The following is a 41520-nucleotide window of genomic DNA, read 5'->3' as shown; positions in this document are numbered from 1 at the left end:
GGCGGACAACAAACTGGCATCAAAACATTGACTCTAAAAGTAGTACAAACACGCTCTTGAGTTCTCAAACCACCACCACACGATCAGTCCGCAACCCCAAAGAAGAGAACCACTCGCTGACCGGCAGCAAGAGATAAACATACACGACAACCCACAACCACGCAAACCAACAAACACAACAACACCCCAAAACCACTGAAAACACACGACTCCCTCGGCGTGTCGCAAACGCACCAAACCACGTCTACAACCATCCTAAACCCCAAAAACAACACCCAGATGAACAACACACAACCAATAGACGACATATCACCGCAATCCCCATCGCAAAGACCACCACCAGTCACCGTTCATTGCCAACACACGTAACGCATCATCGCGCACCAATAGCACTTGGACAATCACGCAGCCGCGTTACAACATCAACCGTCTGCCGGCACAACGCAACAGTGCATCTTCCAGCAGCCTCTCGTCATGCAAACCATCCTTCACATTCGCCGGAATATGCTTCCGGCGAATCTTGTTTGGATCCGGTGCAGAACAGCCTCGAACGTTATAGCCCGAACCGTTAACCGGGTAGAGTTAACACCTCTAACCGACCCATTGCGATGCGGAACATTCCGTGTCAGCATTGATCCAACGGCAAGGGGAATGCCGTTGTCTTGGGCCCGCAAACGTAACTGAAAGGAACATCATGGTGACGACCCCGCTCGACTTCGCGGAAACCTATCTGCTCAACACTCCGGTCTCAACCAACGTCGGTCACGACGATCGTAACGATCACGGCACCGGGCATTTGGACGACAGCGCCGGATGGTACGCGGACGCAGGATGATATGATGCCGGTTTTCTCCCGCGAGAAGACCGGCATCATGCATATTCTGGTAGATCAGCTCACACATATATGACTCCCCAGAGCATCTCCCAAGATCCCGGCGAAATGCAAGTCCAAACGACGAAACGGAATACAACGGCGACTAAATTCGGCGGCATCCCGCCATCTGCAACACCATGCGCACGAAGGACCGGCCACGATCACTCTCAGAATTCCTCCGGATCTCGTTCCTCATGCGGCGCGGGCAACTGAATACGCAGATTATGAACGCCACGATCCTTATCCGCCTGTCTGTTAGGCACATGCGCGATCAAAATCGCGTTGCCGCCCGGCACTTGGCCGCAATGACGCGCCATCTGCAACGGCGTGATGTCGCCGATACGCACGCCGTCAAGCCACGTCCAATACGTTGGCGTGCCCGCCAACGGACCAGTCTCCTTCACGCCGCGTTCAACGCGTACCCACACCCACGCATCGTAACCATAGCCGGCAAGCAGCTCGCAATGTTCCACATGGCTGACATTCACGCCGCACTCGTACGTCTCCAGCACCGGCAAATCAAGCGATGGCTTGTCGTTGACCGGTTCAAGTCCACGGTCGTCCATCCGGCGGCCCGTGAGCAACCCGGCCGCCTTGCGCTTGCGATCCTCGCCAAGCCGTATGCGCTCCAGACCAACCTCACGCGGACTCAACACGATCGGCTGCTGCACATCAGTCAGCCGATCCCAGCAACGCCACGTCCACCATGCATCCGACAACGCGCGATGCTCTTCGATCTCATCAAAGCCAAGCAGCCGCATCACGGCCTGCAACGAATGCGACGGCGCGTTCGGCAGCAGCGTCTTTGCCAAATCCAGCGTATCCTCGCTCATGGCCGCGTATTGGAGCATCGGATGATGCGCGCCGCCGAGCATGCGCAAATCAAACCGAATGTTATGCCCGACAACGAGAATATCCGGAGTGACAGCTTCGCAAAACAGGCGGCACATGTCTTCCGAGTCCGGTTTTCCCTGCAGATCCGATTCCTTGATGCCGGTGAGCACGGTGATGCCAGCCGGCAGGTCACAGCCCGGATCCAACAGTTCGTCGCACACCATCCACGGTTCGCCGTTGCGCACCAACAGCGCACCGATCTCGATCACCCTCGCGCCCGCATGCAAACCGGTGGTTTCGGTGTCCACCACCATCATTTCACACTCGGCCGCCGCACGCACGAACTCGGGAATCGAAACCAGCGGAATGCCCTTGTAATCGGCCATGATGTGTGCGAGCACCTTTCGTGACAGTCGGGATAGTGCAATGTCTTCCAGATTGGTGGCAAGGATGGACGTGAACTTGCTACCCCGTATGCGTCCCGTATTTCCACATGAAAGGAAGTGCGCATGCTCATTGCATCCTGCACATTCGCCATTCTTGCCGGGCTGCTTCACGTGTTGATCTTCATGCTCGAATCGTTACGGTGGACCGAACCGAAGACCATGGAAATCATCATCCGTTCAGTTCGAGAAGCCGAGTCAACACAAAAGAAATGGCTTATAACAGGGCATCTACAATCTGTTCCTCGGCATCATGGCCCTATTGGGCGCGTTAATTGCGCTGAGCGGACGATCTGTCGTAGGTTTGACGGTGATGTCTGCCGGCACCTTGTCGATGGCGCTCGCTGCCGTGGTGTGCTGTTTGCCGGCAGTCCCGACAAGCGTCATGCGGCCGTCAAGCGGTCCGTCTCCCCCGCGATTGAGCTGGTGCTGCTGGTTTCCATCATTGTTTGATTGATATCCGACTTGCTGCGATGTGGTGCATCACAGCCAGTGAATGCCGATATGAGAGGCAGACAGTGCATCTGTTGCTAAATCCGTTCGAGATATTGGCGGCATACGGTCCATCCTGCAGAAAAGATGATGCACAGTGAGATTTCACAAACCTGCATGTGTACGAAATACAGTCAAGTTCGTTTCCCCTCCCGTTGAAGGTTTGTATCGGCTGTGGGACAATGGGAGATCATCCGCATTCGCCGTTGCCGGGAGGCGCCATGGGACTGAAAACGCCGAAGCAGAAAGCTCGCATATTTCAGATGCGACGGCAGAAGTGGAAGTATATAGATCATCAGGAGACGACCAGATCGTGCGGCAAGATTCGATACAGCACCGAACTGGACGCCAAAATTGCGCTGGCATCGACACGCCGTGCACGTCGCGGCGCCGTCTCCGCCAAAGAGGAATGCCGCTATTACTTGTGTCCTCAATGTCACGGATACCATCTGACGTCAAAAGGCCCCCGCAATAATCGGGAGATCCGAAAACAACAGCATACAGTGACACCCGCGCCTGAACCGGCCAAGCTCAAGGGAGTCACCGCATTCATCGAGAACATCCAAGATGAATGGATGTATACGATTCCCGAGCTGGACGCACACGGCACATCACAATCCCTAGAGAAAGCGAAAGAGACGGTACGCACGATCGCGAGAATCGTGGCCCCGGACGTCAGGATATCCTTCAAATACAGTTCGGACGAACAGGATCTGGGCATGTTCTACGCATTGCAGGTCGCCGGTTCCCAAAACGTGACGACGGCCGAGAAATCCTCGTATATGGAACCGCTGCTGTCTCAGTTGAGGTCGTGCCTGTTTCGCAACGGATTCCGGTTCCGTAAGTACGATGATCGCTATCCAGGTCCGCCGGACATCGTGTTGCCGAAATATCGGCTCATGATATTTGTGGACCCATGCCTGTGGCACGACCGTTCGGAATGCAAAAGGAAGGCACTTCCTCCCGAGACGCTGCGCATATGGCAAAACGAGCATGCGATCCAATGGAAGGAAGCGTTGCGGGGACGGCAAGAGCTCGCAGATGAAGGATGGATAGTGCTGTCGTACTGGGAATGCCGATTCTGCGACAACCGTAAACGGGAAAAGCGACTAAGATCATTCCTCTCGGACGTACGGCACGTGACTCGCCTATCTCGGCAATGACACATGCGGTCGGTTGAGATATGCGAGCAGATCCCGCGCGTCCAGCTGGCCAGTTCCGGATTATGTCATTTCGGCGTGCCGTCACCAAATGCCGGCGTAGGTTTCGACTTGCCACAGTCCTTCTGCCCACCCATAGTCTTGGCCCATACGAGTCAGCACACCGAGTATTCATCGAGTAACCATCGGCACTCCCGTGAACGCCAGAATTCCCATAGGTTCGACTTATCAGATACCGGAGTCGTCGCATCTCTGCGATGAGGAAACGATCGTTCAGCAATGTACCCGATCAGTACCCGATAACAACAAAAGGCGGAATCCCATGGTCTCAAAACCATTGGAATTCCGCCATCCCTGTCGGCTCAGCGGGATTTGAACCCGCGACACTTACGCCCGACAGCCCTACTGCCGCTTAGATCACGCCACCTCCAACATCTCGTTTGCCCACATTTTGCCCACATTTTCCTGAAGCAGCATGTTCGACAGCTCACTGCTGAGCGCGTCCAGATCATCGTCGAACAGGTCGGCGTACACGTCCAACGTCATCGCCGCCGACGCATGACCAAGCTGACGCTGCACAGCCTTCACGTTCGCACCGCTGCGCACCATCAACGACGCGGCCGTATGCCGTAGATCATGCACCGTCATCCTCGGCACGCCCGCCATATCACAGGCACGCGCAAACCAATTCGACCCGTCCGCCTTCGGACTGTGCGGCTGATGCACATACCCGTCCACGGTCGACGAATCCTGAAACACCAGCTCGCCCCCGGTTTTACCGGCGCACTGCGCTCGCAAGAGCATGTCGAGCTGCTTGGGGTACATGATGGTGCGTATCTCATGCGTTTTCGGCGTGCCGACGACGATACGCCGGTTGATCTGTGTGGCGCTCCGACTGATGCTGATGCGTCGTCGCGTGAAATCGATGTCGCTGACGGTCAGGCCGACGCATTCTCCCCATCGCATGCCACACAAGCCCAGCGTGAGCACGAGCGTGCGCCGTTGTCCCCCGCACGCGTTTGCTAGCCGGTCGAGCTGCACGGCGGTCAAATACGTGTGCTTCGACTTAGTTTTGCGCGGCAGTTCCACGCCACGCACAGGATTGACGGGGATCCGCCGATCCGTGACGGCGTCGTCGAGGATCCCAGCCAAGACGCCGTGCGCCCGGATGACCACGCTCGCGCTCTTCGGCTTTACCAGGACAACGTCTCTCCCCCGCTCGTCCTTGACGGTCTTGCCCCGGCTGATCTGGGCCACCCACTGCTGCGCGTCCTCACGCGTCACGGCAGACACCGGCACGTACTGCCACGTGGGAGCCACGTACTTGCGCCACGCGCCTTCCAGATCATCGTAATAACTGGGCTTCGTACCAAGCCGCTTCTTCGCCAGCCACGCTTCGGCGAGATCGCCGACCGTGGCCTTGCCCGCCGTCGGGTCGATGAACGTTCCCTCGGCCTTGGCGACGGTAACCTGCTTCGCCGCCCACGTCTCCGCGTCGATCTTGCGTTTGAAACCCCGCTTGTCAGTTTGGGTGCCGTCGGGCTTCCTGTAACGCACACGGTAACGGATGCCGTTGGCGGTCTGGTATTTCGTGATGTTCGCCATTCCGGGTATGCTCCGCCCATCCCACGGCCGCGCTCGCGGTATGATGATGGGTGGAACTCCTCCTTTCGTTTTCCTTGTTGGGTGGTGTTTCTCATGTGCCGGGATGAATGTTGCAGCACTCATCCCGGAGTCAGCCCCGCACTCGGCGTTACGCCGGTGCGGGGCATTTTAGTATTTACGGCAGTTCAACCGATATGGTTATTCCCCCATCATCTTTGCTGATCACTGCCGCAGTGACTCGGGCCTCGTTCCCATACGGAGTTAGGTCAGCAGGAAGATCAACAGTCCCTATGATCTGTCCCTTCAATCGGACAACGAGTTGATCATCTACAGGCTTGACCATCACCCAAGCGTGGACGCTGCCTGTCAACTCCGAAAAGATGACGTCGGCCTCATGTACCACGTCAATGATCACGACTCTGCCAATCGGCGAGAGGACCTTCGTATGGGGCTTCTTGTTGATGAACGTGATGTCTCTCGCTTTCCCGGATGCTTGCCGGGTTGCTTCTCGAGGTAAGTCGATCGGCTCAGGTTCCGGTGGGGGTCGGGATTGTATGCTTCTGGATGGCTTAGGGACCTGCATAGGAAGATCAGCCGGATCATGGTCAAACGGCATTTGCAGGCGGAGCCGCCACATACCGGCCCGCTTGTCTTTCTCTTGGTTTGGAATATGGGCGATCATGACTGCGCCTTCCGCCGGCACTTGCCCATAATGGCGTTCCATCTGTTTCTTGGTGATGTGTCCGATTTCTTCGCCGTCAAGGTATACCCAATATGTCGGGTATCCGACATACATGCCTTTTCTGATCAGGTCTTCGAGGACGAAGACCCACAGCCATGCGTCGTATCCGTATTTACGCAGAATATCCTGATGATCACGGCATCCGGAAACGGCGACACCGCATTCAAACGTTTTGATGACGATTCCCACCGGCTGCTCGTTGACGGGCGTGATGTCGCGTTCTTCAAGATATTGGCTCATGAAAAACAGATGGTCTCTGCGTCGTCTCTCCTCGATGGCACGACGGTCCAGTTCCTGCCGTTCACGCCGGGATATCTTCGCGGGCTTGATCATGCTGGACAGTAACTGCCAGCATTCCAGCGTCTGCTTGGCGTCCGTTAAAGCTCGATGTTCTTCCGAGTCCGCAACGTCGAGCAACCTCGAAAGCTCCACCAAGCTCATTGATGGCGCATCGGGAAACATTCTACGGCCCAGCAGCATCGTATCGGTGATGCTGATGGATTCGAATCGAGGGCGGTTCGCCCGGTCAAGTTCCTGATTGATCGCGGCGATGTCGTATGCGACATTGTGACCGATGACGGTAAGCGGTCGCATCGCATTTACCAAGGAAGGTATGATCTGTCGCGCATTGGGTTGGACGACGAGATCATCCTCCGTAATTCCAGTGAGCTCTTTTGTGAATTCCGACAATCGATTATTGGGGTTTATGAGCTGCTCATACTCGTAAAACGCGTTGCCTCCATGGAGTAGGATGGCTCCGATTTCCACGATTTGCAGGTCAGATCCCGTACCGGTTGTCTCCGTGTCAATTACCACGGCATCAGCCGAGAATGCCTTCGATCGGAAATCTTGCAGCATCGCATAGGCGGTCGGATCAATCTTGTCGAGAGATCGTGAGTCACTCGTGAGGGACTGATCCCGAGTACCGCCAAACAAGCTCTTCAACCAAGACAGCAAACCCATAATCACAATCCCCTGTCATGGAGGTATTCCCGGAAAGCGATCACAACCCACGGCATGACCTCAAGCTCATGGGCAATCCATGTCACGTCGTCGCAGACCTGCTCGGCCCGCTTGTAGTCATCCAGGATGATGAGCATGCGCGCCGCTTCGATGTCGGCTCTCCGCTCAGTCCACCGGTCCGCTCGACAGCCTCTGTCGTGATGCTTGGCATGGCTCATCTCGTGCGCCAGAACGCACGCATACTGAATCGGAGTCAGATCATCCGCCATCAGGATCACGTTCTCCTCCGCATCGTATGCGCCCTGCCAGCCGGCAGACAACTGGTCGGTAACCACTACCCGAGCCATACGCCCAGCCGTAGCGCTGACATCAATCACGGCAGTTCCTCGTATGCTTCCTGCTCGGCTTCGGTATCACCGTGCTTCGCGGCCAAGTCCATGAGACGACCGAGCGCACGCTTCGCAACCTCCTCATCAGAATCCGGCGAGCGCTCGCTGACGGCGTCGTCATCGGAGGCGCTGCCAGAAGAAAGCGCTGCCAATTCTGATCCGTCGGCTGATTCCACCGTTCGCATGACTTCTTCCATGACTTGTGATGGCCGGCGATTGAACAGAAGACATAACGACACGAACTCGTTAAGGGATGGTGCGCCATTTGCGAAGTTGAACAGATCGCCTATGCGCCCATGACTGATACCGGTCGCCGTACCTATCGCTCTTAGTGACAAGTGTCGAACGTCGGCATCTCGAAGTCTCAGAATATGCCGCACCGCTTCCGTGTCGACGGCTGTCCATGCTCTTGCTTTTCTTGCCATGACTACATGGTAAATGTCCGAATTTGACGACACGCCGACCAAAAGATTTGACAGACTGACCGAAAGTTTTTACAGTAGTAGCCATGTCCACAAATTTTGACACAAGGTTGAACGGCGAGCGTCTCACAGTCGCCAGCGTGAAGGAACTGAAGCGTGCCGCCGGCGCAGATGCAGTTACAAACACTGAGCTGACAGTACCGCTCGGACTTAGCCGACAGACAATCTCCGACCGTTTCGCTAGCGGAGACATGAAGCTCAGCGAGTTCGTAGCCGCTGCACTCTATCTCAAGCGCAAGCCGAGCGAACTCATGGCGCTCGCCGAAGAGTCTTCTGTCAAGTCTTCTGCTTCGGCGCTCGCTGATGGAGGCGCACGATGAGGCGCATGAACAAGGATGACGTTCGTGAGTGGACTCCGGGGGAATCATTGGAACGCGTGGACTTCGGCAACGGCGTCTCCGGCATGGACAAGCGCATGCCGGAGACCATGTCGGATCACGGGCTGGCGAGACTCATGTGGCTGTGCGCGGCAGCCCTTGCCAACGGAGGACCGCGACTGACCGTGTCCCCGTCCGACTATCGCATCGATGGTATCCCGCAGGTTGGTTACTTCAACGTGAACACCGAAAACGGCAGCTCAGGACCATACCGTTTCGACGACGCATGGCTGTACATCAACGGGATCGAGAAAGGCTACAAGCTCGCCTCACGGACAGATCACCGTTCGGGCCTGTACGAGACCCTGCGGACAGTCCTCAACGGCATGTCCGGCTTATCGTCCCAACGCCACGAGAACACCACCGGGTACGGCCCGTTGATGAGATATTCAATCGTCTCGGACGGTTCGAACGAGTCCGGCAACGGTGTACGCAATCGAAACAACACGTCCGGATTCATGCATTCGACCGACTCGACATACACGCGTCTCGCCCCAGTGACAGTGACACGGCGGACGGCTCCGCGCACCCATTCGGCCTCGCTGAACGGCGTCTTGTCGAAATCAGCGCGCCGCATCCGAGTCTGCTCGCTCAGACTGGCGGCTTGGTCCCGCAAGGCATCCACTTGGCTTTCCAACAGCTTGATATCTTCACGCCGTTCGTCGTCGCGGGCCTTGGCCGCTTTATGTTCCACGACCCAACCGGTGACGGTCACGGCCAACGTGAAAAGGAACCCGGCGAGTTCGACGCCATGCTCCGCAATCCAATCCATACCGAACAGCTTAACCGACGGAGGCGCACGATGAGACTACTCAAACTCATCAACCGCGACGATCCCGCCCGACCGTTGACCGTCAAGACCTATCCGGACGGGAGCGCGGAACTGCGTCTCGGCGACCTCGGCATCACCGACAGCGTCATCACACTCAACCCCGCGGAAGTATGGCAGGTCATCACAACACTCGACAACACGGAGGCAAAACAATGAGCCGGTTCAATCCCGAAATGAGCAACGACGGATATGAGGCCACCTACCATCTGACCGGCCGGTCGGGCGACCCGTACCGGTTCGCGCTCCACTTCCATCTCAACGGCGCCACGTTCGACGTCGAGGACATGAGCATGGGTGACATTCAAACGCTCAACCGGCATATCGCCAGCACCATCCGCGAAGCCCGCCACGCCAAACAACTCGCAGACCAGGAGACGAAATGATGGACTACGGCGTTCCGATGACCATGGACGACAAGCTCACCGACCTGCTGTACACACTGCAGGAAGGCCTTCGCACCGGAGACCTGCACCATTTGGAGCAGGCCATGCTCAACCCGCGCATGCTCCTCGACGTGATAACACCGGAGGAATACGACGGGCTGAACACGGCCATGAACCGCGAAGCGCTGCTATGCCAGCTCGATGCGACCGCGCGATTCTGCCTAGAGATCCTGAATACGGCCCTTGTCAGTCAAGGCGAGAACGGTTTCCTGCGCCCCATAACCGATGAAATGAACGGCCTTGGCAAGTTCCCGCATCTCAGGATCCTGCGTGCTCTTCTGGATCCGAGCGGCGATGCTCGTGCCCGTGGCGATGTTGTTCAACGCGTTCTTCAGCAACTCACGCTGCGAGGCAACCATGATACTTCTCCTTTGAACTGGCATCGCGCCCTTTACACGATGCTCGACAACATTCTAGGAGAAGACGGTGGCGGCAGCTTCTCCGCCGCCACCAGTCCCATTCCCAACAACAAGAAGGCGGAACGATGATCACCGCCGTTTACCACCAGTCTTGCCGCCCGTCGGATGTGAAGAAAAACAATCGGGTGGACCCGGTTGGTCTCGCCACAGGTTCAGCCGGCGGTCGGCATCGTTACCCGTACCTCACGCTCCTACTCATTCTCGCAACGGCTCTCATCTGGCTGTTGACGCATGAGGGGTGCGCGCATCCGATCGGCAACACGATCGCATGGCTCGTAGCGTGCGGCTACGTGCCATTGCGATTGCTCGCGCTGATCGAGGCACGGTAACCCGACGCCGGTCTCCGGCGTCAACTCGGGCTGAGCAAGATCGCCCCCGGAACGCAGATCACGGACTCGTCACCGTGGCAAACGTCGGGACGCCGGTGCAATTCCGGCGCAGTCCACGAGAGCACTTCGGTGCTCGCCAACAAGGAAAACACAACCAGAACCGGCTCCGCTGCAACGGGGCCGGACACGACAAGGAGACAAATATGGCAGGGAACGACCTGATCCCCGAGAACGACGACGGATGGGACGTCAAGCGAACGGCTGCGTTCCTCGGCATCGCGGTGCAGACACTGTACAACTGGTCGTCTTTGGACAAGGGCCCCCGACCTCGACGCGTTGGTTCTCGCCTGATCTACTCGCCTCGTGCGGTGATCCATTGGCGGGAGCACGACTGCAACAAGACCCGTCATCAAGTGCTGTACGGCAACTAACCCAAAGGAGACATTTATGGCCAACGAGACCATGCTCACGATCGTCGGGAATCTGACCGCGGATCCCGAACTGCGCACGATCGGCAGCGGCGTGAACGTCGCGTCGTTCACGATCGCGTCTACGCCGCGCACGTGGAACCGACAGTCCAACCAGTGGGAGGACAGTGCCGCGTTGTTCATGCGCTGTTCCGCTTGGCGTGACCTGGCGGATCACGTGACTCGGTCGCTGTCGAAGGGCGATCGGGTGATCGCCCAGGGCCGTTTGCAGCAGCGTTCCTATCAGGCGCAGGACGGTACGAACCGCACCGTGATGGAACTGCAGGTCGACGAGATCGGCCCCAGCCTGCGTTACGCGACCGCGGCCGTGGCCCGCGTCGCCCAGGCGAAACCCCGCAACGGGTACGCGGGCGGCGCCACATACGGACAACAGGCCGCGGCGCCGTCGGCGCCGCAGGTGGATACGGCGGCCGGCGGCCCGGAGGATCCATGGGGCGGCGGCCAGTCGTTTGGCGGTTCCGCCGACTTCGGCGGGCACCACGACAGTGATCCGGAATTCTAGGAAAAGGGGGCAGTGATGTCGAGAAGGAAGAACAGCGAGCTTGAGGAACTGTGCAACGCCGCATGGCAGGACCTCGACACGAGAGACAGGCGTGCGGCCCGCCTGTACATGGCGCGCACGTACGAGGATCTGATCACGCCGGCCGTGACCGTGTTGGAGGACCAGCCGCAACTCAGCCTGAATCAGGCGTTGAAGGTCGCCGCCCAGGACGCGCCGGCCGAGGCTTCCGTGACACCGGAGGATCCGGAAGACGGCTGGTGGAACGTGCTGCCGGTGGACCTGCACGACAAGGGTTATCAGGCAAGTGGGCCGCATTGGCGGCCTTGTGCGACGAACAGCCCGGCCGCTGGCGTGAGATCAATCTCACGTTCGACTCGTACAAGGCCGCCAGCCAGTGGGCGTCGAACATTCGCCGCGCCCACTCCGGCTCGTGGAAGCCGGCCGGCCGCTACGACGCGCAGGCTATCGAGAACCCGAAGAACAAGTTCCGCGTGTTCGTGTCCCGCAAACCGGAGGCGGTCTGATGGCATGGATCCGAGTGGAGACCGGCAAGCACGTGCGCCTCACCCCGGCGCAGACCCGACTCATGTCACGGCTCCTGGTCGCGGACGTCATCACCCAGAACAGCAACCGATTGCGCACGCTCGCGATCCTCGACGATCTCGGCCTCGTAGAACAGGCCAGTGAGGACCGGTGGCGGCTCACCGGCTACGGGCGCAGGATCGCGCTCGAACTGGAGTCGCGATGATCACCCGCACCACGATCAACTACACCACCCCCACCGGCGCCGGCCGCTTCTCCTACCAGACGGTCGACCAGCATCCCCGGGAGTGTCCGCCGTCGGTCAGCCCGATGGCATTGCAGGCCATGCTCGCCAGCCTCGCGGACAACACGCGGGTCACGGGCATCGACATTAATCCGATCAAGGAGACACCATGAGCGCATTGTTGACGGGACGTGCCATGCGCACCAAGGTCGGCGACCGCGGCGCCAAGCAGGTTCTCGAACACCTGTGCAACTACGCCGACGAGAACGACCGGGCATGGCCGTCGGTGAGCACGCTCGCCGACGAATGCGAATGCTCCACCAGCACCGTGATCCGCGCATTGCGCTACCTCGAGAAGCACGGCCTGCTGGAACGCGACGAGGAGTACGGGACCCGCTACGGCGCCGACCGCAGCCCCTACGTGTACCACATCACCCTCGCCCAGGCCGAACAGGTCGAGTACACTCGCCGCCGCGCCAAGGCCAAGCAGGCCGAACGCGCCAAGAAACGGGGTGTCACCCATGACACCCCGCACCCTGACGACGGGGTGTCATCAGCGACACCCCGCGGGGTAGCACCCACGACACCCCGCGGGGTGTCAAAAACCGACGACGGGGTAGCACCAGTGACACCCCGCGGGGTAGCACCGGTGACGAAACGGGGTGGCACCCATGACACCCAAACATACATAGAACAATCATTAAGAACATCCAAAGAGAGAGTACGCGCGCAAACCACGGACACCACAACCACACGACTCCAAGCACTCGCCGCGTTCACCCCCACCAGCAGCCACCGCAAACTCGCCGCCGACTACCACGTCGACTGCGACTGGGAGCTAACCAAATTCCTCGGCAAGATCGCCGAAACCGGCAAACCCCCAGCCAACCCCGACGCGGCGTTCACGAACTGGCTCCACCGGGCACGAGAACTCAACCTCACCACACCCCCCGCGCTCGCCGGCCAATCCGGCAGCCAGTCGGACTTTGAACGCAGGGCGCGCAAGTTGCTCACGTCAAGCCGTCTGGTCAAACGCCGGTATCCCGACGAAGCGACCCGTCTGCAATGGGTGCCTCAAGTCGCCCGCATGATCAGCGAAGGCGTTGAATCCGGCGAGATCGTGAACAGGCTCACCTACGGCACCGCGGACGAGCTCGCCGCGAAGGGCATCATCGTCGACGATCTCGCCACCATCGCCTAAAAACCGTTGAAACGAAAGGATTTTTACCATGAAATGCTGGCTGAAACACGAATGGCCATGGCTCGCCCTCACGCTCCTGTGGGTCTCGCTCACGATCGCCAACCTGCTGCTCGACGCCAACCGGCTCGCCATCGCGGTCGACGGGCTCATGCTCGGCGTGTCGATCGTCCAGGCCACGCTCGGCCACCAACTCTGGCACGCCAACCGCGAACTCGACGGCCTGCGCTCGCAGCACGTGAGCGCCCTGGTGTCGGCGTTCATGCTGCATCCGATCGAACACGAACTGGAGCACGACGGAGACAAGGCATTGATCACCCTCGAGCACAAGGATGGCATGCGCGGCTATCAGGTCGAGATCATTCCCAGCATGGACGGGGAAACCGTATGACCCGCCGTCTCATGGTCGGCGTGTTCCTGATCGGTTTGAGCGTGGGCACGCTGCTCGGCGCGACCATCACGCACGATCTGCACGCCGACAAGCCGCAACCCGTCTACGAGTGCCCCACGGTGAAGACCGAGGGCCAACCGTGAAAGGCCCGGATAGCGATACTCGCAGGCTGATCCTGCACCGGGACGCCTACCGGTGCCTAGTCTGCGGCCGGGATCTGGACGCCTCGTGGAGCGGCTACAGCATCCACCACCGACGCCTGCGCAGCCACGGCGGATCAGATCTCAACCAGCCATCGAACCTCATCCTCCTGTGCGGATCCGGCACGACCGGATGCCACGGCGAAATCCACGCCCACCCCGATCACGCCTACCAACACGGCTGGCTCGTCCACGCATGGGCCGACCCCACCACCATCCCACTCCTCACCCACCGCCACGGGTGGATCCTCCTCAACCCCGACGGCACATGGACACCCTACCGAAAGGACAACCAATGAAAACCACCCACACCAAACCCGACACCACCGCCGCAGCGCTCGCCACTGTGTCGTTGGATCCGCCCACCCCGCCGGTCAATCCGGATCGCCTGTTGTGGATCGACGTGGAAACCACCGGGCTTGACCGCGACGAGTCGAAGTTGTTGGAGATCGGCATGGTCGTCACGGGCATGGACGGCGTGCAGGACGGTGACGAGTTCGTCAGCATCGTCCGTCCCACCAGCCTCGACCTGTTCGACATCAGTCCCGCCGCGCTGCGCATGCACCTGAACAATGGTTTATGGGACATGGTCGCCAGCTCGGCGCATCAGAGCGGCGTCGGCTACCCGGTCATCGCCACCAGTCTCAACGAATGGATCCAGGACGAAGCCAGCAAATACACGCTGCATCCCGCAGGCACGAACGTCGACTTCGACCTTGACGTCCTCACCAACCAATTCCAGGAGTGGCTCGGACCCAACTGGCTGCGAGCGCATTTAAGCCACCGGAAACTCGATTTGACCGCGTTTCGTATGGCCGATATCGCGCTTGACGAGGATCCGTATCAGGACCATGCGGGCACGCATCGCGTTCAGGACTGCATCAAACGCGACCGGTCCGATTACGCCGCGTATCTGGATCTGCTGCGCATCGCGAAAGAGGGGTACATCGCATGAACAAGCATTGGGTGAATGATCCGATCAACAGTCCGGATCACTACACGCGCTCGCATCCGGGCATGGAGTGCATCGACCTGACTGTGGACACGAGCTTTTGTATGGGCAACGCGATCAAGTACCTCTGGCGCTACCACAGCAAGGGACGTCCGGTCGAGGACTTGGAGAAGGCCCGCTGGTACCTGTGCCGCTGCATCGAACGGGGTGAGCGAATCGCATGGACACGCCAGCAACGTGACATGCTCAGTCGGCTGATCGGTCAAGCCGAGACCGTGGTCGACTGTCCCGAATACCGGGTATGGCGAGGTATCGCCCTCGGCGACCTCGACTCGGCGCTCTACGATCTCGACCAGCTCATCGAACAGGAGGAAAACCAGTGATGCGATTCCGCAAGATCAGCTCATGCCCGCGCTGCCACGGCAGAATCACGGCACGATGGGAACACAGGACCGAACCCTACGCCTCCCCATACTGGCAGTTGATCTTCCAATGCACGCACTGCCGTCAACGATGCCGTCTGGACTGGGACTTCGAACCCTACAAAGGAATCTACTACCTGCACGCCATACGCCGATGGAACCTCATCTGCAACGGCGCCCACCAATACCAACACATCTACCAAACCCTGAAAGGCAACAAATGAAAATCCCCCGAGTGCATTACGACCCAGACCCTATCTGCTCCATCCACGGCGCAGACCTGAACCTCATCGATCTGGGAGACAAATACGGCGAAGGCCTGTACTGCTTCGAATGCATGTACTGGTGGCCACAAGCCAACTACTACCCCAACATCGATGAAATCCACACACGCGAAGGAGAACAAGGCAAACGCATCCCATGGGAAATCATGCGCGACATACTAATGAGCTACCTCACAGACGATCAAGCCGACTCCTACTACGAAGGCTACAAAGATGCACAAGAAGGCAAACCCAACCGATATGAAAAACCCAACAATGAATAAACTCGCCAAAACATTCACCTACAACGACCTACGCCGCGCGCTCGCCGACTGGTACGCCGACAACTGGCAAACCATCACCGACCAACGAATCGACGAACAAGCCAAATACATGTACCAATACGGCACCGAAACCACACCGGAGCAAATCATGAGCAGCCGAACCGAACTCATCACCCAATCACACCCAACCAACAACCAACCCACAGAACTCAAACTCAACCTCACCCCCGACGACCCATTCCAATTCGACTGGGACGACGCCGAACGCCTCTGGCGCTGGCTCAGCCTCACCCTCGGCAAACCCATCCCGGAGAACGAACAATGAACCAAATTACATTAGTCAAACGCATGATCACATTAGTTTGCGCCGGATTTTACATTAGTGCGCTCGCCGGCTGCACGGAAGGCACATACGAGGATCCCTACATTGTGGGGAATATGGACAACGACTATTCATGGTCGTACGTCAAACTCCCCGACGGACGACGTGTTCCCTGCATCACCGGCAACTCTGGCGCCATCACCTGCGACTGGGCACACGCCGACGGCGCAGACCAGGAGCGGACACAATGAGCATCAACGCGAAACTACGCGACATGATCCTCGACTGGAACCGCAAGGGCATCAGCGTCACCGACACCGCACACGCACTCAAACCCTACGGGATCACCCAAGCCGAAATCATCGACGTGATCAAAGCCGGACACCCCACCAAACCAGACCCCAAATACGGGCCCGAATTCATCGAACCCCTATTCTAACCACACACAACCACACGCAACAAAAAAAAAAACGGCTCCCCGCGCTCGCCGGCTCAGGAAGCCCTTACCCAACACTAACTATAGTCGACGGGAGCGGGGAGCCATGCCACAATCCACCAGCCAGCAGCATTTCCACGACAACCTCACAGCCATCAAGCACAGCTACCAGCCATTGTGCCTGATCGCCGCACGCAAGGCCAACGTCATGGCCCGCTCGCAAGGCCACGGCACGCGCTCCGTCGCGCCCATCCCACTCAACCTCGGCGCATGGCAGCTCGCCCAGGACATACGCACGCTCACCATCAGCATGGCACGCGCCGCCGGCCTGCACTACGGCAACCACATGGACGTCGAGGACCTGCTCACGGGTATCATCGCCAACCTGCCGCGCCTGCTCGCCCGCCCGGACGCACCAACCATCATGGCGCTCACCGATCAGGCCGCCATCCGTCTGGACCGGATACTCAACCCGCCGCCGGACACGAAAATGATCGGCTGGTGTCCCCAGTGCGGAATGGAACTGCGCTGCGACCCGCTCGAACTCGCATCCGGATACAAAGCCTGCGGCTCGTGCTGCAAGGAATCCCGGATCAAGGACGTGCATCGCTCCAGCATGGCGCGGCTCGCGGTCGGCGGTGCACAGGGTACCCCGGCCGAAATCAGTCGGCTCCTCGCTCCATGGGGCATCGACGTGAAACGCAACACCATCACGCAATGGGCCAAACGCGGACGAATCACACCGGTCGCCCACTGCGACGACGGGCCGGTCTATCTCGTATGGGACGTGTGGCAAGTGTTGAACAGTCACACGACGAACGGCTAGCATGTGGTATGCTCATGGTGAGCTTGAACGCCCGGACCTGCCTAGACCGCGGGGCGGGGCTTCGGGTTCGAGACAATGGAATCGGCTGTCGCAGGCGTCTGCGGCGCATTCGTGAGCGCCGCCGCGAGAGCAGGACGTCACCGCCCACTGGCAGGGCCAGACGGCTAGACCGGCCGATGCCACAACCCGCCCCTCTTAGGGCTAGTCATGCAGAAGACTGTAAAAAGACGGTTCCGTTGTCTCGGAGGGGCATCTCGGTCGGATGCCCCTCTTTTTATGACTTCAGGGAGCGGGACGTGAACATCACCAAAGCCAAGATCGACATGCTGGCCGCGGCACGCAAGGCCGCTCCGGCATATTCCCGTCTCGTCGGCATGACCACCACGTTCATATGCTCCGACGGATTCACACTCCCAGTGCGTTGGCAGGCATCCAATTTCGCCCACTTGTGCGGCCTCGACTACTACACCGACGCCTCCCGCACACGCCGCTACCCATACGCCAAGTTCTACGAGCACCTGATCGCCGGCAGAAGAATCTCGGAACGTCAAGTCGCGCCCAACGGAGACGTCCGATGGCTGCCGGAAAAAATGAAGATGCTCGCTGGAGCCATGGAGGTGGACAAGGCGGACGCGGTAGTCGAATCCGGCAACAGCCGCATCATGTTCTACACGGGAACCGATGTCTGGTGCATCGGCATCGGATACGATCACAAGAACGGCTACTACTTCCCACAGTCACTCGTCCGCAAATCATACGAGAAAGCGATGAAGCCGGGCAGCACGGCGCACCCGGTCGATCACGTGGAGTTCGATGCCACAGTTGTATGACTGACTGTCACCGATATTTGACAAACGGCTTCTGTCACCGTATACATAGCTACAGTGGTCATTTCCATGCGAACATGGTGGATGACCTTGATTCACACGGCCCCGCGCTGCAGCGACAATCGACAGGGCCACCCTCGCATCAGTAGCTCAGCGGCTAGAGCACACGCTTCCCAAGCGCCCCAGCGCCAGTTCGAATCCGGCCTGATGCTCAAACAAGAAGCGGCGCCCGCGATGATTCTCGTGGGCGCCGCTCGTGTATTCACTCGCCGGTCTTGGGATGTTTGCGTGGTCGGCCTCCGCCGACGCCCCGGCCGGGACGGTTGCGGTTCCACTCGTCGATCGTCTCGACGGACCAGCCGCGGGTCTTGCCGATCATCACGTCCGGTTCGGGCAGCTTGTACGCGCTGACCGCCGACTTGACGATGCCGAGGCGTTCGGCCACATCGGTGACACCGAGGTAATGCTCAGTCATCATGGCCTCCGAACAGGCCGAGCGTAAGGCAGTCGATGCCCGCGGCGATGGCGAACAGGGCCGTGATCCACGGAGCGAAACCGGCGAACGCGCACGCCGCTGCGGCGGCGGACGAGGCGAGTCCGGCGATGGCGGTGAGTTTGCGTTTCATGGTGATTTGCGGGATGCTGGAGGTACAGAGGGATTCTGGGCGGCACCAACGCTCGGAACCCCTCTTTCTGTTACCTCCTATGCTTCGGCTTGTGGCTGCTGTGGTGCTCCTCGCGATGCTCGATCAGATGGAGAACGAATTCTCCGAGACTGATGGCCATTGAGATGGCGCCGGTTATTGCGCCAATCCAGTCGAGGTGCATCCCGCTTCCTCCTTTCACTCTTGAATTGTGATTGCCGGTCTTCCTTGCCGACATATCTATAATACCTCAGTTCATATAGATATGCAAGCCGAGGACACACGACACGCCCGCACATTCCAACAATCACAAGGCGGTGACACATGACGTATCTCATACAGGGACCGACGCTCACGCTGAAGCTCATCGGCGGAAACGCCCCCGGGGCCATCGGTGAAATAGGCCCCCTCCCCGTACCCATCAGCGTCGACCCGGACGGCTATATCACCGTGGACGAACTCAGGCCCACGCTCGAGGCGAGCTGCGCCGCGTTCTACGACACATGGATGAAACTGTGCGGAGAGGCGGTCGACCATACGTAATCCACGCTACGCCAACGGGTCCAAGCGCCGGCACGAACGACAACGCTGGCAACACATGGACGCAGACTGCTACATCTGCTTCCGCCCGATCGACTACACACTGCGCGCGCCGGACCCATACAGCTTCGTCGTAGACGAGACAGTCCCGCTCAAACACGGCGGCACACTCACCCACGACAACAGCGGCCCCGCACACAGATGGTGCAACGCAGTCAAAGGCACCCACTCACTCGCCTGGGCACGCACACGCGTCGCACAACTCATCGCACATGGACAGGCACCCGCACGCGACACGAACATCAACACGACACGCATACGCGCAAGCGCGTGGTTCGACACGAACACACGATGACGACACTCGCCCACACGCCCGCACACACGAGACACAGACACACGTGACACGGACACACACTCACCCACACGCGCGCCCGTGTCCCGATCGCGTGCGCGCCCGCCCGCGCGCCCGCGCCCGTGGGGGGGCGCCCACGCCCCCGTGGCCGACCGGCGACCACGGGCCAAGCGCCTTTTTACCCCCGGTCGTTTTTTCACACTGAATAGGTGATTTGACATGGTGTCAAGAACATCGAAATCGGCAGTGGCGAAGCCTACTGCGAAGTCCCGTCGCATCAGTAATGCCGCGTCTTCCGGCGATCGTCGTCGATTGCTGGTCGCGTTGCGCAACATGATAGCCGAACAGCTCGATCAGGGTGTGACTAGTCCACGCGACCTCGCCGCCTTGACGAAGCGTATCGCCGATCTGGGGGCCGAGATCGAGACGATCGACAAGGCGAGACGCGAACACGATCCGGCCGTACAGGCTCTTGACACGGAAGACGAGCGAATGGATGACTCAGAGGATTGACGGGGCCAGCAAGCAGGTATTGCCCGATGGATTGTATTCGACGTGCGAGCCGAGTCTGAACGCGCTCGCCAAAGCTGCGGGCGACGGGTTTGACTCGTGGCAGCGGCAGATTAACCGGATCGCCTTGTGCATGGGCGCGGACGGCATGTGGTCGGCGCGCAACGTGGTCATGTCGATTCCCCGTCAGACGGGCAAGACGTACGACGTGGGGTGGATTGCGATTCACCGTGCGGCGCGCAATCCCGGCACGCGCATCGTGTGGACCGCGCAGCATTTCAGCGTGATCAAGGACACGTTCGAGTCGATGTGCGCGATCGTTCTGCGCCCGGAGATGACGAGTCTGGTGGATCCGAACCACGGCATCAGCTTGGCAGCCGGCAAGGAGGAGATACGCTTCCGCAACGGCAGCCGCATCTTCTTCCGCGCCCGTGAACGCGGCGCACTGCGCGGCATCAAGAAGATCGCCCTGCTGGTGATCGACGAGGCGCAGCACTTGTCCGATTCGGCGATGGCGTCGATGCTGCCAACCCAGAACCGGGCGTGGAACCCGCAGACGATCTACATGGGCACGCCGCCCGGCCCCCGGGATAATGGCGAGGCGTTTACCCGAATGCGCGACAAGGCGCGCAATGGGCGTAGCCACAGTACCTTGTACGTCGAGTTCGCGGCCGAACGCGGCTGTGACCCGCTCGACCGGGACCAGTGGAGGAAAGCCAACCCGTCCTATCCGTCGCATACGAGCGACGAGTCGATCGTGAACCTGTGGGAGAACCTGTCGGCGGATGATTTTCGCCGTGAAGCCCTGGGCATTTGGGATGAGCATTCCACCAGTCGCGCCATCGACATGAAGCAGTGGGAGGATACGACCGTCTCCAAGATGCGTCCTGACGGGATCCGTAGTTTTGGGCTCGACATGAACCCGACCCGTACTCGTCTGACCATCGGCGCGTGCATGAGGTACGAGGATGGTACCGCGCACATCGAGATCGCTGAATACCGGGACACGAACCGGGACGGCACCATGTGGGCCGTGCATCTGATCGACCGTGTCTGGGATCAGACCGCCAGCGTCGTCATCGACGGCCAGTCCCCTGCCGCAGCATTGCTGCCCGATTTCGCTGAGGCTGGCGTCAAGGTCACCGTTACCGGAGCGACCGACATGGGCCGCGCCTGCGGTCGATTCCAGGACATGCTGCGAGACAACACCCTCACTCACTTGGGCGAGGACGGCCAGCAGCCCCTATGGGATGCGGTCAGGAAAGCGACCAGCCGGCCCATCGGCAAAAGCGGCATGATCGGCTGGAATCGTCCCGACGACGACACCGACATCAGCCCGCTCAACGCCGTCACCCTCGCCCTGCACGGCGCGATGACCACTAAACGAGACCCGACCCGAGAACAGAAAGCGTGGTACTGATGAGCGAAGACCTCGTGACCGCCCGCAGTCAAATCGGCTGGCTCGCTGTCGAAAGCGCCCACATTGGCCGCATCCAAGGCGTCGCGGACGACGACCAGCCCGTCATCCAGGAACTCCTCAAGGCATGGCGCAACCATTACGCGCGCAACACAATCCGCACCGGCTACTACCTCGCCCACTACCACTACAAGGGCGTCGCCTATAGTATCCCGCCCGCCATGAAAACCATGGCCCGCCCTATGATCGGCTGGCCCAACAAGGCCGTTCGCGCGCTCGCCGATTTGTCGGTGTTCGAGGGGGTGGACGCGCCGGACGCTCTGCAGGATCAAGTCGACGCGCTAGTTGCGGACACGATGCTGGACGTGAAGGTCAGTCAGGCGATCGTGTCGGCGTACACGCACGGCTGCAGTTTCCTGACCGTCTCCGCCGACGAGGGACGCACAGTCATCACGCCGCGCGCCGCCGACTGGAGCAGCGCCCTGTGGGATTGGCGCAACAATCGGATCGGCGCCGCCCTGACCATGCGCGACAAGGACAGGGACGGGCGTATTACCGGGTTCGACGTGTGGCTGCCCGGAAAGGTGTACTTATGTTCGAAGACCGACGGCGGTGGTTGGACGGCTGCCACGGTTCCGACCGGGTTTGACCGGCCGACCGTGGTGCCGTTGATCAGCGACCAGCAGTTGTACCGCCCATTCGGCTCCAGTCGCATCACCCGCTCGCTGATGGCGCTCACCGATTTCGGTCTGCGCACTCTGGTGCGTATGGAAGCCACGGCCGAGTTTTATGCGGCTCCCCGTATCTGGTTTTTGGGCGCGGACAAGTCGCAGGTCAGTCCCGACACGTGGGGTTCGATCGTCAGCGTCATCAATGGCGTGCCGGCTAGTCGCAGCGGTGACAAGCCTGATCTGCGCCAGTTGACGCAAGCCTCGATGCAACCGCATTCGGACATGCTCAAGACGATCGCACTCATGGTCAGCTCCGAAACGGACATTCCCGTCAACGACCTGGGCATCACGATGGACAATCCCGCGTCCGCCGAAGCGATGGCCGAAGCGGAACGCAAACTGTCCCGCACCGCGGACCGGCAGAACAAGCGCTTTTCGCAGAGTATCCGTGAAACGCTCGCGCTCGCGCTGCTCAACGATGGCGCCGACGAGGCGGACGTGCGCCAGTTGCGCCCATTGTGGGCGCCGACCAAGGAGGCCAGCGACGCGGCCCGCGCCGACTGGTACGCGAAGGTCGCCGGCGTCAACCCCCTGTTCGCGGACAGTGATGTGGGTCTGTCTCGTGCCGGTTTGACGTGGGATGAGATCAGGTCGCATCGCTCGTACGAGCGGCAGGAACGTTCCCGTCAGGCTGTCGACGAGCTGAGGGCCAAGCTCACGCTCGCCAAGGATAATGCTCAGGAGGAGACGGCGGATGGACAGCACGCAGACGAATCTGCCGTTGGACAGTCTCAGCCCGCAGCAGCGGCAAACGTTCCAAACCCACTTGAATGACCTATGGGACGACTATCAGGACACGCTCGCCAATCTAACCCTCGAGGCCAAGCAGTTGGCGGCGGGCGTGGCCTGGGACAATTTCGAGGATCCTCTGTACGCGCTGCGCCGCGAAGTGTTCGAGGAGTACGCGCGTCGCGCCGGTCAGGCCGCGAACGACTACTATGACGCGGTGCGGTCCGCATGGGCCGAGGCGTCCGGAGTGAAACTCCCTAACTACAAGCAGTCGCAGGTGAGCGCCGATCGTGCGTTCTGGCAGATCATGGGCGGCTACAACGACACCGACTTCAACGGTTTGACGTTCACGCAGGTGGTCAACCATCAGAGCCATGCGGGCATGACGATGGACGATCTGTGGGCGCTCAAGACCGACGGGTACGGCGAGGACGAGTGGATGAACCTCGCCGCGGACATCGTCGGTGTCACGGCCCGTTTGACCAGCCGGTTCAACATGGAATCGGACGAGTCCCATCCCCGCTACGCCCGAGTGCCGGTCGGCCCGACCTGCGCGTTCTGCATCCTCATGGCCTCCCGCGGCTTCGTCTACTGGAGCGAGGAATCCGCAGGCGGCTGGGGCAACCGGTATCACAAGAACGACGACTGCCGGATCGTCTGCTCATGGGGTGAAACCCAGCTCAAGGGCTACGACCCCGACGGCATGAGGGAACGCTACCTGCAAACCCGGCAGACGATCGAAGGCACGCTCAACCGGTCCACGTACGCCCAATACGTCGCACAAATGAAAGCCAAGGGCAAGACGGACACGGAGATCGACGACTACGACCTGTGGAAGACACACCGCATCACGCAGGAAATGTCGAAACGAGACCGGCAGTGGCTGTACGACGGGACGGTGCCGACACCGGTCATGCAAAGCTCCCGCGCAGAAGCCGAACTCAAACCACACGAACGCAAAACGCTCGACGCGCTCAGCGCGGCCGGATTCGCCGTGACCGTGCGGGAACGCAGCGACCAGCAGGGCGTCAAGACATCCGACGCGGTGATCAACGGCCACGACGTCGATTTCAAGGCTCCCACCGGAGACACCAGCAACAGCGTCGACCAGCTCCTGCGCTCCGCCGCCAGACAAGGCAGCGCCGCCGTACTCCACCTGCAACAAGGCCGCACGGACATGACCGTGAATCAATGCCTGGACTACATTCGCAGGGCACTGCAACGACGAAAACTCGACTACGTGATGCTCATCGACTACGACGACAAGATCACCCGCATCGACCGAGACACGAAAACGGCTTCTCACTCCCAGAGCCAATAACGGGTTCGAGGTAGAGAAGCCAAGACATTCACAGTCTATCAGATTTTCAGCCATCCGCACGAATGGCTTTTTTAATGCCCGGAAAGGGCCCAACCATAAGGAGATCAGCCATGTTCCACCAGCATTGGCCCCATCACATCCGTTTCATCGACGCCCCGCCGGAAGGCGGCGCCAATACTCCGGCGGATCCCGAACAGAACGTTCAGGACGAGCCGGAAGGCGCTGACGTCGACTGGCAGGCCAAATACCGGGAAGCGATCGCGCATTCGCGCGACTGGGAGAAGAAGGCCAAGGCCAACAAGAGCGCCGCCGACGAGCTGGAACAGCTCAAGGCGTCGCAGATGAGCGAGGCCGAGAAAACCGCCCAGCACATGCAGGAGCTCGAAGCAAAGGTCGCCGCCTACGAGGCCGAGAAGCAGCAGGCGGAATGGAAACGCGACGTGGCCGCCAAGACCGGCATCCCGGCCGAAGCGTTGAAGGGCAGCACGCTCGAGGAAATCCAGGCGCACGCCGAAACCCTCAAGCAGATCTTCAAGCCCGCGCCGAAGCTGCCGAACGTGCCCGACCCGGCCAAGCATCCCGAAGGCAAGACCGCCGACGAACGCGCCAAGGCATACGTGCGCTCCCTGTTCGGCGAAGCGACTGACCTCCCCACCCATCACAAACCACATCACAGTAAGGAACCATCATGGTGCTTTCCACCGATAAGGTGCTGCTGCCGAAGGAAGTAGCCACCGTCATCACCAAACGAGCCAAGGACACGTCCACCATCGCCGCGCTCTCCCCGTCGGAACCGCAGCTGTTCCTCGACAAGGAGTACATGGTCTTCACCGGCAACTCCGAAGCCGAGGTCATCGCCGAAGGCGAGCAGAAGGGCAGCTACGAGGAAACCCTCGCCCCGGTCGTGGGCAAGCGCTTCAAGGTGCAGACCACCACCCGCGTCAGCAACGAACTGCAGTGGGCCGACGAGGACGCCAAGCTCGAGATCATCAGCAAGATCCAGGACGATCAGGCCGCGGCCATGGGCCGTGTCCTCGACTACGTGATCTACCACGCGTTCGACCCGAAGAAGAAGGCTGCGCTCACCGGCTTCGACGCGCTCGCCGCGAACGCGGTGCAGGTCACCGCCACGGACAACCGCGTCGACGACATCGACGCGCTCGCCGAGCAGGTGAACGACGAGTACGACATCAACGGCATCGCGATGAGTAAGACCATGGCGAACGAGCTGCGCAAGATCCGCGTGCCGTCCACGGGCCAGCGTTTCTACCCGGAGATCCCGCTCAACCTGCAGGTCGGCAATCTCGACGGTATTCCGGCGGCTACGTCCGGTACGGTCAACGGCCGTCTGATCACGCCGGTGACCGGCATCCTCGCGTTCCTCGGTGATTTCCGTCTCATCAAGTGGGGCATGGTCCGCGACATTTGGAGCGAGATCATCGAATACGGCGATCCGGACAACACCGGCAAGGATTTGAAGGGCGTCAACCAGATCGCCTACCGCACTGAGGCCGTGTACTCGTACGCGATCCTCGACCCGAAGGGCATCGCCGTACTCAAGGCCCCGACCACCACGACCAAGGCGGGTAAGTGATGGCCGCGCCGCTCACCCAGACGCTTGTAGTGCAGGAAGACACGGAGACCGTTGACGGCGGTCTGGTCATTCCGGTGCGTCTGGTCAAGCCGGATGGCACGCCGTTCGGCGGTGGCACGGGCACGGTGACGGTCGCATGGGCCGACATCACTGGCAAGCCGGCCACGTTCCCCGCGTCCGCAGCCTCCATCGCCGACGCCACCAGAATCGGCACAGCCTTATTGACGGCAGCGAACGCAGCCTCCGCTCGCACCGCGATCGGCGCGGGCACGCCGTACACGCTGCCCGCAGCCGGCACGGCGATCGGCGGCGTGAAAAAGGGCGCAGCGGTCGCGGCCGTCACAGTAGCCGATCCGGCTGCCGCGGCGGCGGCTCCGACCAAGGCGGAGTACGACGCACTGTTGGCGCTCGCGAAGGCGAACAAGGTTGCGATCAACGGGCTGATCGCCTCGCTCAAGGCCGCCGGCACGATCGCCTAACCCGGGAGGTCTCGATGACGGACGGATACCCTTTGCCGCCGGTCAGTCTGGAAACGGGCCTGCCGGCGGCCGATGAGACGACCACGCCGGGCGAGCCGGACGTTGATCCGGGCATGCAGGTGGAACCGGATCCCGACCAGCCGTTCGCCACGACGGAAGATCTCGAGGCCCGCTGGCATGCGCTCACCGAGGAGGAACGGGTCAGGGCGGAGGCGTTGCTTGACGACGCGTCCGATCTGATCCGCTCCACGTGCCCGAGGTGGGAGCAGGCCAGTGACGCCACGTTGAAGCGCATCACCTGCATGGTCGTCAAACGCGCCATGCAGGCCGGCCCCGATCTGGACGGCGTGACCCAGGCCACGCAGACCGCGGGCAGTTACAGCGAAAGCCGCAGCTACTCGAATCCCGCCGGAGACCTGTACCTCAAGGCGGACGAAAAAGAAGCATTGGGCGGCAGCGGCACGTCATGGTCGTACGACATGGCGGGAGGTTCAACGTGAAAGGCGAAACCGTCACCGTCACCACCAGACCACGGGAAACCGTGGACGACGACGGCAACGTCTCGATCATCGAGGATCCGCCGGAACAGGTTGATGACGTACTCGTAGCGGACGCGACCAACGAGAACCTGACCGACTCGACACGCCCCGACGGCATCCACATAGCCAAAACATTGTGCTTCCCCCGCGCATGGCCCTACCGGAGCCTGCGCGGCGCGACCGTCACCATCAACGATCACGACTACGCGGTCATCGGCGACCCCGCCCCCTACACGGGCGGCATCACCCCAACCCGGTGGAACCTGACCGTCCAAGTCGCCGACACGGAAGGATAACGCATGGCCAACCGAGTCAAGCTCAACTACAAGGGCTTCAAGGCGATACGCCAATCCGCACCCGTCATGCACAAGGTCACCCTTGCAGCCAAAGGCGTCGCCGACCGAGCCAACATGCTCAAATCCTCCCCCAGAGCCCAATACGGGTACGCGGTCGCTCAAACCACGTCGAAGGGTTCCATCGCGCTCGCATCCACCAAGGGCAGCGCTGCGGCGAAGCGTGACAACGCGAAGCACAATACGTTGCTCAAGGCGGTGATCCCGGATGGCTGACCCGGAACAGGTGGTATGCCAATGGCTCGCCGACGACCCCAACCTCGCCGACTGGCACGTCTCTTTGGACGTGCCGGCCAAACGGCCGGACAGGCTCATCACCGTGGAACGCACCGGCGGCGACGAGACACGGTTCGTCGCACACGCCATGCTCGCAATCCAAATATGGGCCCCCACCCGCAACGAAGCCATGGACACGGCACGACAGATCGTCCTGCCCCGCCTGCACGACGTCAACCAGCTCGACGAAGCCGGCGCATTGAGCGTCAACTCCGTGTACAACTTCCCCGACCCCGGTCCTCCCATGCGACCCCGCTGCCAGATCGTCGCACAAATCACCACGGAAACCTAATCCATAATCACCCACCCACGAAAGGCACACATCATGGCCAACAGCAAGAAAAACGTCGCCCTCGGCAAACCCAAAGCCAGCGGCTGCTTCTACACCGCTCCAGCCGGCACCGCCCTGCCAGCCGACGCGACCACCGCGCTCGACAAGGCATTCCAAACCGTCGGCTACATCAGCGAAGACGGCGTCACCAACGCCACCGACACCGAAAACGCCGAAATCAAGGAAATGGGCGGCGGCATCGTCCTCAAGGAAATCAGCGGCTACGGCGAAACATTCCAATTCGTCATGCTCGAAACCAACCCAGTCGCGCTCGCCGTCCGTTACGGCACCGACAACGTGACCAGCACCGGAGACAACATCACCGTCAAGCACGGCATGCCCGACGGCGAATCCCGCGTCGGCGTGTTCGAGATCATGCTCGGCCGCAACCGTGTCAAGCGCATCGTCGTGCCGGACTACACCAACGCGGAGTTCGGCGACACGGTCTACTCGGCCGGCGAGGCGGTCGGATACGAAGTCACCCTCGCTGCGAACCCGAGCGACCTGATCGGCGGCAAGACCTGCGTCGAATACATCGCCACCGTCACCACCAGCGGCACCACCACCGGCAAGTAACCACACATTCCATCAGGGCCGTCCATCAGTGACGGCCCTGCTTATTTTGACGAGGGAGTCTCATGCCCACCAAACCGCAAGACCACAAGCCGCCCAAGAATACCGTCCGCACGATCACCGTCATGGGTGTCGACCTGACCATCGACCCGGCCGTGCTCGAGGACTACGACATGGTCGAATACCTGTACGACATCCAAGCCGCCGCCGACGGCGAGGAAAACGGAATGGGCGTCCTGTCGATCGTCCCGTTCCTGCGCAAACTGTGCGGCCCCGCATACCCGGCCATGAAACGGGCGTTGACCGACCCGCAGACCAAACGCATCGAACTAGACAAAATCACCGAGTTCATCACCCAGGTCATGGAGGAACTCAACCCAAACTCCTGACGCTCGTGGTCATGCTCGCCAAGGACCAGGGCGCGTTGACCGCTGATTTCCAACGGTATTACGGGCTCGACCTTGACCGGCTCGGCCATGAGCTCACCATCCATCGCGCCGCGGCGCTTGCAGCGAACCTGCCGCAGGAAGCCCGCGTCTGGGCCAAGCTCGACCCGCGTCTGGCATGGACCGACGCCCAGTATCTGCTCGCCGACATTCGCGACTCGCTGGACTTCCTCGCATGGGCGAAAACCAAGGCCGCATCCAAGACAGGAGCCCGATGGAAGGACCGCACGCCCCGGCCCGGCGACCACATGCCGTCCGCAACCCCCAAGGCCCCGTCGATGGACGTCGACGAACTGGAAGCGTTCCTCGCACTCCCCCGACAGTAAGGAGACACCATGGCTTCGGCTGTATCCATCGCAACCGCCTACGTGCAGATCGTGCCCAGCATGCAGGGCGTGGGCAATGCGATCACCAAGGCGTTCGGCGGCGCCGGCACGGCTGGCGGCAAGGTCGCCGGCAAGGGGTTCGCGTCCGCATTGGGCGCGCAGGGCGGGATCATCGGCGCGGCCAGCGCGATCACGTCCAAGGCCATGGACGTGATCGGCGGCAGCATCGGCGCGGCGGTCGACCGCGCCGATCAGATGCGCAACTTCCCGCTCGTCATGAAGAACCTGGGCTATTCCAGCAAGGACGCGGCCAAGTCCGTGCAGAAGGCCAGCGACGCGGTCGACGGCCTGCCGACCACGCTGCCAAGCCTGACCGGCATGGTGCAGGCCCTCGCCCCGCTGACCAGCAACCTCGACGAGGCGACCGACATCAGCATCGCGTTCAACAACGCACTCCTGGCCGGTGGCAAGAGCACGGTCATGCAGGCCAACGCGATGGAGCAGTACACGCAGATGCTGTCCGTCGGCAAGGTCGATCTGACCGCGTGGAAGTCGATTCAGATGGCCATGCCTGGTCAGATGAACCAGCTCGCCCAGTCCCTGCTCGGCGCAGGCAAGAACGGCATGGACCTGTACAACGCCATGAAGGAAGGCGAGGTCACGTTCGGTGACTTCCAGAACGCGATCGTCAAACTCAACAAGCACGGTGCCAAGGGGTTCGCGTCGTTCGAGCAGCAGGCGAAGGACGCGACGCAGGGCATCTCGACTGCGTTCGCGAACACGAAGAACCGTGTCGCCAAGGCCATCCAGACCGTCATCGAGGCGATTGGCGTGCCCACGATCTCGAACACGATCAACGCGGTCACCAGCAAGTTCGGGCTCATCGGTCAGGGCGTCGCCAACATGGTCACCGGTGCGAAAAACTGGTTGAAGCAGTTGTGGCAGGCGTTGCAGGACAACGGCGCCACGCAGTCGTTCCAGGCGGCGTGGGACAAGATCAGGGACATCATCTCCAAGATCGCGAACATGGCCGTCGACTGGACGCATCTCGTCCCGCCGGGCACGATCGCCGGCGCCATCAAACTCGTCGCCGACGCACTCAACTTGTTCCTCCAGTATGGAGGCCCGCTCATCCCCATCATCGTCCGCCTCGGTGCAGCATTCGCTATCTATAAAGGTCTCACCGGCATATTTACCGCAGTCGCCGGCGGCCTCGGCACCTTCGCTACGGCCATTGCCGGCGTTAAAAACGCGATTCTGCTCGTCATGGATCTCGGTGGGCCGGCAGCCGCGCTCAAAGAATTCACTATCGAGATAAAGCTCGCAACAGCGGCGCAGAATTTGTGGAACAATGCCATCAGCGTTGTGAGAGGCATAAAAGGCCTGCTCGTAGGCACCTTCAGCATCATCAGCTCGACAATCAGCGGTCTTACCGCACAACTGTGGGCAAACGTCACCGCACTGGCCAAGAATGCCGCCGCGTGGACGGTGCAGAAAGCTGCCCTGGTCGGCAGCAAGGCCGCACTGGTCGGGCAGAAGGTTGCCCTGGTCGGCAGCAAGGCCGCACTGGTCGGGCAGAAGGTTGCCACGCTCGCCGTAGCCGCCGCTCAGCGAGTGTTGAACGCGGTGATGAGCGCGAACCCGTTCGTGAAAGCCGCCATCATAATCGCAGCCCTCACCCCGCTGCTGGTCGCGTTCTTCACGAAAACGGAGCTTGGCCGGAAGATCTGGTCAGGGTTCATTAACTGGGCGAAGGCCGCATGGCAGGGGCTTAAGGAGTTCTTCTCGAACCTGTGGACTGGGATCACCGACACGTTCTCGAAGGCCGCTCAGGGTGTGAAGACCGGCTGGAGCAATATCGCAGGCTGGTTCAAGGACCTGTGGGGAGGCATCAAGGGCGCCGCATCCAGTGCGGCCGACGGGATGAAAGCCGGCTGGAATACGGTGTCCGGCTGGTTCCGGGGCGTGTGGGCCGACATGGGCAATATCGTTTCGAACGCATTGGGCAGTATCCAGACCGCAGTCGCGAACGTGTGGACCGTGATCGGCGCGTTGATCCTGCGTCCCCTGCAGCTCGTGCGCGACGGCATCAATGCCGCGTTCGTGTGGATCACGAGTTCGGTCGCGTCGATGATCGCGAACACGAGTGGTCCGGTGCAGGCCGCGCTCATGGTGTTCTACAACAATCTCGTCATGGCGTGGACGCTTATCCAGGGCGTGGTCAATACGGCCGTGAATCTGGTGCGCACCGTGATCGTCGCGGTCCTGCAACTCATTCAGGGCGACTGGCAGGGCGCTTGGACGACGGTCAGCTCGTTCTTCTCGGACACGTGGAACGGGATCGTCTCGTTCTTCGCGCCGATCGTCGAGAGCATCAAGACCACGATCGGCAACATGCTCACCGCGGTCGGGAACGCCTGGCAGACGGGTTGGAACGCGGTCAAGACGTTCGCGCAGACCATATGGGACGGGATCAAGAGTCTCGTGTCCACGGCGGTCAACGCGGTCAAGACCACGGTCACGAACGTGGTCAACCAGATCAAAACCACATGGACGACCATCTGGACCGCGGTCAAGAACTTCGTCACACCGATCTGGGACGCGATCAAGAAGACCGTGTCGGATGCGATCAACAACGCGAAGACCACGATCAGCGACAAGCTCAACGCGATCAAATCCACGTGGGAAAACATTTGGAACGGCGTCAAATCGTTCGTCTCGGACATCTGGGACAAGGTCAAGAAGCTCGTGTCCGATGGGATCAACAATGCGAAAACGAACCTGTCGAACACGCTGGGCCAGATCAAGTCCACGTGGGAGAACAATTGGAACGGTGTCAAGACGTCCCTGTCGCGTATCTGGGACGGCATCAAGCAGGCCGTGAGCGACGGGATCAAGAACGTCAGCGACACGGTCGGCAAGATCAAGACGACCGTGCTCAACGTCGTGTCCGGTGCCGGAAGCTGGCTGTACGACACCGGCCGGCAGATCATCAGCGGCCTGATCGAGGGCATCGGAGGGGCGATGAGCTGGCTCAAGAACACGATCTCGAATCTCGGCTCCAGCGTATTGAACTGGGCCAAGGACGTGCTCGGCATCCACTCCCCGTCCCGAGTGTTCCGCGAACAGGTCGGAAAGCAGATCTCGCTCGGCATGGCCGAAGGCATCGACAAGTACGCTTCGACCGCCGCGCGCAGTGTCAACGCGCTGACCGACATGGTTCCGGACGTTGATCTGACGGCCCGATGGACCACGCCGGACGGCCTGTCGCCGACCATGAGCGTCACGAACCGGAGCGTGTTCACACCCGATCTCGCCGACGCGACGGGCTCGGACCGGCAGGACATCATCGACGCGATCACCACCGCCCTGTCGGACGGTGTCGCCCTACGGCTCAACGACCGGGGCGGCGAGGTTCTCGCCGGCACGCTCGCCCGTCCCATGAACTACGAGCTGAACCGGCTCGCCAGCAAAGGAAGGTGACCCATGATCCTCTCCCAGCGTCGCATGACCATGCCCACGGTCGACGGGCTCGCCATCAACGGCATGCCAGTCGAGAAGATGATGCTCGCCGTCGACGAGACGGGCGTGAGCGTCGGCGAGGCCACGCCCGCCACGTCCTATCAGCAGATGGCGGGCTTGTCCGGCATGATCGACCTGACGTTGGAGGACGACACGGGAGCCGCGTACCTGTCGAACCGTGAAATCACGATCGGCTTGTACACGCTCGGCGACGAGGACGACATCGTCGCGGCGAAAATACGGCTCGCTGCGCTCAACGGGCGGCGCACGACCATCACGTGGCGTACGCTGCCCGGCGTCTATCAGGGCCGGTTCAGCGTCGGCGCATGGCAGGACATCTGGGCCGGCCGCCGGCTTATCGCTTCCAAGGTCACCGTCAAGCTCGACGCTGACCCGTGCTTGTACGGGCCGGTACGCACTGTCAAGCTCGCCAAGGGCGTCAACAACGTGTATGTGAAGGGCAATCGCCCCTGCTGGCCGACCATGAGCTTGACGCCGGACGGGTCGAAGACCGTGAGCGTCAAGGACGCGTACGGTCGGGAGCTTTCGGTCACGGCGATCTCCGGCACGCTGAGCGGATCCATCGCGATCAGTTCGGATCCGCTTGACCGGTGGATCCGGCTCAACGGACAACTCCGCGCGCCCACGCTCGACAGTGATTATTTCCCGCTGCGGCCCGGACTCAACAAGATCACCGTGGCCGGAGCATCCGGCACGATCAGTCACACGCCGCTCACCCTCATCTAAGGAGGCATCCCGATGCGATTCCGGCTCTTGGACCGGTGGGGTAATCCGCTCGGCGACTTGGAGAACGTGATCCGCGCCGACCGCACCCAATCCGTCGACGGGACCGACACGCTCGACATCACCACCACCAGCACCATCAACAAGGACGAGCGCATCCTCATCCAGGACGGCATGGGCCGGTGGCTCGAATACATTTGCACCAGCAGCGACGTGTCCCGCTCCGAAGGCAACCCCGCCATCACGACCGCCTACTGCTCCAACAGCATCATCGAACTGTCCCGCTCCTACATCGCCAAAACACGCAACCGGGACTCCAACTCAGTCGGCTGCGCCACCAACGCGCTCGACGGCACCCGGTGGAAGGTCGGCCGGGTCGAACAGGGTTCGCTCCTGCACATCGCCAACATCAGCATGTTCCGCATGAGCTCTTTGGAGGCGTTGCAGGAAACCTGCAAAACGTTCGGACTCGAAATCGAAACCCAAATCGAACTCAGTCAGGACGGCAGCACCGTCGCCACGCGCACCGTCAACCTGTACAACCAGCGCGGCCGCACTGTCACCACGAAACGCTTCGAATACGGCAAGGACCTGACCAAGGTCACGCGCACCGTCGACGCGGACGACGTGGTCACCCGCCTCTACGGTTGGGGCAAGGGCATCGAGAAAACCGACGAGAACGGGGACACGACCGGCGGTTACAGTCGCAAGATCACGTTCGCCGACATCAACGACGGCAAGGAATACGTCGAGGACGACAGCCTGATCGCCCAGTGGGGCATCGTCGGACCCGACGGGACGAAACAGCACGCCGTCGGACAAATCCAATTCGCCGACTGCGAGCATCCCGAAGAACTCCTGCGCCTGACCAAGGAAGCGTTTAAGACACGCTCCCAGCCGGTCCTCTCCTACACGGCCGACGTGATCGCCCTCGCCAAAGCCGGATACGACGTGGAAGGCACCGATCTGGGCGACAGCGTGCAGATCGTCGACACGACGTTCACGCCCGCCCTGCGCGTCGAGGGACGCGTCACCAAGATCGAGGAAGACCTCGTCGGCGGCGTGGCGGACATGAAGCTCACGCTCGGCAACATCACTTCGTCGTTCACGCAACGCCAAGCGGCGCAGGAGCAGGCGCTCGACAAAATGATCGCCAACAGCAGTACGTGGGACGACGCGGCCACCGGCACCGAAAACTACATGCACGATCTCATCGACCGTGTCAACGAAATACTCAACGAGAACGGCGGCTACACGTACCTCGTGCCAGGCCAGGGCATCTACGTGTACGACAAGCCACGCGACCAGAACCCGACGCAGGTCATCCAGATCGGCGGCGGCTACTGGCGTATCGCCTCATCGAAGAAAGCGAACGGCGACTGGGACTTCCGAAACCTCGCGTCCGGCAAAGGCATCTTCGCCAACGTGCTCTTCACCGGCAGGATCTCCGACGCCGCCGGCCGCAACTGGTGGGACCTCGACACCGGCGAATTCCGCCTCTCCTCCACCACGCAGCTCGACGCTGGTACGCTCGCCGATCTCGCGTCCAAGGATTACGCGGCGAACCTGCAAACGGAGGCGAAGAACTGGGCGAAGGAGTACGCGAACCAGGTCGGTGCGGATACGCTCGGCAGCGCGAAGGCCGACGCCACGCAGAAAGCCGGCCAAGCGCTCACGGATGCTAAGGCTGATGCGACGAGCAAGGCGGAACAAGCCCTGTCTGATGCGAAGGCGAACGCGGCGGCCGGTGATAAGTCCACGTGGGATAGTGCGCAGAAGGACGCGACCGCGAAAGCCGATCAGGCCGAAGCGAACGCGAACAAGCATTCCGATGAGAACGATGCGAAGACCCTCACGTCGTCCAAATCGTATTCCGACACGGTCGCGGAGAAAACCTTGGCCGCGGCGAAAGCGTTCGCGACGGACCAGTCGAAGTCGCAGGTCGACACGCTCGAAAAGGAACTGACCCAGACTTATATCTTCAACAAACTGACGAACAACGGTCAGGCGCAGGGCATCGCCCTGGCCGGCGGTCTCCTGTACATCAACGCGACCTACATCGACACCGGCATTATCAAGGGCGGTAAATCCTACTGGAATCTCGACACGGGCAAACTGTACCTGGAAGACGGCGAGTTCATCTCCGCCACCATTACCGGTAGCACGTTGAACGGTGACGTGATCAACGGTGCGACGGTCAACACGCCGAAAATCGTGGGCGCGTCCGAGGGCTCCACGTTCATCAGCAATGACGGGAACTCGTGGCTCAAATTCGGTCAGTTCACGTCAATCCGAAACGAGATCGGTAGTGGCCAGGCGTTTGGCCTGCAGGTCAAGAGCTCGGATGCTGCGCTGCAGCTCGCGAAGAGCTATCTACAGTTGCTTGTCGATTCGGGTTCCACGTCGAGTCGTGTCGATCTGAGCCCGAGTAAGAGCGCGTTGGTGTACAACAACAGTCACGTGCAGGTCAGTAGTGATGCGATCCGCTTGTTCCTGGACGCGGACTCGTACATTACCATCGCGCAGAACCAGATCACGTTCCAGTCTGGCAGCGGCAACATGTACCTCGACAACAACGGCCTGCACGCCTCTATCGCCGGGCTCGACGTCACTATGCCTAAGAGCGGCGTGTACTCGGGTAACACGAACGGGTACGGGGAGATCCGTTTTGCGCACGGATGCGGGTACACGCCGACGGTCGTGGTCAGCATGTCCTACACGAACACCGACGCCGGCATTCATTTCCATCCCGTGGTCCAATCCGTCGACTCGACGTACTGCATGGTGCGATTCGTCCGCAACGATAAGGACGCGTGGGTGTCCGACGTGCAGAAGGTCAGCGTGCAGTGGATCGCCTACTAACCCCCAATCAAACCCCCATCAGAGAAAGGAACACCATCATGGCAGACAATGACAATACCGTGCTCGACCTGCGGCCCGAGGCCGACACGATCAAAGGCCACCTGTTGCGTCTCGGCCTGCGCTGGGAGTACACGGACCGGGACGAAACGGAAACATGGGCGGACAGTGACAAAATGCTGCGCGCCGTGTTCGCTACCAAATCCCCCGCCTCGGTCGCGTTCACCGATCTGAAGGCCAACACCGTGCGCACGATTCCTGCTGCGGATCTCGCTACTATTACCGAGATTCGCACGTCCACCAGCGATCCGATCGGAGCATAACCATGGGCATCGAACCGTTGAAGGTCATCGACCGGCTCAAGGGCATGATCGCGGACCAGTCGTTACGTATCGCGATGCTGGAAGCGCAGGTCGAGCAGTTGCAGGCCGCTCAGGCGTCACCGTCTGAGTCGGAGGCTGATGCGGAGGCGGCGGATGGCGAGTCTCGATGATTACCGCACGATCGACCTGACGCTCGACAGCGCGAACGACTGGCTACCCAGTATCCGGTTGAACGCTGGCGACGAACAAGGCCGGAAGCTGCGCGTAGCGGTCACCGACCAGGGCGTGCCCATACCCGCGACCGGGCTCACCGCGTCACTCCAGTACAATCTCAATCCCGGTCAGGATCTGGGTTTCGAGGAACCCATGACCGCGGTTTCGGGAGCGGACACGGCCACGTTCGAAGTCCCAGTGCCGCGCCGCGCACTGTCGAAAGTCGGCCGTGTGGCAATGGGCGTGCGCATCGCCAAAGGCAACACGGCCGTGATGACGCGCACGTTCGACGCGCTCGTGGAACGCGCAGTCTACGACCCGTCATCCCCGGACGCATCGGATAAGCTCGACGATATCCGCGAGGCGATCGACGATCTGAACACGAGCATCGACCGAGCCAACAAACTCGCCGCCAGCGTGCAAATCACGATCGGCACCGTCACCACCCTCGACCCCGCCGCCAAAGCCACGGCCACGCTCACGAGCGGCTGGCCGAAAACCCTGAACCTCGGCCTGCCCAAGGGACACGACGGTGCGAACGCCGACGCGAACGGCGGCATGGTCATCCAGGACACGACCCCGGACAAGCCCGTCCGCGGTCAGATCTGGATGAAGACTAACGAGTCGAACACACAGATCATCGACATCCAACGCTACGACGGATCCAAGTGGGTGCCATACGTGGTCAACACGGACCGCAGGCAGGTATTCAGCGTGCCCGTCGGCGACAAGGGCCGCGCATGGTTCGACCGACGCGGATACGAGGTCGACTGTTGGGTCACGTTCGAACCCTTTACCACCGCATCGATCAGCTCCGCCCCGTTGGACCGGTTGCTCGCCCCGCAGATGCCGGGCGTGTTCCCGACCGTGACCGTCGGCCCGGCGCTCAGCGTGCCGGTCGGTGTGTCGATGCCTGCATTGGACGCGACCGCGGTCGGCCCGCAAATGATGCTCCAAATCGCCGACAAGCTGGTACTTACCCGTGTCGACTCGAAGACGGCGATGCCCGCTTTGGCGAGCGGACGCCTGTACTACATGCACCTGCACTATCGGGCCACGAACGAAATGACCGAAAGCAAACCGGTGTATTTCACCCAGCTCACCGCTGCCTCGACGTCGGTGCTCACGGACATGTACACGTTCGCCACCGGCCCCGAAAACAATAGCCCGAGCGTGCTCTACATCATGGATTGAAAGGAGCCCTCTCATGGATGAACCGGATCCCTATTACGATGCGCCGACCGACCATATCCATCCGATCGCCACAGGGTGGGAAGGCGAGCCGAACAACAGCAGGAGCTTCATGCTCTACTACGAGGACTGAAAGGAGAGCCAACCGTGGATATTGAGAATCTTGTGACCGATCCGCATGGCGTCATAGTGAACACGTGGACGGGCAAGGCTAACGCGGCACCGTGGAGAGCCGACGCGCGAGGTTTGGCGGTGGAACGCGTCAAAGACGGCGGGGAGGCGTACATGGAATCCCCGCTCATGCCCGTCAAGGCGGGCGTGACCTACGTGTTCGCCGGCGACATCAGCGCGGCCGGTGACTCGACCACCGGCAGCGGCGGCGTGTTCCGCCCGATCTGGCGCGACCAGGAAGGCAACGCCGTGTCAGACGACAATCCCAATGCGGGCGGCGCGAGCCTGAAACCGAACCGCCGTGCGATCGGCGAAGTGACCGCTCCCGCGGGAGCCACGCAAATGACCCTGCGCATCCACGCTCCCCTCACCACCGGAAAGGCCTACATTATGAACCGTATCCTCGTCATGAGCAAACCCGAATACGAGCAACTGCAAAAACTCGGATTCGACTACATGGACTTCACGCTCTGTCCCCTGACCCATAATGGGGGGGGGGAATGTAGACCCCAGGGTCATGCTCGCCGCCTTGCTCGCGCTCAGTGGGTGGTGGCGGCATGACCAGGATCGTGAACATGTCTCAGGATCCCGCCTGCCTGTCCAATCACAGCGTGTATCAGGGCACGGCCACGCAACAGTCGAACGGTTTGTGGAAGTACGAGCAGAAGACGCCAACAACTACATGGTCCACGTTCCTGCAAATGGACAAGTCAGCGAAACAACTGCTTGCAACCACGCCTATGGTGATTTACGTCGAGTTCGAGAAATCAGCCGCAACGTCGATCGGCATTTACAACGGCGGATCGCAGATTCTGAACGAGTCGACACGGGCCGCGTTCCTCGTCGACCAGAAATGGGCGACTGCACCGGACGGGCCGGTACTCTCACTGAACGGTCCGGCCGACACCGTGTGGGTGATTCCCCACGCGCACGCCGTGTTCACGCAAGCCGACTGGCAGGCATGGCAAGCCGGCCACTGGCCCGTACCCAACAGCACGGGACAACGCCTCTTCCTCTAACCGCCCTCCTCGGATTGGGGGTGGCGTGATGCTGCGGCACAACTATTTCCCTAATCCGGCGGGCCTGTCGTCCCGTATGCAGCCGAGCGAGTTGATCGACTGCACGTTCCGCGACTGGAACGCACCAGGCGTGACCGGGTTCGCGTTGACCTCGTCCACTGAGTACGGCAGTTACGCCGCATGGGACCTGACCCAACTGCCCGCCGGCAGCAGTCTCGCACTGCTCGCTAAAGTCGGCAGCGCGGCCGCCGAGGACAAGTATCGCGGTGCGATCCTCGAAACTCGTGACAGCAGCGGCACAATCCTCGCGCAAAGCGAGACATGGGCCAGTAACAAGCTCCTGCGCGTCGCGTTTACCGTCCCCGCGAACGGGAAAATCACCGTGGTTTTCCGCGGCAGGCAGGGAGTGAACGTGGTCACCGCGTTCTACAACACACGCATCACCGAAACCAGTGAGGACGAGAGTTTCTTCAACTCAACCGACCAGGTCCTCGTCTTCGGGGGGGGGGCTTAGCCTCCACCTGATTCGCGTGGCCCACTTCCTATTGAACAGACACAATTGGGGGCTGGTCGCATGAGGATCGAGAATCTCTGCCCGTGGACGGACTGCAAGACCAATCGCGTGGAATGGCACGCGTCCTCAATGCAGGACCCGTCGACCGGCTTGTGGACGTACTCGCCCACCGAGTCGAACGACTCCTGCACGGTCGCGTTATTCTCCCCCGGTACGGGTCTGACGCTCGGCGACTACGTGGCCGTCGTGGAAGCTGACACGCTCGAAAATGCGTACATTTCGGTCAGCAACGGCAGCACGGTCAACTACACCGAACTGTCCCGCACCACCAACCGGCTCGTCACCCGAGTGAAACGCGACTACGAGTCCAACATCCTCCTATGGATCAAAGGCGCGAACAGTCACGTCACGCCCGCACGCGCAGCCCTGTACACGCTCGGCGACTGGAACGCACTGCAAAAACTCGGACGCACCATCATCACAAGCACGGACTACGCCCTATTCAAACAGTAGAAAGGAAAGAAGGCCTATGACATGACGGAGACGCTACCCGTGTGGGCGGTGATCCTGACCGCCGTGATCGGGTCGGGAGCCACCGGCACGTTCACCGCGTGGATCCTGCGACGGTTCGAGAAACCCAGCGCGTTAGAACGCGCGATGCGCCTGATCCTGTTCCTTCGATTGGAGGAAATCAACGACCAGCAGGTCGAGGACGGGCACGTATGCCCCATCCACGTCAAAGAGCGCGCGGAACAGATCTACTCGGCCTACCACGATCTGGGAGGCAACGGGCTCGGCACCGCCATGATCGAGGACATCAGGGACGCGCACATCAAACCCGACCCACAATAATCCAACCCAACCTACCGAGGCCCGAATGCAACTGCGTTCGGGCCTTTCCCATGCCCGCAACCGGGCGGAAAGGAGCACGCATGGCGTTAAACGGCATCGACATCGCCAGCTGGCAGGCCGGCATCGATCTCGCCCGAGTGCCGTGTGATTTCGTCATCGTCAAAGCGACCGAGGGCACCGGCTACGTGAGCCCGACATGGAACGCACAAATCAACGACGCGGCAAGAGCCGGCAAGCTGCTCGGCGCATACCATTACGCTCGCGGCGGCACCGCCACGACGGAAGCCAATCATTTCCTCGCAACGTTCAACCCGTGGCGAGGCAAAGCCATCCCCGTGCTCGACTGGGAGTCCGGGGACAACACGGCGTGGGGCGACGGCACATGGGTGCGAGCATGGGTGGAACGAGTCCACAAACGCACCGGCGTCTGGCCGCTCGTCTACGTGCAATCATCCGCGATCAATCAGATACCCGAGGACGTGCGGAAAAACTGCGGTCTGTGGGTCGCCCAATACCCGGACTACAAGCCCACCGGCTACCAGTCGACCCCATGGAACGAGGGAACCTACAGCTGCGCCATGCGCCAGTACACGAGCAGCGGACGACTCGACGGTTGGAACGGCAACCTCGATCTGAACAAGTTCTACGGCGACCGCTCCACATGGCAACGTTACGCCACCGGCGGTAAAA

General features: G+C 60.9%; 59 protein-coding genes and 1 tRNA gene. 52 read left to right on the top strand and 8 right to left on the bottom strand.

What is annotated here, in order from left to right; genetic code table 11:
* Positions 1-694: 694 nt before the first annotated feature.
* The gene (locus tag BBIA_RS14250; protein ID WP_156103686.1) at positions 695-835 is read left to right on the top strand and encodes a hypothetical protein; all 141 of its coding nucleotides are present in this window, start codon (positions 695-697) and stop codon (positions 833-835) included.
* A gap of 206 nt (positions 836-1041) precedes the next feature.
* On the opposite strand, the gene BBIA_RS06920 is transcribed toward BBIA_RS14250, so the two are convergent.
* The gene (locus BBIA_RS06920; protein ID WP_033496340.1) at positions 1042-2094 is read right to left on the bottom strand and encodes a 3'-5' exonuclease; all 1053 of its coding nucleotides are present in this window, start codon (positions 2092-2094) and stop codon (positions 1042-1044) included.
* Positions 2095-2404: 310 nt separating this feature from the next.
* On the opposite strand from BBIA_RS06920, the gene BBIA_RS15240 reads away from it, so the two are divergent.
* Positions 2405-2608 (top strand): hypothetical protein, encoded by a 204-nt coding sequence (locus tag BBIA_RS15240; RefSeq protein ID WP_420796691.1) that lies wholly within the window; start codon positions 2405-2407, stop codon positions 2606-2608.
* A gap of 256 nt (positions 2609-2864) precedes the next feature.
* On the top strand, positions 2865-3806 hold the full coding sequence (locus BBIA_RS14880) for a hypothetical protein (protein WP_033496337.1): 942 nt from the start codon (positions 2865-2867) through the stop codon (positions 3804-3806).
* 414 nt (positions 3807-4220) lie between these two features.
* On the opposite strand, the gene BBIA_RS06905 is transcribed toward BBIA_RS14880, so the two are convergent.
* The 4 genes from BBIA_RS06905 to BBIA_RS14240 form a co-directional block, all read right to left on the bottom strand.
* Positions 4221-5408 (bottom strand): tyrosine-type recombinase/integrase, encoded by a 1188-nt coding sequence (locus BBIA_RS06905; protein ID WP_033496335.1) that lies wholly within the window; start codon positions 5406-5408, stop codon positions 4221-4223.
* Between the two features lie 175 nt (positions 5409-5583).
* Positions 5584-7113: a 3'-5' exonuclease gene (locus BBIA_RS06900; protein WP_033496333.1), complete on the bottom strand. Its 1530-nt coding sequence runs from the start codon at positions 7111-7113 to the stop codon at positions 5584-5586.
* 2 nt (positions 7114-7115) lie between these two features.
* Positions 7116-7490: a DUF6782 family putative metallopeptidase gene (locus BBIA_RS06895; RefSeq protein ID WP_033496331.1), complete on the bottom strand. Its 375-nt coding sequence runs from the start codon at positions 7488-7490 to the stop codon at positions 7116-7118.
* Positions 7487-7927, bottom strand: coding sequence for a hypothetical protein (locus BBIA_RS14240; protein ID WP_152600662.1), 441 nt, complete (start codon positions 7925-7927; stop codon positions 7487-7489). Before BBIA_RS14240 ends, BBIA_RS06895 begins: the two co-directional genes overlap by 4 nt.
* 248 nt (positions 7928-8175) lie before the next feature.
* Between BBIA_RS14240 and BBIA_RS15055 the strand changes: the two genes are divergently transcribed.
* Entirely contained in the window at positions 8176-8304 is a 129-nt protein-coding gene (locus BBIA_RS15055) for a hypothetical protein (RefSeq protein WP_274518578.1), read from the top strand.
* Positions 8305-8641: 337 nt separating this feature from the next.
* Here BBIA_RS15055 and BBIA_RS06880 read toward each other — a convergent pair whose 3' ends face one another.
* The gene (locus BBIA_RS06880; protein ID WP_033496325.1) at positions 8642-9133 is read right to left on the bottom strand and encodes a hypothetical protein; all 492 of its coding nucleotides are present in this window, start codon (positions 9131-9133) and stop codon (positions 8642-8644) included.
* A gap of 30 nt (positions 9134-9163) precedes the next feature.
* On the opposite strand from BBIA_RS06880, the gene BBIA_RS06875 reads away from it, so the two are divergent.
* The 21 genes from BBIA_RS06875 (at position 9164) to BBIA_RS06765 (ending at position 18473) form a co-directional block, all read left to right on the top strand.
* Positions 9164-9349 (top strand): hypothetical protein, encoded by a 186-nt coding sequence (locus BBIA_RS06875; protein ID WP_033496323.1) that lies wholly within the window; start codon positions 9164-9166, stop codon positions 9347-9349.
* On the top strand, positions 9346-9576 hold the full coding sequence (locus BBIA_RS06870; protein WP_033496321.1) for a hypothetical protein: 231 nt from the start codon (positions 9346-9348) through the stop codon (positions 9574-9576). The genes BBIA_RS06875 and BBIA_RS06870 overlap by 4 nt, the downstream gene beginning before the upstream one ends.
* Complete coding sequence (locus tag BBIA_RS14235) at positions 9573-10124, top strand: hypothetical protein (RefSeq protein WP_033496319.1); 552 nt, start codon at positions 9573-9575, stop codon at positions 10122-10124. The genes BBIA_RS06870 and BBIA_RS14235 overlap by 4 nt, the downstream gene beginning before the upstream one ends.
* On the top strand, positions 10121-10384 hold the full coding sequence (locus BBIA_RS06860) for a hypothetical protein (protein WP_033496317.1): 264 nt from the start codon (positions 10121-10123) through the stop codon (positions 10382-10384). Before BBIA_RS14235 ends, BBIA_RS06860 begins: the two co-directional genes overlap by 4 nt.
* A gap of 203 nt (positions 10385-10587) precedes the next feature.
* The gene (locus tag BBIA_RS06855) at positions 10588-10815 is read left to right on the top strand and encodes a helix-turn-helix transcriptional regulator (RefSeq protein WP_033496315.1); all 228 of its coding nucleotides are present in this window, start codon (positions 10588-10590) and stop codon (positions 10813-10815) included.
* Positions 10816-10831: 16 nt separating this feature from the next.
* On the top strand, positions 10832-11374 hold the full coding sequence (locus BBIA_RS06850) for a single-stranded DNA-binding protein (protein ID WP_033496313.1): 543 nt from the start codon (positions 10832-10834) through the stop codon (positions 11372-11374).
* Between the two features lie 323 nt (positions 11375-11697).
* On the top strand, positions 11698-11898 hold the full coding sequence (locus BBIA_RS06845; RefSeq protein ID WP_035138191.1) for a hypothetical protein: 201 nt from the start codon (positions 11698-11700) through the stop codon (positions 11896-11898).
* Positions 11898-12122, top strand: coding sequence for a hypothetical protein (locus tag BBIA_RS06840; protein WP_033496310.1), 225 nt, complete (start codon positions 11898-11900; stop codon positions 12120-12122). Before BBIA_RS06845 ends, BBIA_RS06840 begins: the two co-directional genes overlap by 1 nt.
* Positions 12119-12313 (top strand): hypothetical protein, encoded by a 195-nt coding sequence (locus BBIA_RS06835; protein WP_033496308.1) that lies wholly within the window; start codon positions 12119-12121, stop codon positions 12311-12313. The genes BBIA_RS06840 and BBIA_RS06835 overlap by 4 nt, the downstream gene beginning before the upstream one ends.
* Positions 12310-13341: a helix-turn-helix domain-containing protein gene (locus BBIA_RS13355; protein WP_051923869.1), complete on the top strand. Its 1032-nt coding sequence runs from the start codon at positions 12310-12312 to the stop codon at positions 13339-13341. The genes BBIA_RS06835 and BBIA_RS13355 overlap by 4 nt, the downstream gene beginning before the upstream one ends.
* Before the next feature lie 28 nt (positions 13342-13369).
* Positions 13370-13729, top strand: a complete 360-nt coding sequence (locus BBIA_RS06820) for a hypothetical protein (RefSeq protein ID WP_033496306.1) — start codon at positions 13370-13372, stop codon at positions 13727-13729.
* On the top strand, positions 13726-13872 hold the full coding sequence (locus BBIA_RS14230; protein WP_156103684.1) for a hypothetical protein: 147 nt from the start codon (positions 13726-13728) through the stop codon (positions 13870-13872). Before BBIA_RS06820 ends, BBIA_RS14230 begins: the two co-directional genes overlap by 4 nt.
* Positions 13869-14228 (top strand): HNH endonuclease, encoded by a 360-nt coding sequence (locus BBIA_RS06815; protein ID WP_033496304.1) that lies wholly within the window; start codon positions 13869-13871, stop codon positions 14226-14228. The genes BBIA_RS14230 and BBIA_RS06815 overlap by 4 nt, the downstream gene beginning before the upstream one ends.
* Complete coding sequence (locus BBIA_RS06810) at positions 14225-14884, top strand: exonuclease domain-containing protein (RefSeq protein WP_051923868.1); 660 nt, start codon at positions 14225-14227, stop codon at positions 14882-14884. The genes BBIA_RS06815 and BBIA_RS06810 overlap by 4 nt, the downstream gene beginning before the upstream one ends.
* Positions 14881-15264, top strand: a complete 384-nt coding sequence (locus BBIA_RS06805; RefSeq protein ID WP_033496302.1) for a DUF3310 domain-containing protein — start codon at positions 14881-14883, stop codon at positions 15262-15264. Before BBIA_RS06810 ends, BBIA_RS06805 begins: the two co-directional genes overlap by 4 nt.
* A gap of 259 nt (positions 15265-15523) precedes the next feature.
* Complete coding sequence (locus BBIA_RS06795; RefSeq protein ID WP_033496298.1) at positions 15524-15850, top strand: hypothetical protein; 327 nt, start codon at positions 15524-15526, stop codon at positions 15848-15850.
* Positions 15801-16175: a hypothetical protein gene (locus BBIA_RS06790; protein WP_152600660.1), complete on the top strand. Its 375-nt coding sequence runs from the start codon at positions 15801-15803 to the stop codon at positions 16173-16175. The genes BBIA_RS06795 and BBIA_RS06790 overlap by 50 nt, the downstream gene beginning before the upstream one ends.
* Positions 16176-16419: 244 nt before the next feature.
* Positions 16420-16611 (top strand): hypothetical protein, encoded by a 192-nt coding sequence (locus tag BBIA_RS06780; protein WP_033496293.1) that lies wholly within the window; start codon positions 16420-16422, stop codon positions 16609-16611.
* Between the two features lie 103 nt (positions 16612-16714).
* Positions 16715-17434, top strand: coding sequence for a hypothetical protein (locus tag BBIA_RS06775; protein ID WP_033496291.1), 720 nt, complete (start codon positions 16715-16717; stop codon positions 17432-17434).
* A 296-nt stretch (positions 17435-17730) separates the two neighbouring features.
* On the top strand, positions 17731-18264 hold the full coding sequence (locus tag BBIA_RS06770) for a PBECR4 domain-containing protein (protein WP_238548460.1): 534 nt from the start codon (positions 17731-17733) through the stop codon (positions 18262-18264).
* 136 nt (positions 18265-18400) lie between these two features.
* A tRNA-Gly gene (locus BBIA_RS06765) sits at positions 18401-18473 on the top strand.
* Positions 18474-18523: 50 nt separating this feature from the next.
* On the opposite strand, the gene BBIA_RS06760 is transcribed toward BBIA_RS06765, so the two are convergent.
* Together BBIA_RS06760 and BBIA_RS14225 are read right to left on the bottom strand one after the other, a co-directional pair.
* On the bottom strand, positions 18524-18736 hold the full coding sequence (locus BBIA_RS06760) for a hypothetical protein (RefSeq protein WP_033496289.1): 213 nt from the start codon (positions 18734-18736) through the stop codon (positions 18524-18526).
* Positions 18729-18887 carry a hypothetical protein gene (locus BBIA_RS14225; RefSeq protein ID WP_156103683.1) on the bottom strand — a complete coding sequence of 53 codons (159 nt, stop codon included), beginning with the start codon at positions 18885-18887 and terminating at the stop codon, positions 18729-18731. Before BBIA_RS14225 ends, BBIA_RS06760 begins: the two co-directional genes overlap by 8 nt.
* 342 nt (positions 18888-19229) lie before the next feature.
* On the opposite strand from BBIA_RS14225, the gene BBIA_RS06755 reads away from it, so the two are divergent.
* From BBIA_RS06755 to BBIA_RS06620, 27 genes are all read left to right on the top strand, one after another.
* Complete coding sequence (locus BBIA_RS06755) at positions 19230-19448, top strand: hypothetical protein (protein WP_033496287.1); 219 nt, start codon at positions 19230-19232, stop codon at positions 19446-19448.
* 595 nt (positions 19449-20043) lie between these two features.
* Positions 20044-20310, top strand: a complete 267-nt coding sequence (locus BBIA_RS06745) for a hypothetical protein (protein WP_238548459.1) — start codon at positions 20044-20046, stop codon at positions 20308-20310.
* Complete coding sequence (locus BBIA_RS06740) at positions 20294-21727, top strand: phage terminase large subunit (RefSeq protein WP_033496283.1); 1434 nt, start codon at positions 20294-20296, stop codon at positions 21725-21727. Before BBIA_RS06745 ends, BBIA_RS06740 begins: the two co-directional genes overlap by 17 nt.
* Entirely contained in the window at positions 21727-23229 is a 1503-nt protein-coding gene (locus BBIA_RS06735; RefSeq protein ID WP_033496281.1) for a phage portal protein, read from the top strand. Before BBIA_RS06740 ends, BBIA_RS06735 begins: the two co-directional genes overlap by 1 nt.
* The gene (locus tag BBIA_RS06730; protein ID WP_033496279.1) at positions 23150-24505 is read left to right on the top strand and encodes a VG15 protein; all 1356 of its coding nucleotides are present in this window, start codon (positions 23150-23152) and stop codon (positions 24503-24505) included. Before BBIA_RS06735 ends, BBIA_RS06730 begins: the two co-directional genes overlap by 80 nt.
* Positions 24506-24615: 110 nt before the next feature.
* Positions 24616-25236: a helicase gene (locus BBIA_RS06725; protein ID WP_238548458.1), complete on the top strand. Its 621-nt coding sequence runs from the start codon at positions 24616-24618 to the stop codon at positions 25234-25236.
* A complete protein-coding gene (locus BBIA_RS06720) occupies positions 25194-26099 on the top strand; it encodes a phage major capsid protein (RefSeq protein WP_033496276.1) in 906 nt (301 codons plus the stop codon). Before BBIA_RS06725 ends, BBIA_RS06720 begins: the two co-directional genes overlap by 43 nt.
* A complete protein-coding gene (locus BBIA_RS14875; protein WP_051923867.1) occupies positions 26099-26578 on the top strand; it encodes a head fiber protein in 480 nt (159 codons plus the stop codon). The genes BBIA_RS06720 and BBIA_RS14875 overlap by 1 nt, the downstream gene beginning before the upstream one ends.
* Positions 26579-26592: 14 nt before the next feature.
* The gene (locus tag BBIA_RS06705) at positions 26593-27078 is read left to right on the top strand and encodes a Gp19/Gp15/Gp42 family protein (RefSeq protein WP_051923866.1); all 486 of its coding nucleotides are present in this window, start codon (positions 26593-26595) and stop codon (positions 27076-27078) included.
* Positions 27075-27413, top strand: a complete 339-nt coding sequence (locus tag BBIA_RS06700; RefSeq protein WP_033496274.1) for a hypothetical protein — start codon at positions 27075-27077, stop codon at positions 27411-27413. Before BBIA_RS06705 ends, BBIA_RS06700 begins: the two co-directional genes overlap by 4 nt.
* Before the next feature lie 3 nt (positions 27414-27416).
* Positions 27417-27686, top strand: a complete 270-nt coding sequence (locus BBIA_RS06695; protein WP_033496272.1) for a hypothetical protein — start codon at positions 27417-27419, stop codon at positions 27684-27686.
* Positions 27679-28038 carry a hypothetical protein gene (locus BBIA_RS06690; protein WP_033496270.1) on the top strand — a complete coding sequence of 120 codons (360 nt, stop codon included), beginning with the start codon at positions 27679-27681 and terminating at the stop codon, positions 28036-28038. Before BBIA_RS06695 ends, BBIA_RS06690 begins: the two co-directional genes overlap by 8 nt.
* Positions 28039-28071: 33 nt before the next feature.
* Positions 28072-28653 carry a phage tail tube protein gene (locus BBIA_RS06685; RefSeq protein ID WP_033496268.1) on the top strand — a complete coding sequence of 194 codons (582 nt, stop codon included), beginning with the start codon at positions 28072-28074 and terminating at the stop codon, positions 28651-28653.
* Positions 28654-28715: 62 nt separating this feature from the next.
* Positions 28716-29039: a hypothetical protein gene (locus BBIA_RS06680; RefSeq protein ID WP_033496266.1), complete on the top strand. Its 324-nt coding sequence runs from the start codon at positions 28716-28718 to the stop codon at positions 29037-29039.
* Between the two features lie 11 nt (positions 29040-29050).
* Positions 29051-29422 carry a DUF5361 domain-containing protein gene (locus tag BBIA_RS06675; RefSeq protein ID WP_033496264.1) on the top strand — a complete coding sequence of 124 codons (372 nt, stop codon included), beginning with the start codon at positions 29051-29053 and terminating at the stop codon, positions 29420-29422.
* Positions 29423-29431: 9 nt separating this feature from the next.
* A complete protein-coding gene (locus tag BBIA_RS06670) occupies positions 29432-32905 on the top strand; it encodes a tape measure protein (protein WP_033496262.1) in 3474 nt (1157 codons plus the stop codon).
* A gap of 3 nt (positions 32906-32908) precedes the next feature.
* The gene (locus tag BBIA_RS06665; RefSeq protein WP_238548457.1) at positions 32909-33691 is read left to right on the top strand and encodes a phage distal tail protein; all 783 of its coding nucleotides are present in this window, start codon (positions 32909-32911) and stop codon (positions 33689-33691) included.
* Positions 33692-33703: 12 nt separating this feature from the next.
* Positions 33704-36550 carry a phage tail spike protein gene (locus BBIA_RS13350; protein ID WP_051923865.1) on the top strand — a complete coding sequence of 949 codons (2847 nt, stop codon included), beginning with the start codon at positions 33704-33706 and terminating at the stop codon, positions 36548-36550.
* Positions 36551-36588: 38 nt separating this feature from the next.
* On the top strand, positions 36589-36870 hold the full coding sequence (locus tag BBIA_RS06655) for a hypothetical protein (RefSeq protein WP_035138179.1): 282 nt from the start codon (positions 36589-36591) through the stop codon (positions 36868-36870).
* A 2-nt stretch (positions 36871-36872) separates the two neighbouring features.
* Positions 36873-37040 carry a hypothetical protein gene (locus BBIA_RS14220; protein ID WP_156103682.1) on the top strand — a complete coding sequence of 56 codons (168 nt, stop codon included), beginning with the start codon at positions 36873-36875 and terminating at the stop codon, positions 37038-37040.
* Positions 37024-38277, top strand: a complete 1254-nt coding sequence (locus tag BBIA_RS13345; protein ID WP_051923864.1) for a BppU family phage baseplate upper protein — start codon at positions 37024-37026, stop codon at positions 38275-38277. Before BBIA_RS14220 ends, BBIA_RS13345 begins: the two co-directional genes overlap by 17 nt.
* Positions 38278-38421: 144 nt before the next feature.
* On the top strand, positions 38422-39006 hold the full coding sequence (locus tag BBIA_RS06645; protein WP_033496620.1) for a hypothetical protein: 585 nt from the start codon (positions 38422-38424) through the stop codon (positions 39004-39006).
* A complete protein-coding gene (locus BBIA_RS06640; protein ID WP_033496618.1) occupies positions 39003-39464 on the top strand; it encodes a hypothetical protein in 462 nt (153 codons plus the stop codon). Before BBIA_RS06645 ends, BBIA_RS06640 begins: the two co-directional genes overlap by 4 nt.
* 28 nt (positions 39465-39492) lie before the next feature.
* Positions 39493-39978 carry a hypothetical protein gene (locus BBIA_RS06635; protein WP_033496616.1) on the top strand — a complete coding sequence of 162 codons (486 nt, stop codon included), beginning with the start codon at positions 39493-39495 and terminating at the stop codon, positions 39976-39978.
* Positions 39979-40038: 60 nt separating this feature from the next.
* Positions 40039-40491 (top strand): hypothetical protein, encoded by a 453-nt coding sequence (locus tag BBIA_RS06630; protein WP_033496615.1) that lies wholly within the window; start codon positions 40039-40041, stop codon positions 40489-40491.
* A gap of 21 nt (positions 40492-40512) precedes the next feature.
* Positions 40513-40830 carry a hypothetical protein gene (locus BBIA_RS14420; protein WP_033496613.1) on the top strand — a complete coding sequence of 106 codons (318 nt, stop codon included), beginning with the start codon at positions 40513-40515 and terminating at the stop codon, positions 40828-40830.
* A gap of 80 nt (positions 40831-40910) precedes the next feature.
* A partial coding sequence (locus BBIA_RS06620; RefSeq protein ID WP_035138177.1) for a GH25 family lysozyme occupies positions 40911-41520 on the top strand: 610 nt, incomplete at its 3' end.

The sequence above is a fragment of the Bifidobacterium biavatii DSM 23969 genome, from assembly GCF_000741165.1.
Taxonomy (GTDB): Bacteria; Actinomycetota; Actinomycetes; order Actinomycetales; family Bifidobacteriaceae; genus Bifidobacterium; species Bifidobacterium biavatii.
The sequence above is the reverse complement of the archived record's forward strand: the minus strand, read 5'-3'. Positions and strand labels throughout refer to the sequence as shown.

Bases quoted from the DNA above. Each gene is read 5' to 3' on its own strand.
- BBIA_RS14250 (WP_156103686.1), top strand. From the start codon at position 695: ATGGTGACGACCCCGCTCGACTTCGCGGAAACCTATCTGCTCAACACT.
- BBIA_RS06920 (WP_033496340.1), bottom strand. From the start codon at position 2,094: ATGGCCGATTACAAGGGCATTCCGCTGGTTTCGATTCCCGAGTTCGTG.
- BBIA_RS15240 (WP_420796691.1), top strand. From the start codon at position 2,405: ATGGCCCTATTGGGCGCGTTAATTGCGCTGAGCGGACGATCTGTCGTA.
- BBIA_RS14880 (WP_033496337.1), top strand. From the start codon at position 2,865: ATGGGACTGAAAACGCCGAAGCAGAAAGCTCGCATATTTCAGATGCGA.
- BBIA_RS06905 (WP_033496335.1), bottom strand. From the start codon at position 5,408: ATGGCGAACATCACGAAATACCAGACCGCCAACGGCATCCGTTACCGT.
- BBIA_RS06900 (WP_033496333.1), bottom strand. From the start codon at position 7,113: ATGGGTTTGCTGTCTTGGTTGAAGAGCTTGTTTGGCGGTACTCGGGAT.
- BBIA_RS14240 (WP_152600662.1), bottom strand. From the start codon at position 7,927: ATGGCAAGAAAAGCAAGAGCATGGACAGCCGTCGACACGGAAGCGGTG.
- BBIA_RS15055 (WP_274518578.1), top strand. From the start codon at position 8,176: ATGAAGCTCAGCGAGTTCGTAGCCGCTGCACTCTATCTCAAGCGCAAG.
- BBIA_RS06880 (WP_033496325.1), bottom strand. From the start codon at position 9,133: ATGGATTGGATTGCGGAGCATGGCGTCGAACTCGCCGGGTTCCTTTTC.
- BBIA_RS06875 (WP_033496323.1), top strand. From the start codon at position 9,164: ATGAGACTACTCAAACTCATCAACCGCGACGATCCCGCCCGACCGTTG.
- BBIA_RS06870 (WP_033496321.1), top strand. From the start codon at position 9,346: ATGAGCCGGTTCAATCCCGAAATGAGCAACGACGGATATGAGGCCACC.
- BBIA_RS14235 (WP_033496319.1), top strand. From the start codon at position 9,573: ATGATGGACTACGGCGTTCCGATGACCATGGACGACAAGCTCACCGAC.
- BBIA_RS06860 (WP_033496317.1), top strand. From the start codon at position 10,121: ATGATCACCGCCGTTTACCACCAGTCTTGCCGCCCGTCGGATGTGAAG.
- BBIA_RS06855 (WP_033496315.1), top strand. From the start codon at position 10,588: ATGGCAGGGAACGACCTGATCCCCGAGAACGACGACGGATGGGACGTC.
- BBIA_RS06850 (WP_033496313.1), top strand. From the start codon at position 10,832: ATGGCCAACGAGACCATGCTCACGATCGTCGGGAATCTGACCGCGGAT.
- BBIA_RS06840 (WP_033496310.1), top strand. From the start codon at position 11,898: ATGGCATGGATCCGAGTGGAGACCGGCAAGCACGTGCGCCTCACCCCG.
- BBIA_RS06835 (WP_033496308.1), top strand. From the start codon at position 12,119: ATGATCACCCGCACCACGATCAACTACACCACCCCCACCGGCGCCGGC.
- BBIA_RS13355 (WP_051923869.1), top strand. From the start codon at position 12,310: ATGAGCGCATTGTTGACGGGACGTGCCATGCGCACCAAGGTCGGCGAC.
- BBIA_RS06820 (WP_033496306.1), top strand. From the start codon at position 13,370: ATGAAATGCTGGCTGAAACACGAATGGCCATGGCTCGCCCTCACGCTC.
- BBIA_RS14230 (WP_156103684.1), top strand. From the start codon at position 13,726: ATGACCCGCCGTCTCATGGTCGGCGTGTTCCTGATCGGTTTGAGCGTG.
- BBIA_RS06810 (WP_051923868.1), top strand. From the start codon at position 14,225: ATGAAAACCACCCACACCAAACCCGACACCACCGCCGCAGCGCTCGCC.
- BBIA_RS06805 (WP_033496302.1), top strand. From the start codon at position 14,881: ATGAACAAGCATTGGGTGAATGATCCGATCAACAGTCCGGATCACTAC.
- BBIA_RS06795 (WP_033496298.1), top strand. From the start codon at position 15,524: ATGAAAATCCCCCGAGTGCATTACGACCCAGACCCTATCTGCTCCATC.
- BBIA_RS06790 (WP_152600660.1), top strand. From the start codon at position 15,801: ATGCACAAGAAGGCAAACCCAACCGATATGAAAAACCCAACAATGAAT.
- BBIA_RS06780 (WP_033496293.1), top strand. From the start codon at position 16,420: ATGAGCATCAACGCGAAACTACGCGACATGATCCTCGACTGGAACCGC.
- BBIA_RS06775 (WP_033496291.1), top strand. From the start codon at position 16,715: ATGCCACAATCCACCAGCCAGCAGCATTTCCACGACAACCTCACAGCC.
- BBIA_RS06760 (WP_033496289.1), bottom strand. From the start codon at position 18,736: ATGACTGAGCATTACCTCGGTGTCACCGATGTGGCCGAACGCCTCGGC.
- BBIA_RS14225 (WP_156103683.1), bottom strand. From the start codon at position 18,887: ATGAAACGCAAACTCACCGCCATCGCCGGACTCGCCTCGTCCGCCGCC.
- BBIA_RS06755 (WP_033496287.1), top strand. From the start codon at position 19,230: ATGACGTATCTCATACAGGGACCGACGCTCACGCTGAAGCTCATCGGC.
- BBIA_RS06740 (WP_033496283.1), top strand. From the start codon at position 20,294: ATGACTCAGAGGATTGACGGGGCCAGCAAGCAGGTATTGCCCGATGGA.
- BBIA_RS06735 (WP_033496281.1), top strand. From the start codon at position 21,727: ATGAGCGAAGACCTCGTGACCGCCCGCAGTCAAATCGGCTGGCTCGCT.
- BBIA_RS06730 (WP_033496279.1), top strand. From the start codon at position 23,150: ATGGACAGCACGCAGACGAATCTGCCGTTGGACAGTCTCAGCCCGCAG.
- BBIA_RS06725 (WP_238548458.1), top strand. From the start codon at position 24,616: ATGTTCCACCAGCATTGGCCCCATCACATCCGTTTCATCGACGCCCCG.
- BBIA_RS06720 (WP_033496276.1), top strand. From the start codon at position 25,194: ATGGTGCTTTCCACCGATAAGGTGCTGCTGCCGAAGGAAGTAGCCACC.
- BBIA_RS14875 (WP_051923867.1), top strand. From the start codon at position 26,099: ATGGCCGCGCCGCTCACCCAGACGCTTGTAGTGCAGGAAGACACGGAG.
- BBIA_RS06705 (WP_051923866.1), top strand. From the start codon at position 26,593: ATGACGGACGGATACCCTTTGCCGCCGGTCAGTCTGGAAACGGGCCTG.
- BBIA_RS06695 (WP_033496272.1), top strand. From the start codon at position 27,417: ATGGCCAACCGAGTCAAGCTCAACTACAAGGGCTTCAAGGCGATACGC.
- BBIA_RS06690 (WP_033496270.1), top strand. From the start codon at position 27,679: ATGGCTGACCCGGAACAGGTGGTATGCCAATGGCTCGCCGACGACCCC.
- BBIA_RS06685 (WP_033496268.1), top strand. From the start codon at position 28,072: ATGGCCAACAGCAAGAAAAACGTCGCCCTCGGCAAACCCAAAGCCAGC.
- BBIA_RS06680 (WP_033496266.1), top strand. From the start codon at position 28,716: ATGCCCACCAAACCGCAAGACCACAAGCCGCCCAAGAATACCGTCCGC.
- BBIA_RS06675 (WP_033496264.1), top strand. From the start codon at position 29,051: ATGCTCGCCAAGGACCAGGGCGCGTTGACCGCTGATTTCCAACGGTAT.
- BBIA_RS06670 (WP_033496262.1), top strand. From the start codon at position 29,432: ATGGCTTCGGCTGTATCCATCGCAACCGCCTACGTGCAGATCGTGCCC.
- BBIA_RS06665 (WP_238548457.1), top strand. From the start codon at position 32,909: ATGATCCTCTCCCAGCGTCGCATGACCATGCCCACGGTCGACGGGCTC.
- BBIA_RS13350 (WP_051923865.1), top strand. From the start codon at position 33,704: ATGCGATTCCGGCTCTTGGACCGGTGGGGTAATCCGCTCGGCGACTTG.
- BBIA_RS06655 (WP_035138179.1), top strand. From the start codon at position 36,589: ATGGCAGACAATGACAATACCGTGCTCGACCTGCGGCCCGAGGCCGAC.
- BBIA_RS14220 (WP_156103682.1), top strand. From the start codon at position 36,873: ATGGGCATCGAACCGTTGAAGGTCATCGACCGGCTCAAGGGCATGATC.
- BBIA_RS13345 (WP_051923864.1), top strand. From the start codon at position 37,024: ATGGCGAGTCTCGATGATTACCGCACGATCGACCTGACGCTCGACAGC.
- BBIA_RS06640 (WP_033496618.1), top strand. From the start codon at position 39,003: ATGACCAGGATCGTGAACATGTCTCAGGATCCCGCCTGCCTGTCCAAT.
- BBIA_RS06635 (WP_033496616.1), top strand. From the start codon at position 39,493: ATGCTGCGGCACAACTATTTCCCTAATCCGGCGGGCCTGTCGTCCCGT.
- BBIA_RS06630 (WP_033496615.1), top strand. From the start codon at position 40,039: ATGAGGATCGAGAATCTCTGCCCGTGGACGGACTGCAAGACCAATCGC.
- BBIA_RS14420 (WP_033496613.1), top strand. From the start codon at position 40,513: ATGACGGAGACGCTACCCGTGTGGGCGGTGATCCTGACCGCCGTGATC.